Below are 57,671 nucleotides of genomic sequence, written 5' to 3' on the forward strand. Positions count from 1 at the left end.
TAAAGCTCTTTATGATTTAGGTATTCCTGTTCTTGCTGTATGCTATGGTATGCAACTTACAAACCATTTACTTGGAGGAAAAGTTGAAGCTGCTGATAAGCAAGAATTTGGAAAAGCTATATTAGTTCTTGATGATTCTACAAATCCATTATTTGAAGGAATCCCTAATAATTCTCAAGTATGGATGAGCCACCAAGACCATGTTGTTAAAATGGCTCCTGGATTTGTTCAAATAGCTCACACTGATTCTTGTATCGCTACTTGCTACAACAAAGAGAAAAATATTTATTGTGTTCAATTCCATCCAGAAGTTACTCATTCTGAATATGGAAAAGAAATTTATAGAAATTTTGTATTTAATGTAGCTAAATGTGAAAAAAATTGGAGTATGAATAACTACATTGAAGAAACTATAAAAAATATAAAAGAAAAAGTTGGAGATAAAAAAGTTTTACTTGGTCTTTCTGGAGGAGTTGATTCTTCTGTAGCTGCCACTCTTATCCATAGAGCTATTGGAGACCAATTAACTTGTATTTTTGTTGATACAGGACTTTTAAGAAAAGATGAAGCTAAAACTGTTATGCAAGTATATGGAGAAAATTTCCATATGAATATTAAATGTGTAGATGCTGAAGAAAGATTCCTTTCTAAATTAGCTGGTGTATCTGACCCTGAAACTAAGAGAAAAATAATTGGAAAAGAATTTATTGAAGTATTTAATGAAGAAGCTTCTAAACTTACTGATGTTACATTCTTAGCACAAGGAACTATATATCCAGATGTTATTGAGTCTCAATCTGTAAAAGGACCTTCAATGACTATAAAATCTCATCATAATGTTGGTGGATTACCAAAAGAAATGAAATTCACTCTATTAGAGCCATTAAGAGAATTATTTAAAGATGAAGTTAGACAAGTCGGAAGAGAATTAGGAATTCCTGACCATATGATTGATAGACATCCATTCCCAGGTCCAGGACTTGGAATAAGAATCTTAGGAGAAGTTTCTAAAGAAAAAGCTGATATCTTAAGAGAAGCTGATGCTATATTTATTGAAGAACTTAGAAAAGCTGACCTTTATAACAAAGTTAGCCAAGCTTTTGTAGTTTTATTACCTGTAAAATCTGTTGGAGTTATGGGGGACTTTAGAACTTATGAGTATACTGCAGTTTTAAGATCAGCTAATACTATAGATTTCATGACTGCTACTTGGTCTAAATTACCTTATGAATTCTTAGAAAAAGTTTCTAATAGAATTATCAATGAAGTTAAAGGAATCAATAGATTGACTTATGATATTTCTTCTAAACCACCTGCAACAATTGAGTGGGAATAGTTGTCACAATTTTTAAATTCGTTTTATTTAAAGAATTTATAAAAATCGAAATAAAGTATTGAGCACAAATTGATCATATAAATAAAAAAGCACAAATTTATTGTGCTTTTTTATTTATAATTTTATTTTTTATATGTAAAAAACTTATTTAATTATAATTCCATATAAAAATATTCTTTTACTTAAATAAATTTAAGAAGAATGTAATTATAGCAGCGTTTGTAAAGTTACTAATTAATCCTCCAATTACTGGAACAACAAAGAATGCTATTTTAGAATATCCATATTTATCACAAACAGTTTTCATTGTAGCCATAGCCACTGGTACAGCTCCTAAACCAAATCCTGTATGACCAACAGCCATTACAGCTCCATCATAGTTTTTGCCAAGTAATCTGAAAGAAATTATTCCAGCAAATAAAACTATAAACACTACTTGCCCAATTAATAAAATTATCATAGGAATAGCTAAGTCAGCTAATTGCCATAATTTCATTGTCATAATAGACATTGTAACAAACATTGCTAATGAAATTTCTCCTAAAGTATCAATAGATTCATACAGAGCCTCATCTTCACCTTTTACTTTGTCATAAACATTTCTTATTATTAATCCACCTAACATACATAATACATGAATTGGTAAACTTACACCTGGTAATAATTTTTTTAAGATTAAAAATAATAAAGAACCAAATCCACAAGCTAAAAACATTAAACTTGTTGCTTTTAAAGCTCTATCTTTATTCATTATAAATTGTTTTTGACTAGCTTTTTCCATCTCTTGTATTTCTTCAGCTGTAGAATTTCCTTTTAATCCATACCTTTGAACAATAGCATTTCCTAAAGGTCCTCCTACTATACAACCTGAAATTAAACCAAAAGTAGCAGCTGCTATAGCTACCTCAACAGCTCCTGTAGCTCCCATTTTCTCAGCTATTGGAGCAAATGAAGCAGCATTTCCATGTCCTCCTGTCATTGGAATAGAACCTGTCATCAAAGCTATCAAAGGACTAATATTCATTATTTTTCCTAACCCAACAGCAATTACATTTTGTAAAAAAGCTGTAACAGCTGCTAATATTGAGAAAATTAAAATTAATTTTCCTCCTTTTTTTAAAAGTCCAAGACCAGCAGCAGCTCCACTAGCTGCAAAGAATAAACAATAAAAAATAGTATTCACTGTACCACTATCAAATTTAAAAATTGCAATTTTTGAAATATATAAGATACAAGCCAATATTGAAAATAAAAGTCCCCCAACAACTGCTGATGGAATACAATATTTTTTTAATATTGTAAATTTATTTCTTAAAAAATCTCCTAACCAAATAAGTAAAACAGTAACAGCCATTGTTTGAAACACATCAATTTTTAATTCTAACATCTTTTTTTAGATAAATTAAATTTATCTATCCTCCTTTTTAAATTTTAAATCATTACAAAATTATACTCTTTATTCTATCATATTTTATAAATTTAGTCTAGTTTTTTATGTAATATAAACTTTTTATAAAAAATATCTATATCGATTATTTTAAAAATTTTTTAATAACTTTTCTTCAATTAAATTTAATCTAATTTTAGCCTCTTTTGTATCAGATTCTAAATAATATTTTTTAGCTAAGCCAAAATTCTTTTGTTCTTCATAAACTATTCCCAATAAATACTTTGCTTCTAAATTATTTTTATCTTCTATTGCTACTTTTAAATATTTTTCTGCTTTTTCATCTTCATTCAACTTTAAATAAATTTTTCCTAAATAAAAAGAAATTTCTCTTTTCATAATAAGGTCCTCATAAACATCTAAATCATCAACATAATCTAAAGCAAGAAGATAATATTTTTCAGCTTTCTTTAATTCATTATTTTCTTCATAAATCTTAGCTATTTCATAAGCATATTCAAAAAGATTATTTTCCTCTACTATTGATAAATATTTTTCAGCTTCTTCATAATTTTTTACTTTAAGATAAGCTTTACATAAATTATATTTTATTTTTTCCTTTTTATTATACCAAGTATAAAAATCTAACTCTTTGTCTTCTAGAATCTTGTAATATTTTATAGCTCTAATATAATCTTCTTTTTCCATACATTTTTCTGCAAATTCAAAGATATACTTAAAATCTACATTTCCAATTAATAATTTTAAATATTTTTCCGATAATTCAAAATTCTTACGTTGTTCATAGAGTTTATGAAGTTCTTTTTGACAATCAATATCATCTTTTTCGGCTCCTAATATAAAATATTTTTCTGACAACTCATAATCATGATATTCTTTATATAAATCTCCTAAAAAATAATATGCTGTTGAATTATCTCCAGCTAATTTCAAATATTCTTCACATTTTCCAAAATCATCTTTTTTATGATAAATCATAGCTAAATATAAACATACATCTGGGTCGTCTTCTATTGACATTTTTTTCCATGTTTCTATTGCTAAATCCTCTTGATTATTTTTATAATATAAGTAACCTAAATTAAAAATAGCTTTTTTATTTCCTTGTTCAATAGAAAGATTATAATATTTTATAGCCAAATCTATTTGACATTGTTTTTTATAGACTGTTCCTAAATAATTTTGAAATTCTGAATTTCCTTTATCTGCATACTCTTTTAAATATTTTTCTGCTAAATTTAACTTTTTATCATCTAAATATAATTTTCCTAACTCTAATTGTCCTTCGACACTACTATTTTTAGTAGCCATATCAAAATATTTTTCTGATAATGAAATCATATTTATTTTATAATAAATTTTTCCTAATTCAACCATAGCATTTATATTATTATTTTCAATTATCTCTTTTTTTAATTGTTCTATTTTTAATTCTTCCATCCTAAACCTCCTTTACTATTTTATTGTATTTTTATTATATCATATTTTTATATTTATATGGAATTTAAATAAAAATATTAAGTAATATTATATTTTCTTCTAAAAAATATACATTTCTTTCAAAAATAAATATACTATTTGATAATTTTCTCTCTATTATTTTTTATATTTTTATAAAAATAATTTTTTATGTTACAATATATTATTAAATAATATTATAATAAGGAGGAGCTATTTTGAATTTTTTAAAAAGTATTTATTTTGAAATGTCAAAAAGTGAAAAAGAACTTCTAATCAAATTTCTTCTTTGCTCTATTTTAGGTTTTAGCTTTGCTTGGATAATAAATGAACCATTTAGTATAGCAGCCCCTGTTACAGCAAGTCTTATAGTTTACACAGATAGAGGATATGTTGGTTCTTTAAAATATGGAGGAAAAAGAATTTTAGTTCAAATTCTTGAAGGAATACTAGTTATAGGATTAATTATGTTTTTTCATTATTTAAAATTTCAACTTCCTATTCCACTTTTAATTATAATTTCTTCTTGTATTGCTATATGTATAAGTCTTCCTATTAATTATAAATGGCAAATAGCTCCTCTTCCTATTACTTTAATTGTTTCTATTTTTATTATTGCTATTGGTTATGTTGGAAATGGAAAATATCTATATTTTAGATTATCGCATTGTATAGCTGGATTTATTATAGCGTATTTTATAAATTGGATTTTTATGCCTCATAAAGACCGTTATAAATTAGCTCTTTTTCAATTAAAAAATTGTGGTTCTTTTATTCTAGAAAAATTACCTAAAGATTTAAAAATTTCTAATTTTCCTCAAACCTCATTAAATGAAATTAATTTTGCAAATATAAAAAATATTCTTCAAAAAAATATAGTTCTTTTAAAAGAAGATAGTAAAAATACTCTTCCTTTTGGAAAAAAATATAAACATCCCGAAGAAAAAATATTTTACTTAACTAATTTAATAGTTCTTTTAAACCATATAGAAACTTTAGAAAAAGATATAAACAAATATGAAAAAAATTTATCTGAAAATTTTAAAAATATTCTGAGAAAAGAAATTAATAATATAGGTATTTTTTATTTTTCTTTTATTGAATATTTTGAAAATAACATTAATTATTCTAAAACTATCCTTGAAAATAATATTTCATTTAAAAACCCTTTTGAAATTATTGTTTTTTCAGATATTATTCGTTGTAAAGAAATAATAAATATATTAAACTCAAAAATTTTATAATAAAAAAGAAGAGAGAATATCTCTTCTTTTTTATTTTTTTATTATTTTATATTTAATTACTTTCATTTTTTTGTCATTTGATTCTGCAAATCCATTAGTTGCTTTTCCTTCATCTATTCCCTCTATTTCTAATTCAACTTCTGAATAATTACCTTCTTCTTTTTCAACTAAATCTTTCATGTAATTATTTAAAATTTCTACTTTTTCATCATCACTATACAACCAATAATTTATTTCACTATCTTTATCTTGAAAAATTCTTATTTCATGTCCAAATGTATAAATTCCCTCATACTTTTTTATTTTAGTATTAGTGCAATTTGAAAATAGTAATCCTATAATAGATAAAACAGCTAACTTTTTTATCATAAATTTATCTCCTTTTATTATAGGTTGATATATAATTTTTATAAACTTAGATAAGTTCTATCATATCTTTTACAGAATTAAATATATAATCTGGTTTATAAATTGATTCTTTTAAAGTTTCTTCAGTTGTTTCTCCACTCATCACTAAAACTGATGTTATTCCATTGTCAAGTCCTGTTCTTATATCTGTATAAAGTCTATCACCCACAATTGCTGTTTCTTCTTTTGAAATATTATATTTTTCAATAATTCCATCTATTATATATTTATTAGGTTTCCCTATAACTAAAGGTATTTTTCCTGTTACTGCTTTTATCATCTCTATCATAGAACCTGTATCAGGCATACATTTTCCTCCATCTAAAGGACATACAAAATCTGGATGTGTTGCTATATATGGAACTCCAGCAAAAATATAGTCACAAGCTATCCAAATTTTATCATAAGTTAATGTTGTATCAAAACCTAAAACTACAAAATCTACTTTTTTATCTCTTTCTTTAACTATTTCAAAACCAGATTTTATAAATGCTTCTTCTAAAAATTCATTTCCTAATAAAAATATTCTAGCTCCTTTTTTTATTTTATTTAAATAAATAATAGTTGCTTCTGTTGACCCAAAAATTTCTTCTACATCAGCATCTATCCCTAATTTTTTTAACTTTTCAACATAAGCTTCTCTATTTTTAGAAGAATTATTAGTCATAAAAATATATTTTTTATCCCTTGCTTTTATCTTTTCTAAAAATTCTTTTGCTCCTTCTATTAATTGGTTACCTAGATATAATGTTCCATCCATATCCAACAGAAAATATTTTTTGTTTTCTATCATCTTTTCTCCTTTATATTTTGACTTATTAAAAGCCTTAGATTAGTCTAAGGCTTTATTATTTGAAAATTTGGGTTTATTAATGCCTTTATATATATTTGTCCATCTTTTTCTTCTACAATAAAATTAATTTCATCTTTTTCTTCTAATATTCTTTTTATTTTTTCAATTACTTCTTTTTTCTTATTTAGAAAAATTGTAAAATCTATATTAAAATCATATCTAGAATTTACTTTAAAAGAAGAACCTAAGGCAGTTTCATTAATAATTTTTTCTTCTGTACATACTATTTCTCTTACAAAATTACCAAAGCAATCATAAAGTATTATTTTTTTCATAAATTCTACCACCTTTCTTTATTTATACCTCTATATTATATATATAGCTTATCTTTTCAAAAAAATCAATTTTATTTATTATTTAGACGCAGAAAATTGAAAAATATCTTTTGTTAATTTATTTTTTTCTAAATATAAAACGCTCTTGTTATATTACTATTTTTTTGTTATAATATTTTGCTAATAAAATTTTTTATAAAAGGAGAAAATGATGTCATCAAACATTAAAAGGGAAAAATTTGAAGATAGTGAATACTCATTATCAGAAGTACCAAAGTCGAAAAAAACTCAAGGACTTTGGGCTGCAATGGTTGTTCTTGTAGGATTTACTTTTTTTACTCCTAGTATGACAGCTGGAGGAAATCTTGGTATTGGAATGAATATAAAAAATTTCTTTACTGTAGTGGCCTTGGGAAACGCTTTTTTAGGAGTTTATTGTGGATTACTTGCCTATATTGGACAAAAAACAGGTTTAACTTTAGACCTTCTTGGTCGTTATTCTTTTGGAAAAATTGGTTCTTATTTACCATCAGCTTTAATTAGTTTTACACAAATTGGTTGGTTCGGTGTTGGAGTTGCTATGTTTGCTATTCCTGTATCTGGACTTACTAAAATTCCTGTATGGATTTTAATTTTAATTACAGGAATTATTATGACTATAACTGCATATAAAGGAATAAAAGCTTTAGCTATTCTTGGTTCTATAGCTGTTCCTTTAATTGCTATCTTGGGAATTTATTCTATTAATTGGGGAATATCAGAAGTTGGAGGATTTATAAATGTATTTAAAGAAAATCCAATTAATCCTTTAACTCTTTCTACAGGAATTGCTATTGTAGTTGGTTCTTTTATTTCTGGCGGAACTGCTACTCCTAACTTTACTCGTTTTGCTAAAGATTCTAAGACAGCTATCATAGCTACTGTTATAGCTTTCTTTATTGGAAATTCAATTATGATGATTTTTGGAGCTGTTGGAGGAGCTGTTACTGGAATTCCTGATATATTTGATATTTTAATTTTACAAGGATTAGCTATTCCAGCTACTATCACTCTTGGTTTAAATATTTGGACTACTAATAATAATGCTCTATATACAGCTGGACTTGGTGTTTCAAATATTACAAAAATTAATATGAAACCTATGGTTTTAGTTGGAGGATTTATTGGAACTCTTACAGCCATTTGGTTATATTATAATTTTGTTGGGTTCTTAAGTCTTTTAAGTGGAATGATTCCTCCTGTTGGAATTGTTATTATTCTTCATTACTTTTTACATAAAAATGAATATTCTAAAAAAGAAATTCCTAATTTTAATATGAGTGGTATTATGGGAGTTATTGTTGGTTCTTTTATAGGAATTTTTGTTTCTGTAGGAATAAAACCTATAAACTCTTTAATAAGTGCTGCTATTGTGTTTATTATTTTAGATAAAATTTTAACTAAAAAAAATTAAAAGGAGAATATGCATGTTAATAAAAAATATTTTTATTGAAAATAGTAAAGAAACTAGTGATATTAGAATAGAAAATGGTATTTTTAAAACAATAGGTAAAAATCTATCTCCTTTACCTAATGAAGAGGTTTTAGATTGTAAAGGAAAATCAGCTTTTCCTCCATTTATTGAAAGTCATGTTCATTTAGATACTTGTCTTACTGCAGGAGACCCTGTATGGAATATGTCAGGGACTCTATTTGAAGGAATTGAATGTTGGGCTAAAAGAAAAGAAAAATTAAGTAAAGAAGATGTTAAAGATAGAGCTCGTCGTGCTATAAAAATGCAAGTAGCTAATGGAGTTCAACATATTCGTACTCATGTAGATGTTACTGACCCTACTCTCATTGCTATGCAAGGAATGATTGAATTAAGAGAAGAATTAAAAGATATTGTTAATATACAAATAGTTGCTTTCCCTCAAGAAGGAATTTTAAGTTATCCTAATGGAAAGGAATTATTAGAAAATGCTGTAAAAATGGGAGCTGATTGTGTCGGAGCTATTCCACATTTTGAATTTACTCGTGAATATGCTGTTGAAAGTGTAAATTATTGTATTGAACTAGCTTTAAAATATAATAAATTAGTAGATGTTCATTGTGATGAAATTGATGATGAACAATCTAAAGGTTTAGAAGTCTTAGCTTGTAGAGCTTTAGAAACTGGATTAAAAGATAAAGTTACAGCTAGTCATACTACAGCTATGCATAGTTATAACAATGCTTATTGTAGTAAATTATTCCGTCTTTTAGGAATGAGTGATATAAACTTTGTTTGTAATCCTCTTGTTAATACTCATCTACAAGGTAGATTTGATACTTATCCAAAACGTCGTGGAGTTACTAGAGTAAAAGAGTTATTAGCTAATGGAAATAATGTTTCTTTTGGACATGATGATATTTTTGACCCTTGGTATCCATTAGGAACAGGAAATATGATGACTGTTGCTCATATGGGATTACATGTTTGTCAAATGATGGGATACGAAGAAATTATGAATAGTTATAAATTAATTACATACAACGCTGCTAAAACTTTAAACCTTGGAGATTCTTATGGAATTAAAGAAGGAAATCCAGCAAGTTTCTTAATAATTAATAGTGATAATTTCTATAATGCCTTAAATAATCAAAGTGAAATTTTATATCATTTTAATAAAGGAAAAGTTATTGCTTCTACAAAACCTGCTGTAAAAGAAATTTTCTTTTAATTAAATTTTAAATAATATTTTGGGGTTGTTACATTTTATAGAATTGCTAATAAAAATTTGTAACATCCCTTTTTTATTATAATTTTTTTATTCACAAAAGGAGGATTTATGAAATTTTTACCTATTGGTCTTCTATTTATTTCTAATATTTTTATGTCTTTTGCTTGGTATGGTCATTTAAAAAATACAAATAGTGCTCTTTGGTATGCTATTATTACAAGTTGGGGAATTGCTTTTTTAGAATATTGTTTTTCTATACCAGCAAACAGAATAGGTTCTCATTTTTTTACTGTTGCTCAATTAAAAATTATACAAGAAGTTATTACTTTAGTAGTATTCTCTGGTTTTTCTGTTCTTTATTTAAAACAAGAGTTCAAACTAAATTATATTTATGCTTTCATTTGTTTAATAGGAGCTGTTTATTTTATGTTTAAAAAATAACTATTTTTATCTTATTGTTTATTTTTATATTTTTTGATATAATTTATTCAGATTAAAATATAAATATAACTATAGGGAGTTTAAAAATGAAAATAATTATTGTTGGGGCTGGAAAAGTAGGTGAATTATTGTGTAATGACCTTTCCAATGAAGGAAATGACATTACTCTTATTGAAACCGATTCTAAAATTTTGGATAAAGTCTTATCATACTACGATATTATGGGAATTGTAGGAAATGGAACTGACTGTGATACTTTAAAAGAAGCTTATGTTGATAGTGCAGATATTTTTCTTGCTGTCACTCAATCTGATGAAATAAATATTATTTCATCTATTATGGCAAAAAAATTAGGAGCCAAATATACTATTGCTCGTGTTAGAAATCCTTTATACTTTTCACAAATGAATTTTATGAGTGAATCTTTAGGTATTGATAGACTTTTAAATCCTGAAGCTGAGGCAGCATTTTTTATCTCTAAAAATTTAGAGTTTCCTAATGCATTAAATGTTGAAACTTTTGCTAAAAACAAAGTTACTATGGTTGAGTTTTTAGTTCAAAAAGAAAGTTATATTGATGGTATAAAATTAAAAGATTTTAAACACAATCATTTTAATAATATTTTAGTTTGTATAGTTGAAAGGGGACAAGAAGTTTTTATTCCAACAGGGAATTTTATTTTAAAAGCTGGAGATAAAATTTATATAACAGGATATCCAGATGATATTCAAGAATTTTCTAAATCTTTAGGTAATAATGATGAAAAAATAAAATCTGTTATGATTATAGGTGGTGGAAAAATAACTCACTACTTAATACAACTTTTATTAGAAAAGAAAATCAATGTTAAAGTTATTGAAAATGATGCAAAAAAAGCTAGAGTATTAAGTGAAATTTTTGAGGATGCTACTATTGTTCATGGAGATGGAACTGATAATGAATTATTAGAAGAGGAAAATTTTAGAAATTATGATGCTTTAATTTCTCTTACAGGAATAGATGAAGAAAACATTATTCTTTCTCTATATGCAAATAAAGTTGGAATTAAAAAGACTATTACAAAAATAAATGGTATTTCTCTTTTCAATGTTTTAGAAATCGTTGGACTTCAATCAATTATAACACCTAAAAAAATAGTTGCTGACCATATTGTTAAAATTGTAAGGTCTCTAATTAGTTCTCAAGAAGAAAATATAGAAACTTTATATAGAATTTCTGAAAATAAGGTTGAAGCAATAGAATTTAAGGTTCCTAAAACAAGTTTAATTACTAATGTTCCTCTAAAGGAATTAAATATTAAAGAAAATCTTTTGATTCTTTATATAATTAGAGAAAATTCTGTTATTTTTCCTAAAGGTGATGATATAATTTTACCTGAAGATAGAATTATTATTATTACAACTGAAAAATATCTAAATGATGTTAATAAAATTTTAAAATAGTGGTGAAATATTATGAATATTAAAATGATAAAATATATAATTGGGACTATTTTAAAACTAGAAGCTAGTTTTATGTTAATACCTTTATTTTTAAGTTTTTTTTATAAAGAAAGTAATTTGGTTAAATTTTCTCATGGTATTACCATTTTTTTATCTTTTATAATTGGATTTTTTCTTTCTAAAAAGACTCCAGAAAATACCAAAATTTTTGCAAAAGAAGGACTTCTTATAGTTTCTTTCTCGTGGATTACTCTTTCTTTATTTGCAGCTTTACCATTTTTTATAAGTAGACAAATTCCTTCATATATTGATGCTTTTTTTGAAGTTGTAAGTGGATTCACAACTACAGGAGCTAGTATTTTAACTAATGTAGAAGCTTTGGATAAATCTTTGTTATTTTGGAGAAGTTTCACGCATCTTGTAGGTGGAATGGGAGTTTTGGTTTTAGCTTTAGCAATATTACCTAAAAATAGTAATCAATCTTTACACATAATGAAAGCTGAGGTTCCTGGTCCAACTTTTGGAAAATTAGTAGCAAAAATGTCTTATAATTCAAGAATTTTATATATGATTTATATTTTTATAACTTTATTAATAATTTTCTTTCTTTTTATAGGAGGAATGCCTTTATTTGATTCTGTAGTTCATGCTTTTGGTACTGTTGGAACTGGAGGATTTGGTATAAAAAATACAAGTGTTGCTTATTATAATAATCCTTATATAGAATATGTCTTAGGAATTGGAATGCTTTTATGTGGCATGAATTTCAATCTTTTTTATGCTTTAATTTTAAAAAATTTTAAACAAGTTATGAAAAATGAAGAATTACGTTTTTACTTAGGTATAGTTTCTATATCTATTATTTTAATTTGTATAAATATTTCATCTTCTTATAGTAGTTTTTCTAAATTATTTAGAGATGTTTTCTTCACTGTATCATCAATTATAACTACTACTGGTTTTGCAACTGCTGATTTTGATAAATGGCCAGTTTTCTCAAAAACTATCTTACTTCTATTGATGTTTATAGGAGGATGTGCTGGCTCTACAGCTGGTGGTTTAAAAGTTTCTCGGATAGTAGTTCTTTTTAAAACATGTGTTAATGAATTAAAGAAAATTAGTACTCCTAATAGAATTTTAAGTATAAAAATAGATGGTAAACCTATATCTAAAGATTTATTCAATAGTATAAGCACTTATTTAATTTTATATATTTTTATTTTCTTTTTAATTCTTCTATCTGTTTCATTTGAAACAAAAACTTTTACAGAAGCATTTAGTGCTGTTGCTGCTACTTTTAATAATATTGGACCTGGTCTTGAAGCAGTTGGGCCAACTGGAAACTTTTCCCATTTTTCAGATTTTAATAAAATTGTTTTATCTTTAAGTATGTTATTAGGTAGATTAGAGATTTTCCCTATACTTATATTATTTTCTCCATCTCTTTATAAAAAATTTAAATAATTAAATTTATTTTCTTTTTTATTCCTTTTTTTAAATAAAAAATTCTTTTTTTATAGCTATTGCTTTTTTAGTTTTTTTGTGGTTTAATGGTATTATAAAATAATAAATATACATTTTTTGAAAAGTCTCAAGTTTTTTCTTGAGGCTTTTCACTCTCTTTAATAAAATTTTATTAAAGAAGAAACTAAGGAGGGCCTATGAATAAAGACCAACGTTCTCAATTTAGAGATGCAAAACTTTTACCTTTGCTTATTAAATTTTCTGTTCCTAGTACCATTGTTGCCTTATCCTCTATCTTATTAAATACAACAGATAGATATTTTATTGGTCAAGCAATGGGAAGAGTTGGAATTGGTTCTATTGCAACAATTTATCCTTTAATTGTTTTAGGTGATGCTCTGGGAATGTTTTTTAATGCTGGTGGTTCCTCTTTAGTAAGTATTCAACTGGGACAAGATAATCTTGAAGGTGCTAGAAAAACTTTAGGAGCTTGTATTTTTACTGTTGGAGTTGTTGGAATAATTTATACTATTTTAGGTTTTTCTTTTTTAGACCCATTAGTTAGATTTTTAGGAGCAACAGATTCTAATATTCGATATGTAAAAGACTATTGTTTATTCTTTCTTCCTTCTGTTACTTTCCAAATGGCATTTTGGTCTTTTTGTGCCTTTGTTAGAAGTGAAGGAAATCCTATTATGTCAATGATGATAAATTTTGCTTCTATAATTGTTAATGTTATACTAGATTATCTATTTGTTATGGTATTTAGTTGGGAAATGAAAGGAGCTGCTTTAGCTACATCTTTTGCTAACTTTGTTCCAGCAATGTTACTTTTACATCATTTTTATAAAAGTGATATATTAACACTAAAAAATAAATATATTTCTTGGGATTTTTCTATTGTTAAAAGAATGTTTTCTACAGGTTTCTCATCATTCTCTAACGAATTTTTATATGGAGCCTATATACTTGTGTTAAATGTTCAACTACTTAAATATGGTGGAGAAATTGCTCTTATCAGTTTAGGTATAATGACTATTCTTAGAAGCTTTATTAATACAAGTTATAGTGGTTTAAATCAAGGAAGGCAACCTATTATTTCTTTTAATTGGGGAGCAAAAAATTTTAAAAGAGTTAAAGATACTTTTATATTATCTCTTATAATTTCTGGAATTTCTTCTATCTTTCTAGTTGGTATTGTGGTACTTCTATCTGATAAAATAGTTCAAATATTTATAAAAAATGATTTAGAAGTTGTTGAATATACATCACAAGCTATAAGATATCATTTAATGTATATGACTGGAACTGCTATTTATCTATGCTGTGCTGGATATTTCCAAGCAATTAGAAAAGGATTTATTACAACAAGACTTATATTTTTAAGACTTGTCATCTTATCTATTCCACTTGCTTATATCCTTCCCTTAAAATTTGGAGCAATAGGGGTATTAGTAAGTTTCCCAATAGCAGATTGTACTACAGCTATAGTTGCTGGATATTTAATGTGGAAAGAAGTTAAGTTATTAGATAGAAAGTATATGCGTCATGAAATGATTAAAAGATATTTAAAATTAAATAGACCTATAGTATAATTTATTTAAGCTGTTATAATTATTAATAAATAATTTATAACAGCTTTTTTATATATAAAATTTTTATAATAAAAACACTTGTATTTATTTTAAAAACATAGTATCATATATACAAATTAAAAATCGGAGGTTTTTATGAATTGTATAAGCACTAGAAATAAAAATATATCTATCTCTCCTTCTCTTGGGATTTTAAAAGGCATTTCTAAAGATGGAGGATTATTTATTTTTGAAAATATAGAAAATTTGAAATTATCTTTAGAAGAAATTGAGAATTTAAAAGATTTATCATATAAAGATATTGCTTTTCAAATTTTAAAAAGATTATTATATGATTTTCCTGAAACATCTTTAAAAAATTCTATAAATTTAGCTTATAATAAATTTTCTACTGAGGAGGTTACACCTTTAGTTAAAGTTAATCAAGATTATATTCTAGAGCTTTTTCATGGTCCAACAAGTGCTTTTAAAGATGTTGCTCTTTCTCTACTTCCTCATCTTACTGTGGAAGCTATGAAAATAAATAAAATTGACAAAAAACTTTTAATTCTTACTGCAACTTCTGGAGATACAGGAAAAGCTGCTCTTGAAGGATTTAAAAATATAGAAAATATAAAAATTGCTGTATTTTTCCCAAATGATGGAACTAGTACTGTACAAAAAAAACAAATGACAACTCAAGAGGGAAATAATACATATGTTTATGGAATAAATGGAAATTTTGATGATGCTCAATCTGGTATAAAAAATATATTTACAGATAAAAATATAGAAAATTATCTTAAAAATAAAAATTATTCATTCTCTTCTGCAAACTCAATTAATATAGGAAGACTTGTTCCACAAATTATTTACTATTTTTATTCTTATATTAATTTGCTTAAAAAGAATGAAATTTCTATTGGAGAAAAAGTTAATTTTATAGTTCCAAGTGGTAATTTTGGAGATATTCTTGCTGGATATTATGCTAAACTTCTTGGATTACCTATAAATAAATTAGTTTGTGCTTCTAATAGTAATAAAGTATTAACTGATTTTTATAACACAGGAGTTTATAATAAAAATAGGGAATTTTTTAAAACTCTTTCTCCATCTATGGATATTTTAATTTCAAGTAATTTAGAGCGTCTATTATTTCATTTAAGTAATAATGATGATAAATATATAGAAAAAATTATGAAAGATTTAAAAGAAAATGGTCAATATGAAATTTCAGATTCAATGTTAAAAAAATTACAAGAAAATTTCTATTTTGATTATACTGGTGAAGAAGAAACTAAAAAAACTATAAAAAAAGTTTTTAATAATTATAATTATCTTTTAGATACTCACACAGCTGTTGGATATTCTGTTATGGAAAAATTTAAAAAATTAGATAAATTTAATTGTAAAAATATTTTACTATCTACAGCTAGTCCATTTAAATTTTCAAAATCTGTATATGAAAGTATTTTTGAAGAAATCTCTTTAAATGAATTTGAAATTATGAAAAAGTTGAGCAAAAAAACAAAATTTCCTATTCCTGAAAATCTAAAAGATTTAGAAAGTAAAAAAGAATTACATAAAAATATAATAGAGAAAAATAATATAGATAAAACTATAGAGGTGATGCTATGTTCAGAGTAAGAGTTCCAGCTACTACTGCCAATTTAGGACCAGGTTTTGATTCAGTAGGTTTAGCTTTTAAATTATATTCATATTTTACTTTTAAAAATTCTGACAAACCTTTAGTAATAACAGGTTGTGATAAAAAATATCAAAATGAAGATAATTTAGTTTATTACTCTTTTAAAAAGACTTTTGAATATCTAAATCTTCCTCTTATGAATGTAGAAATAAATATTGAAAGTTCTGTTCCTGTGTGTAGAGGACTTGGAAGTAGTGCTACTTGCATTGTTGGAGGAGTTATAGGAGCAAGTATCCTATCAGGAAAAAATCTTCCTATGGAAGAAATTTTTAAAATCTGCAATAGTATTGAAGGGCATCCTGATAATATAGCTCCAGCTCTTTTTGGTGGTCTTACAGTTTCTTTAGTTGAAAATAATATCCCTTACACAGTAAAATATAATATAAGTGATAAACTTAATTTTTATGTCTTCATTCCTGATTTTGAACTTTCAACAGAAAAAGCAAGAAATGTTTTACCAAAAGAAATTTCTTTTAAAGATGGTGTCTATAATATTTCTAGAACAGGAGTTTTATTAAAATCCTTGGAATTAGGTGATGAAAATCTTATAAAAATTTCTCTTTTTGATAAACTTCATCAACAATATAGATTTCCATTAATTGATGAAAGTTCCGAAATAATAAAAATTTGTAATTCTAATAATGTTTTGGGAGTTGTTATAAGTGGAGCTGGTCCAACTCTTTTAGGAATCACTAAAAATAATAATTTAATTGATGAAATTTCTTCACAAATAAAACTTCTAAAAAATAAATGGGAGATAAAAAAATTAGATATAGATATTTCAGGAACTATCATTGAAAATCTATAATTTTTTCTTTTCTTATTTTGTTAAATATTATATAATGTGTATAGTTAAAAATTTTTTAAATTAGGAGTTTTTTATGATCAATGATGATGAAAAAATACATAGACTAATTGAGGTAGCTAAAAAATATTATCTTGATAATATGACACAAAATGAAATTGCTAAAGATTTTTCTATCTCTAGACCTCTAGTTAGTAAACTATTAAGTGATGCTATTAAAATGGGAATTGTTACAATTAATATAAATTATCCTCATTCATATAGTAATGATTTAGCTGAAGAATTGAAAAGATTATTTAATATTGATGATGTCTATATAATTTCTCAAACTCCCACTGTTAATACTGACAATTATATAGCTGAAAAAGCTATTGAATACATTACAAAAGAGTTAGAGGATGTTAAATTTTTAGGTATTGGTTGGGGAAATATTATTAGCGAAATTACTGATAATTTAGAAAAAAAAGAAAAAAATATTAAAAATTTAAAAGGAAAAGTTGTTCCTCTTATTGGAAATACTAATATTCCTTTTAAAGGATATCACCCAAATGAATTGGTTCGTATTATTGGAGAAAAAACAGGTCTTACACCAAGTTATCTTTTCTCTCCAGCTTTTTTAACTTCTTATCAAGAAAAAGAAATTTTCTTATCTGTTGAAAACTACAAAGAAATTTCTTCAGTTTGGGATAAATTAGATTTAGCTATTGTAGGCATTAACAGTCATCCGTCTGTTCCAGATTTAGCTACAGCTTTAAGATTTGGTGATGCTCTTTCTAAAAAAAGAGCTGTTGGAAAAATCCTATCTTATTATTTTGATAAAAAAGGAAAAGTTATTCAAGGAGAAAATGATTTTTCTGTAGAAATTCCTTTACATTTATTAAAAAAGACAAAAAAAGTTATAGGAATTGCTTCATCTAAAGTTAATAAAAATGCAATTATTGGGGCTTTAAATTCAAGAATTATAACTCATCTTATTATTACAAGTGATGTTGCAAAAGAAATATTAAATGAAAAATAGAGTGGAAAATTTCCACTCTATTTCTTTATTTATTTTCTTCATAAAATTTATAAGCTTCTTCTACTGTATATCCTTCATGAACTATTTTTCTTATTGCTTGAGCCATAGCTTTTGGAGATTCAGCTTGGAATATATTTCTTCCCATATCAACTCCAACTGCTCCTTTACTTATTGCATTGTAAGCCAATTCTAAAGCCTCTTTTTCAGGAACTTTCTTTCCTCCAGCTACAACTATTGGAACAGGACAAGCTGCTACTACTTCTTCAAAGTCCTCACAATAATATGTTTTTATAATATGAGCTCCTAATTCAGCTAACATTCTAGTAGCTAACTTAAAGAATTTTGGAGTTCTTTCCATATCTTTCCCAACTGCTACTACACCTAACACAGGGATTCCATATTTATTTCCCATATCAACTGTTCTCACTAGATTCTCAAGAGAAGTTTTTTCTCCTGGAGCTCCTATAAAAGTTTGTACAGCCAAACAAGTGGCATCTAATCTTATAGCATCTTCTATATCTACTCCTATTACTTCATGACTCATATCATCATCTAATACAGAGCTTCCAGCACTAGCTCTTAGAGCTATTCCTTTTTTACAAGTAGGTGGAATACAAGTTCTTATTGCTCCACGAGTTCCCATTAACACATCAACATCTTCCATTAATGGTGGAATAGCTAAATCTAATCTTTCAAGTCCTGCTGTTGAACCCATAATATATCCATGGTCAAAGGCAAGCATAACTGTTTTTCCTGTTTTTGGATTAAAAATTCTTGAGAATCTTGCTTTCATTCCCCAATCCATATTTTGCATTCCTTTTACAAAAAAACTTCCTTGATTTGCAAAAGGAGTATCCACTTCATAATCTTTTGCAATTTTATTTCCAAATTTATCTGCCATATTTCTTATGTGATAAAATCACATCCTCCTATTTTTTAATTTTTATCTTCATATAATTCTATTATTGTATCATCCCAAATTATAAAAGCTATTCTTACATTTGGAGCTATTTCAGCTGGTCCAAATATTACTTGTTGAGCTTTTGCCATATATGGTTCAGCATCATCAACTTTATAAGCTACATGAGGATTTTTATGCATTATTTCAGGGAAAGGAGTTCCTGCTTCAAATTTTAAATACTCTATTTTAAAATCATAATCATCTGGATTGCTCATCCAAATTTTCATATCTTCATTATAAGTCATTCCTTCTTTTAAATTTGTAATTGGTATTCCTATATGCATGAATTCAGCTGCCATAATTACCTCCTAAAATTTTTAATTAATATTTTTTATAAAATTATTTTTTAAAATATGGTGTATTACATGGAGCATTCCAATATTCTAACATCTCATCATCCATTCTAGCAAACATCATTTGGAATCCAGCTTGTTCTTGAACTGTTAATATTTCTCCTACAACATTAGCTACAACTTCAATTCCTTTTTCAGCTAAATAATTATGAACTTTTCTAAATACTATTAGTTGTTCCATAAGAGTTGTTGCTCCACTTCCATTTATAACAACTAATACTTTTTCTCCAGAAACTAAGCTTAAATCTTTTATTAAAGCATCAGACATTATTTGAGCTGTTTCATCAGCTGTTTTAAGAGGCATTCTTCCTCCTCCACCTTCTCCATGTTGTCCCATTCCAATTTCCATATCATCTTCACCTAAAACAGCTATAGGTTCTCCAGTTGTTGGATGAGTAGCTCCTCTTGTAGCAACAGCTATTGTTGCCATATTATCAGCGAATTTTTGGGCTATTTCAGCTACTTCTTCTAGAGATTTTCCAGAAGCAGCTGCTGCTCCAGCTATTTTATATAAAGGTACACAACCTACAAGTCCTCTTCTATCATCTCCATTTTCTCTTGGAGCATTAGAAATATCTTCTTGAGTAACAATTTTGGCTACTTTTATTCCTTCTTTTTTTAGAGCTTTCATTGTAAGATTTCCTGTAAGCATATCTCCAGCATGATTAAGAACTACAAATAAAACTCCTTTTCCTTTATCAGCCATTTTTATAGCTTTTATACAAGGTTGTGGTCCTGGAGCTGCAAATATATCTCCTGGTACTGATATATCTAACATTCCTTCTCCTACAAACCCACTAAGAGCTGGTTCATGTCCTGTTCCTCCTAATGTAACTATTGTTACACGGTCAGCATCTTTTAATTTTTTATTTACTATTAATTCACTATCAACATATTCTATTATATCCTTATTTGATAGTACTAATCCTTCTAAAAGTTCTTTTGTTAAATTGCTTGGGTCATTAATAAATTTTTTCATTTTCATAAAAATATCGCCTCCTAATTTTTTATAAATAAATTTATTTTATTCCATTTGCTAACCCTCTAAATAAACATGCCAATGATGTAGCTCCAGCATCTTTATATCCTAGAGTTTTTTCTTTATAACTTTTTGCTCTTCCAAATTTTGAAATATATTTTTTTGTATCCTCAGCCCCTTGTTCAGCTGCTTTGGCTATTTCTTCAAAAAATTCTTTAAAATTTGTAGCTTTTGAATTCTCAGCTGTTTCTACAGCTGGAATTAAAGTATCCATCATAGTTTTTTCCCCAACTTTAGCTGTTGTTATATCTTGCATTTCACTTAAAGAACTTTTTAACATCTTTTTAAAATCATCTATTGTTAATTCTTCTTCATCATCTAAATCAACAACTAAACCTGATATTAAAGTTCCCCATAAAGGTCCAGCTGAGCCACCATTTACTCCCATTATACCAGTTCCTAAATCATCTATAAAATCTTTTATAGATTCATTATCTGACCATACTTCTATTTTCTCCTCCATTAATTTTGCTATTTTACCAATAGTTATTCCATGGTCTCCATCTCCAAATTGTGAATCTATTTTAGAAAATTCTTCACAATTTTCTTTTAAAAGTGAAGCTGCTGCTAAAAACATCTTTTTTAACTCTTTTTTTGTAATAGACATACTAACACCTCTTCTTTTACATTTGTTAATAATTATTACCATATTTTTTAGCAAATGTCAATAGTTTTTTTATATTTATTATAAGATTTCCATATTTTATGTATTATATTTTTTCATTTACTATAAAAAAAATGCTGTTACAAATCTTTTATTATAAAATAAAATTTATTTTCATAAAAATATTTTTAATTATGAAAATTTTATTTATTATTAATAATTTTATAAAATGTAACAGCTCTTTTTTAATTTTTTTCAAACCAACTTTTTATATCATCAAATACTTCTTCTCTATTTATTTCGTTATGTAGCTCATGCCTAGCATCTTTATATAACTTACAACTTATATTCTTAAAATTTAATTTTTTATAAAATCTCTCTAACTGTCTGACACCTCTTCCGTATAATCCCACAGAATCCATAGAGCCTGATATAATTAAAATTGGTAAATCTTTATTTAATATTTGAAATTCATTTTTATTATATAATTTATTTAAAAAAATAAAAAATTCTTTATAAAAACTACTACTATAAGTAAAACCACAATTTTTATCTTCTGAATATTTTTTTACTTCCTCTATATCTCTTGAAAGCCACGAATTTTCATTATAATAATTATTTGATTTTATTTTTTTATTAGAGTTTAAAAAAATTAGTTTTCTTATTATAGAGGCTCTTTTATTTTTATAAATTTTATCCAAAAGATTACTAAGAATTTTTCCTAAATTCCATAATATTTTTTGTTCATAACAAGAACCACAAACAATATATCCTGCAACCTCTTCACTAAATTTTTTCATATGCTCTTGAGCTATAAAAGAACCCATACTATGACCAAATATATATATTTTTTTATCAGGATATTTTTCTCTTAATTTCTCCGTAAAATTAATTTGGTCTTCTATCATCTTATTAAAATCATTTTGAAATATTCCTATCTTTTCATCACTTTCTTTTTTATTTCCATGATGAATATGCTCTTCCATTTCTACTATCCATTCTCTCTCTTCAAAATATTTAAAAAAATGACTATATCTTCCCTTATGTTCACTCATTCCATGAATAATTTGAATTACACCTTTTTTATTATCCATTTTTTCCTCCAACTCTATTTGTTAGATTTATTTTTTTGAAACAAAATTATTATCTTTTATATAAAATCTCCAAGGTTTTAACCTATCTTCTTCCGCATAATCAATTCCTATTCTTGTTGTTTCAACTATATCTTTAACTTTATATCCATCATCTTCTAACCAAAGATTTTTATCCTCTGTTAAATCTATTCCATTATCTAATTTAGTAATTCTAAGAGCCTTTGTTAATTTTCCTGGCCCATTAGAGATATCTTTTTCTTTTTTTACTTTTCTCTCTTCAAACATTTTTTCTTTATTTATTAAAGGCTCTATTCCTCTTATGAGAACAGCCTCTGGATTTCCTTCATAAGAAGTAATTACATTAAAGCATTGATACATTCCATAAATTAAAAAAACATAGGAATATCCTCCCTCTTTATACATCACTTCTGTTCTTTTTGTTCTTCTATCATTATATGAGTGACATGCTTTATCCCTTATTCCTAAATATGCTTCTACCTCTACTATTCTTCCACTAAAAATTTCTCCATCTTCTCTTTTTTTTACAATAATTTTGCCTAATAACTCTTTAGCAACTGTTATGGTATCCCTTGTGTAAAATTCTCTTTTTAATCTCATTTTTTCTCCAAATCTATATACAAAAAAACCCACTCATAAGAGTGGGCTTTAAAAATCAATTTTAAATTATCCAAGGATTTCTACATTAGCAGCTTGAGGTCCTTTTTGTCCTTCTTTAACATCGAAAGATACTTTTTGTCCCTCTTCTAAAGTTTTGAATCCTTCTTTTTTAATTTCAGAATAATGTACGAATAAATCTTTTCCTTCTTCAGAAGTGATGAATCCGAATCCTTTTTCTGCGTTAAACCATTTTACTGTTCCTTTATTCATTGTGATACCTCCATAAAATACTTTTGCATAGACTTAAAAAGACTAGTTTTGAAACTTCAGTATTTTATATTGATACCCCTATTTCAGAATCTATACTTTACTTAAATCTGTACTGCATGGAACAATTATATATTATTTAAGTACTTTTGTCAAGTTATTTTCTATCTTTATTCTGCCACTCTATTATTAAATTTCTAGATTTTTCAACGATTTTATCTACTGGTAAATCATCTGGATACACTTCTCCTAACACTTCAACCTCTACTTTACCAGGTTTCGGGAAAGTACTTCCATATGGCATTGAAGCATAGGCTCCCTTTATCCCCAAAACAGTTATAGGAATATTTAACTCTTTTGATAATATTGCAAAGAATTTTTTAAAATCTTGAATCTTACCATTTCTTGTTCTTGCTCCTTCTGGAAAAATTACTAAATTTTTCTTAGATTTTAATACTTTAGCTGAAATCTGTAAGCTTTCTTTTAAATTTTGATTTAAATCCATTAAAATTATATTTCCATGATTTGCAAAAAATCTCAATACAGGTTTATCAAAATGTTTTTTTATTGCAAAATAATAAGTATTTTTTATTTGTTCTCCTCTAAATAATTTTTGAACAGCAAAGGCATCTATAAAACTTTCATGATTACAAATAATTATTCTTGTATCATTAGATAATTTCTCTCTACCTTTAATTCTTAATCCTAAATATAAATTTAAAATCGGAGTAAATATAAGTTTTATAAACCATATAGCCCTATGATTTGGCAATTGATAATCTACATCTTCTTTAAATATTTCTCCCCAATTCATTTTTTCTAAGTGGTAAGTATTACTATTTTTTCTAATATATTCACATATTTCTTTTATTACTTTTAAATTAACTGCTTCCTCTTCTTTTATTTTAAATCCAAAAGTTTTTTCAATAAATGAATTCATTTGAATTATATCTAAAGAGTCTAAACCTAAATCAATTTCAATATGTGAATTAGAATGAATATTTTCTCCTTTCTCCTCTTTTATATATTCTAATAAAGTTTTAAATTCTAAAGTATCTTCCTCTGGGTCTTTTTCAATAGTTTCTTCTTTTTCTGAATTACCTTTTTCTAAATTTTCTAAAATATCTTTTAACATAAATCTTCTTAATTTTCCAAGTTTAGTTTTTGGTAATTCATCTTTTACAATTTTAATCTCTAATATTTTTCTATATGCTGGTGCACTAACATTATATGAATCTATTATTTCCCATTTTAAAGTTTCTGTTATATTAACAATATTTCTTTCTTTTATTAAATTAAAATCAGGATATACCATAGCTAATAAGTGGTTATTATATTCTACTACTGCTATCTCTTTTATTAAATCTGTTCCTCTAGCAATTTCATTTTCAATATCCACAGGATTTATGTTTTTACCATTTGATAAAACAATCATCTCTTTTTTTCTACCAATTATACTTATATATCCATCTTCAATTTTTCCTAAATCTCCTGTATGAAACCAACCATCAGAATCTTTTGCTTCCCTTGTAGCTTCTGGTTTATTATAATATTCCTTAAGAACATTTCTTCCTCTGACAACTAATTCTCCATCATCAGCAATTTTTACTTCTACACCAGGAATAACTTTTCCAACTGTTCCTATTTTTACATCATCTTCTCTATTAAAAGCTATAATTGGAGAAGTTTCTGTAAGTCCATATCCTTCTAAAACTTTTATTCCTAAAACTTTAAAATCATCCATTATTCCTGACTCTAATTTTGCTCCACCTGAAACTAAAAATCTTATATGCCCTCCAAGAGTTTCATGGACTTTTTTAAATACAATTCTACTAAAAGTTCTATTATTTACTTTTTTACACAAATTAAATAACATTGTAGCTATCTTACTAGTTTTTATTTTATTCATAAGTCCTTTATGTATCATTTCCCAAAGTCTTGGTACTCCTACTACAATTGTTATTTTATATTTTTGTAAGGCTCCTAAAATAGCAGAAGCTGAAAGTTCATCTATTAAAACTATTAAGGTTCCTATATGAATTGCCATTAATAAGTTTATAGAAAGTGGTAATACATGATGATAAGGTAATAAGGCTAATAATCTATCCTTTGGAGTTCCCATTTTTATCTCTGTTATAGCATCTACATTAGACATTAAATTATCTACTGTAAGTACAACTCCTTTAGGTTTTCCTGTAGTTCCTGAAGTATATAATAAAACCCCTGTCTCATCTAACTCTGGAGAATAGATTACATATTCATCAACTTGAAAATTTTCTGGAACTTTTATTTCATCACTATTTATTATTCTTATATTCTTTCCTGAAAGCTCTACAGCCTTTTGAGCTACTTTTAAATTTTTATTAGATGTTACTATAATTTTAGGGTCTGCATCAGTTAAAATATATTCTAATTCTTCTGAGTCATATCCAGCATCTATATTTATAGGAATTCCTTTACTATTCCAAATACCAAAAAAACTACAAATAAATTCAGGTCTATTTTCCATAAAGTTTACAACTTTATCACCTTTTTCTATTCCTAATAATAATGATATATATTTTGCTTCTTTTATTAAATCTTTATATGTAAATTCCTTATCTTTATAAAATACGGCTTCCTTATTAAAGTCTGTAACAAATTTTATTGCCATATTCTTCTCCTTCCTATAAATTATCTATCATTTCTTCTAATTCTTTTTTATCTTCTGTTGTTAAATCTATTCCACTTTTTAATTTTCTTAAAATTTCAGAATCCTGTCCTGACATACTTCTTTCTAAAATTTTTATTATTAATTTTATATAAAAATTCATATTACCTCCAAATTAAATCTTATCTGCTATATAGTATATTGAAAGATAGTTAAAAAAACTACCAAAAATTACAAAAATATGCCAAATGACATGGCTATATTTTAATTTTTTCATCATATAAAAAATTGTTCCAACTGAATAAACAATCCCACCAATTAATAAACAATTAAATGATACTGCACTTAAAGCTGACTTTATATCTTTAAAAACAAAAACAACCATCCAACCCATTATTAAATATATAATAGTTGATAATAATCTCATTTTTCCTGTAAAATAAATTTTGTAAATAATTCCTAATAAAGTGCATGTCCATTGAGCTATAAAAACTATCCATTTAGTTTTACCGTCTAAAACAGTAAAAATATATGGAGTATATGAAGCTGATATTAAAAAATAAATTCCAATATGATCTAATTTTCTAAAAAATTTTTTTAAATCTTCATTTATTAATATATGATATGTACCAGACATTAAGTATAAAAAGATTAAGGCAATTCCAAATATTATACAACCTAATGTATATCCTATTTCCTTAGTTTCTATTGAATGAAAGATTATAAATATTAAACCAAATAGAGATAAAATAGCTCCAATATAATGAGTGATTGCATTTAAAATTTCTTCTATTGTTCGTTTCATAATTTCCCTCCATTTAATATTTTATCATATTTTTTTATTTTTTATAATTTTATTTATTTTTTTATGTTTTAGACTAAAATAATATATATTTAGACTAAATTTTGTATTAACACAATACAACTTTAAAATACTTAGGAGGTTATTTCAATGGAAAAAGATATTTTTCTAAAAAACAGGTCTTACAGAACTTTTACTGAGAATAAAATTAGCAGAAACGAACTTTTAATGATGATTGAAAATGCTAGATTAGCTGCTAGTGCTAAAAATTCTCAAAATATTAGATATGCTTTAGTTGAAAATGAAAATATGTGTGATAAAATATTCCCTCTTACAAGATGGGCTGGAGCTCTTCCTGATTGGAATCCTTCTTTAGAAGAATCTCCTGTAGCTTATATTGTAATGTGTCTACCTAATGATAAACCTTTAAATATGAATTTAAATTATTTTGATATGGGCCTTGCTGCTCAAAATATTTTACTTACAGCTGTTCATATGGGATATGGTGGTTGTATCCTTGCTTCTTTTGATAAAAAATCTGTTCACAATTTATTAAACATTCCCGAAAATTATAATTGTGAAATCCTCATAGCTTTAGGAAAACCTTTTGAAATTTCTACAGTTGTTGAAGCTACTGATGGAAATACTAACTATTATAGAGATATTGAAAAAAGACATAATTATGTTCCTAAAATTCCTTTAAGTAAATTAATTTTTTAACTAATTTTGTAAAATAAAAATAATATAATTTTATTAAAAAATATTTTTTGTTATAAAAATTTTTGGCTAGTAAAAAATATTTTTTCCTCAAAAAAATGGAAGTTTTAACTTCCTAAAATAATTATTAAATATATAACCTATTAATCTTTAATTAAAAATCACTCTTTTTATATCAAAGATATAATAATAATCTTTATTTTTAAGAGTGATTTTTTTATTTTGCTTTTTAATATCTTATTTTTATTGAAGTTAAAAATTTTATTTTTATCACATATTGATAATATATAATAATTTTGACCTTTTTTATAATAAAACTTCTATTTTTTAAATTTTTATTCTTATATCTTTATTCAGACATCTTTTTTAATGTATCACCTGCTAATCTATATACAGTCCATTGATTCATTGGTTCTGCTCCAAGAGAAAGATAAAAGTCTATACTTGGTTTATTCCAATCTAGACACCACCATTCCAATCTTCCACATCCTCTTTCAATAGCTATCTTTGCTAATTTTTTTAAAAGTAATTTTCCATAACCTTTTCCTCTATATTGAGGGATTATATATAAATCTTCAAGATATATCCCTGCTTTTCCTAAAAAAGTTGAGAAATTATGAAAAAAGAGAGCAAATCCTATTTCTTTATTGTCTACTATCGGAAAAATTACCTCAGCCTTTTTTTCTTCAAATATCCATTTTTTTAATAATTCTTTAGTTGCTACTACTTCATGCTCTAATTTCTCATAACTAGCTAACTCTATAATATATTTCAATATTAATTCCACATCTTTTTCCTCTGCAAAACGAAAAAATATTTTTTCTTCCATAGTTCCCTCCATAATTACTTTGTCTTTTTTTAATTATACAATATTTTTATCTTATTTTTCCAATTTTAATTAAAATAATAATTTAAAATAAATATTTAATATTTTTAACTATATTCTCAATTATAAATAAAATTAAAAATAAGTTGATTTCTTTTATTTTTTAATTTATTTTATGATATAATAAACTATACTTATTTTTACTTTGGAGGTAATATGCTTAGTAAAAGTCTTATTGAAAAAATTTTAAATGAAGCTTTATCTACTGGTGGAGACTTTGCTGAAATTTTTATAGAGAAAAAAAATAATAATAGTTTTTTTATGATTGATGGAAAATTAGAGTCTGCTATTTCTGGAAGAGATTTTGGGATAGGAATCAGAATTTTTAAAGGTTTATTTTCTGTATATGGATTTACAAATGATATGGAAGAAGAAAATCTTTTAAAAACTACTAAAAAAATTGCTCAAGCAATAAAAGGAACTAAAGAAGATATAACTTTAAATCTTATGAAACAAGATATTGAAAATATTAATAAAATTCAAATTTTTCCTGAAACAATTTCTAAAAATGAAAAAATTGATTTAATGAGAATAGCTTGTAATAGTGCTAAAAATTATGATAGTATAATTTCCCAAGTAAGAGTTTCTTATGCTGATGTAAAACAAAATATTTTAATTGCCAATAGTGAAGGACGTTTTGTAATTGACGAAAGAGTTAGAGGAAGAATCTCAATAGAAAGTATAGCTGAAGCAAATGGAGAAATGCAAACAGGGCGTATGAGTCCTGGAGCTTCATCTGGATTTGAATTTTTTAAAAACCTAGATATTGAAAATATTTCTTGTGAATCTTCTAGGATTGCTAAAACAATGTTAAATGCTAGTTATTGTCCTAGTGGAAAAATGCCTGTTATTTTAGATAATGGATTTGGAGGTGTTATTTTCCATGAAGCCTGTGGACATAGTTTAGAAGCTTCTAGTGTATCTAAAGGTAACTCTATTTTTGCCAATAAAATGGGAGAATTAATTGCTAATCCTCTAGTTAGTGCCGTAGATGATGGAACTATTCCTAATGAATGGGGAAGTATTACTATTGATGATGAAGGAACTCCATCTCAAAGAAATTTATTAATTGAAAATGGTATTTTGAAAGGATATATGATAGATAAATTAAATGGTAGAAGAATGAATAAAAATTCTACAGGCAGTGGAAGAAGAGAATCTTACAAATATGCTCCTACATCTCGTATGACAAATACATTTATTCTTCCAGGAAAATCTTCTTTTAATGATATTATTAGAAATACTGAAAAAGGAATCTATGCTAAATATATGGGTGGTGGTTCTGTAAATCCAACTACTGGAGATTTTAACTTTGCTGTTATGGAAGGATATATCATTGAAAATGGAGAAATTAAAGAACCTGTAAGAGGGGCTACTCTTATTGGAAATGGTGGCGAAGTTCTTAAAAAAATTGATATGGTTGGAAATAATTTAAGTTATGGACAAGGTATGTGTGGAGCTTCTTCTGGTAGTATCCCTACAAATGTAGGTCAACCTACTATCAGAATTAGTGAAATTACTGTTGGAGGCAGAAAATAAAAACTTCTAATAATAGATTTAAACTTTAAAAATTTCAATTTTTTGTTCTTTTGTTAATTTAGCCATAAAAAACTACACTCTCCATCTTAGATAACTAAGATGGAGAGTGCAGGCATACTTTATAATAAAACTTTTACAACAATCTTTTTTATTTTTTGTAAATTATATTTTTTTATTTATTAAAATCTAAAACCAATTTTGTAAGTAGAGCTGTTCCTCTCCATAATACTCCTTCATTTGGACTGTAATGACTATTATGTAAAGGCCATACTTTTTCTCCCTCTCCTGTTGTTCCTATCCAAGCAAAAGCTCCTGGAACCTTATTTAAATAAAAAGAAAAATCTTCAGCTGTCATTGCTGGTTCTACTTCTACTAGAGCTTCTTCTCCATAAATTTCTTTTATTTTATCTGACATATATTTTGTCATTTCTCCATCATTTAATACTGCCATATATCCTCTTTCATAATTTAATTCTCCTGTACATCCTGAAAGAAGACATATTCCATCTAATACTTCTTTTAATCTTTTTTCTGCTAAATCTCTCATCTCTGGAGCAAAAGTTCTACAAGTTCCTTCTAAAACACATTCTCCAGCTACTATATTGTATCTACTTCCTGCTTGCATTTTTCCTATTGTTATTACCATAGACTTCATTGGGTCTGCATTTCTACTTACAATAGTTTGAACAGCTGTTACATATTGAGCTCCTGTTACTAAAGCATCTATTCCTTCATTTGGTTTTGCTGCATGACTTGGTTTTCCTTTTATAGTTACTGTAAAATGGTCAGAGGCTGCCATTAATGGTCCTTCTTTTATTCCAACCTTTCCTAATGGTAAATCAGGCCATACATGCATACTAAATATAGTGTCAACACCATCTAAGGCTCCCTCTTTTATCATTCCTTTAGCTCCTCCATTAGGAGAAAGCTCTTCAGCTGGTTGAAATATAAATCTTACTCTTCCAGAAAGTTCCTCTTTTCTTTTAGATAAAAGATAAGCTGCTCCTAAAACCATAGTCATATGATTATCATGACCACAAGCATGCATAATACCTTTATTTTTAGATTCAAAAGAAAGACCTGTTTCTTCTTCTATTTGTAAAGCATCCATATCAGCTCTCAGTGCTATAGTTTTTCCTTCTTTAGTTCCTATAAGATCAGCTATTATTCCATTCCCATTTACATTTTTTCTTATATTAAAATTTCCAAATTTTTCTAATTCTCTTAAAATTATTTCGGAAGTTTTAAATTCTTTATTAGAAATTTCTGGATTTTCATGTAATTCTCTTCTTATATTTTGTAAATATTCTTGAATTTCTTTGGCAGAATTTATAATTTCCATTTTTTCCTCCTAATTCTATCTATTTCCTAATATATCTGGTTTTACCTCTAAAGGAATAGGGCAAGAATATGGTTTTTCTTCAGTAACTTTATTAAATTCATCTTTAGCCTTTTCTATTAACTGAGGATTTTCTATAAGTTTTTCTACTGATTTTGCTAAAACTTTAGAAGCATATAACATTCCTTTTATAGCTATTCCCTCTTTTCCTTGAGAAACCATTTGCCAAGAATGCCCTGGAGTTCCTGGTACAAAACAAGCTCCTGAAAATTGAGCTGTAGGAACTACATGACTACAATCTCCAACATCTGATGAACCTGGAATATTAATATCTTGATGAGTGTGTTCTACAACAAAATTTGACATTAAAATTTCTTTATATTTATTTGCTAATTCTTTTCTTTTAAGATTTGATACAAACATTAGCGACATATCACTATTTCTATCTACATCTGTTATAGTTTTCTTTATTTTTTCAGCAAACTCTAAATCTTTTTCACTATAGTTTGGTAAAGGAATTTCTTTCATTGTTTCATATAAAACATCCTCTAAAATACTATTTGAAATTACATTTGAACAAGCTTTATCAAATATGATTTCAACCTCTGTTTCTGTCATTAGAGCTGCCCCTTGAGCCACTTTACAAACTCTCTCATACAATTTTTTTACTTTTTCTGTATCAGTTGAACGAATTAAATATAACACTTTAGCATGACTTTGAACAACATTTGGAGATATACCACCTGTATCTATCACAGCATAATGTATTCTATCTGTTGATTCTATATGTTCTCTTAAATAATTTACTCCTACATTCATTAATTCCACAGCATCTAAAGCACTACGACCTAAATGAGGAGCTCCAGCAGCATGAGAAGATACTCCTTTAAATTTAAAATATACTTGACAATTAGCTTGGAAAGACCCTGTTATTATAGCATTTCCTCCAGACGGATGCCATGTTAAAGCTATGTCTAAATTATCAAAAACACCATCTCTAGCTAAATAAGCTTTTCCTGAACCACCTTCTTCTCCTGGACATCCAATAAAAATAATAGTTCCTTCTTTATTATTTTCTACTAAAAAATCTCTTACCATTAAAACAGCTCCTATTCCAGCTGTCCCTAATAAACAATGTCCACAACCATGTCCATTTGTTGTTTCCTCTCTTGGAATAGCTCTGTCTTCTCCTGATTTTTGACTCAATCCTGAAAGAGCATCAAATTCTCCTAAAATTCCTATAACTGGTTTTCCTTTTCCAAAAGTAGCTGTAAAAGCTGTATCCATTCCAGCTAAGCCTTTTTTTATTATAAAATTTTCATTTTTTAAAACCTCTATCATATCATTTGAAGATTTGTATTCATTAAATTTTAATTCAGAATGATCCCAAATTTTGCCATTTAATTCTTCCAAAATTTTATCATAATTTTTCATTTTTAATTTCCTTTAAACTCTTTTCCAAATAAAACTCTACTACTTACTACTGTAGCTATTAATATCACTACACCTAACCCTGTAGCAACCATTGTAGTTACTCCTGCTCCAGAAGACATTGGTAACATAATAAATAAATTCAACATAGCAAAGTAAATTATACTTGTTATTGTGTAAGATAATGAATAATTAGCTAGTGCTGGACTTTCTAAGTTAGGATCACACACACGAAGTAATAGTACTCCTGTTAAAAATACTCCTGTACTCATTCCAAAAGTACCAATCATTTGTTCAAACCAATATCCTTTTAAATATTTTTTACAGAATATAAATAAAATACCTGTTGTTACTATATAACCAACAATAACCATAACAAGAATTGGAATTATATAAGCAGCTACTGCTTTTATAGGTAAACTTGCTATTGCTGCTATTACAGCATATTCTGTAAAAGAACCCGAAATTTTACTTTTTACTTTATCATCTACTAAATAATTTAGATTTAGTTTTCTCATTATTCCCCAAATAATAAACATTACTATCATTGCATAAGCCCATACTGAAATACTACTTAGTACAGGAATTTTAAATTTTTTTGTAAAAGCTAAAACTATGTAAGCTAATCCACAAGCAACAAAAATTATAGCAGCATGAAAAGCCACAGTATCTATTGAAGAAGATAATGTTGTTTCACGTCCTATTGAATTTTGTTTTGCCATATCTTTTTGGTATCCAATACGAAGAGGTTCTGGAATATCAGCTGGTTTCTTTAATAAAGCTGTATGACCATGACGAGCTGCCCAGTTTATTAATCCTATTCCTATTAATATTCCACCAACAATTCCAAATGTAGCTGTTGTGGTAGCTACACCTTGAGAAGTTTGCCAATATGGTAAATTTAATCCTGAAAGGATATTCCCTAATGTTCCTGCTGTACCATGCCCTCCAACAAATCCTATTGCTAATTCTATTCCAAATACATCATATAAATCTTGACCAGAAAATAATACATGAGTTCCATATCCTACAGCAAATTGAAACATTGAAGTTCCAAGTCCAATTCCTATTAAAGGAATTACATTTTTTAAAATATCTGAGTCAGTACTTTTTCCACTTCCTATATTTAATCCTAAAGGAACAGCAGCAACCACTGGTACTATTAATACTCCTGGAAGTAAAGAATAAATTTTAAACCATTCACCTGGAACAGGTAAAATATTTATACATTGAGGTCCTAATATTAAAAGTAAAAATCCTCCAATTACACCTGCTGGTATAAATGTTTTTTGAAAAATTTTTATATTAGCTCTTATAAATACACCTAAAAGTAAAAAAGCTCCAAGAAGTCCTAAACTCTTTAAAAAATCTGTTAACATTGCACTAGTCATATCGTTACCTCCCCTAAAGTATAATTTCTTGTGATATTACATTTTAGTTCATCTATCCTCAAAAGTCAAGCATTCATATATTTAATTTTTAAATGTTTTATCATTTATTATTTTTATATTTATTCTAAAACAAATTTTTTTATATTTTTTATGACCCCACCTTCATTGTTTTTACCACCATTATATTTTGCTATTTTCTTTAATTCAGGATGACCATTTTCCATAGCAAAACTATAATCCCCCTGTTGAATTAATTCATAATCATTTAAAAAATCTCCAAATACCATTGTTTCTGATTTTTTTATTTTTAATAACTCTTGAATTTTTTGTAAAGCTACACCTTTATTAACTTCTTTTTCTGTCATATCTAGCCACCATTTTCCACCAATAGCAACTTTCACATTAGGAGAAATATCTTTAAAAAAAGGATATGAATTTTTTTCTACCCCTGTTAAATCACAGATAGATATTTTTAAGGCTGGTTCTTGTACTTTTGTTAAATCTTCTACTATTTCATAAGCATCATAAGACCTTTTAAATTCTTCTAAAAATTTCTCGTCTTTTTCCTCTACATATGCTTTAGTTTTTCCACAATATATTATATTAGAACTTTTATTTTTTCTACCTATCTCAATTATTTTTAAAGTATCTTCCCTATTAAATCCTTTTGAATATATTTCTTCTCCACCTTTTATGACTAAAGCACCATTTTCTACTATCATTATTACATTATTTTTAGCTCTTTCAAATCTCTTTTTTATATTATAATATTGTCTTCCACTTGCTACTACAAAATAAATTCCTTTATCTGTTATTTTTTTATGTATCTCCCAAAATTCCTCATTTATTTTTTTATTATCATCTAATAATGTTCCATCCATATCTGTTGCTATTAATTTTATTTTTTCCATTTTTCACTCCTTATAAAATAAGGATAAACATCTCTGTTTATCCTCTAAATTTTTTATTTTTCCAATATATATTTCTTTATGGAATTTACTACCCCTGCTTTATTATTATCTCCACCACTATATTTAGCTATCTTTTTTAACTCTGGATGTCCATTATCCATAACAAAGCTATAGTCTCCTTGTTGTATCAGTTCATAATCATTTAAAAAATCTCCAAATACCATTGTTTCTGATTTTTTTATACCTAATTTTTCTTGTAAATTTTTTAAAGCAATCCCTTTATTTACATTTTTTTCTGTAATATCTAACCAAATTTCTCCAGAAATTGCTACTTTATAAATTTCCTCATATTTTTTATAATATGGATATGAATTTTTTTCACTTCCTGTTAAATCACAGATAGTTACTTTTAAAGGAATGTCATCTACTTTTGTTAAATCTTCTACTATTTCATATTTTTCATAATATTTTTCAACTTCTTTTATAAAATCCTCATCATTATTTTCTAAATATGCTTTTTTCTTCCCACAAAATACTAGATGAGCTGTAGGAATTTTTCTTCCAACTTCTATAAGCTCTATTGCATCTTTCATCGGAAGACCTTGAGAATATATTTCTTTTTCCCCTTCCATAACAATAGCTCCATTTTCTGCCATTACAATTATATTTTTATTATTTAATCTTTCAAAATTTTTAATTATATTATAATATTGCCTTCCACTTGCTACTACAAATTGTATTCCTAATTCTGTTATTTTTTTATGAACTTCCCAAAAACTTTCATCTATTTTTTTATTATCATCTAATAAGGTCCCATCCATATCTGTTACTATTAATTTTATCATACTACCATCCTATTTACTATTTTTTATATCATTAATTAAGGAATAAATAATCTCTCCTGTTATTCCCCAAATAATATCATCTTTATATTTATAAAAATAAATCTCTCTTTCTCTTCCCCATGGCTTCCAATAAATTTGTGGAAGCCCTAATTTTTCTGATGGAAATATTATTTTTTTATTTCCATTTTCATAATGAGGATTATTTTGAACCATAACCTTTTCTATATGAGGTTCTGTTTCTAATAAAAATTCCAAAGGAACTAAAAAAACTCTTTCAACTTCATTTTTATTCAGTTTTATTTCATCTAAATTAAAATTTTCTATATATCCTAATTTAACTTCTATCAATTGTCCTGTAGGCATTAATAATTTTCCATAATTTACAACTTTTTTTATTCTATCTCTTGATATTCCTATTTCTTCTTCTGTTTCTCTAAGAGCTGTCTCTATAAAATCTTCATCTTTTTCTTTTTTTCCACCTGGAAAAGAAATTTCTCCACCTTGTGCTATATTCTTAGCTCTTTTTTCAAAAAGTAAGTTTAGCTTTCCTTTAACTTCACAAAATAATACCATAACAGAAAATGATAACTTCTTTTCTTGTCCAATTATTTTATTTTCTGTTTTATTTTTTAAAAAATTTTCTAATAATTGTTTCTCCACTTTTTTCCTCTTTTATACTATAATATCCCCTACTGTCATTTTTAAATAATCTATTAAATCTTTTGGAGCCATTTCTATTTGAAGACCTCTCATTCCACCACTAAAAATTATTGTTTCATACTTTAAAGCTGATTCATGAATAAAACTTGTATGTTTCTTTTTTATTCCTATTGGAGAACATCCTCCTCTTACATATCCAGTATAAGCAGTTAAATCTTTTAAAGGTAACATTTCAACTTTTTTACAATTAGCCATCTTAGCCAATTTTTTCAAGTCAATATTATCTCCTCCAGGAACACAAGCCACTATTAATTCATTTTTTTCATTTAATAAAGTTAAAGTTTTAAAGATTCTTTCTAAATCTAATCCTGTTTCTAAAGCCACATGAATAGCACTTAAATCATTTTCATCTACTTTGTATTCTCTAAGAGAATATTTTATTTTATGTTGCTCTAACTCTCTTACTGCATTTGTTTTTTTCACTTTTTATCCTCTCTTTTTCTTTTGTACTTCGTATATAATTTAAAAAAATCTGTTACTACTAAAAACCCAAATATTATTGCTATTGAAATTATAAATGTTTCTGCTCCTTTTTCCATAGCTTTTTCATATTGACCATTTATAAGATACAACATTGTATAATATGCTCCGCTTCCTGGTACTAATGGTGTAAAAGTTGGAATAAGTGATGAGGTTACAGGAGTTTTTAATTTTCTGGCTATAATTTCTGAACCTAAAGTAGCTGTAGCACCAGCTAAAAAAAAGGAAATAGCCAAAGAATACCCCATTTCATTAAAAATGTAGTAAACTAACCAACCTAACCCTCCTACTATTGAAGCATAAAATCCAATTATTCCTCTCACATTAAAAATAAGACAAAAACCATAAGTCGCCAATGCTGAATATCCAAATTGACCTATCATTTTAATAAATTACACCTCCCATAGTAGTATAAATTTTTAAAATTACCCCAGCTCCTACAGCTAAAGAGGTAGCTATCATAATAGCTTCCATAAGTCTTGAATTCCCTGCTATTAAATCTCCTGAAATAAAATCTCTTATTGCATTTACAAATACCAACCCTGGAACAAGATTCATCAAACATGATATTATTATTATAGATGTATTATTTGTATATCCATAATAGTTACCTATACATGGGATTACAGTACAAATCATGCCACCTATACTATTTATTAAAACTCCATTAGCTCCCATTTTACCTAAATAGTAACTTCCAACACCTACTGTTATTCCAGTAAGACCACCTATTAAAGAATCTCTGAAATTTCCTCCAAACAATAATGTAAAAAAAATTGATACAAAAACAAAACCTATCATATATCTATATAATTCAATATAAAAATTATTATCTATTTTTCTCATTTTTTCATAAAATTCATCAAAAGTATAATTATCTATCTCTCTTATAAGTTTATTCGTTTTATGAATTTTATTTAAGTTCCAACTTCTTTCTGAAATTCTTGTAACCAAAGAGTGATATTGTTTATCTTTTCCTTTTATAGATACAACTATACAAGTTAAAGTAACGAAAGTTTCTATTTCATATCCATAATGTTTTCCTACTCTACAAATAACATCTTCAGCTCTATAAACTTCCCCACCATTTTGAAGAATTACTTTTCCAGTATATGAAGTTAATTCTAAAATTTCACTTTCTAATTTATTAAGAGTTCTATCCATAAAGTAAAATCTCCTTTTCAATAATTTTCCCATCAAAAAAATTATAACAAAATTTTTTATTTTTATCTAGACAAATTAATTTTTTTATTAATTAAATTCTATATATTATTGACTAATTTCTTTTTTTTAAGTATAATAAACTAATCAAAAGCAGGTGGGCAGCTATTAATAACCCACTGCTTTTTTATTTTCATTATTTTTAACAGGAGATTTTTTATGAATAGAATTTTATCACTTTTTAAATATGACAAATTATTTATTAAAAATTTATTAATTTTATCTTTACCTCTAATAGGACAAAATTTAGTTACTTCTTCTTTAAATCTTCTTGATAATATTATGATAGGTCATTTAGGAGTCAATGAAATTGCAGCTGTTGGACTAGCTAATCAATATTATTTAGTATTTTTCCTAACTATGACAGCTGTTTGTGTTGGTGGAAGTGTTCTTATGTCTCAGTTTTGGGGAAAAAAAGAATTACATAATATAAAAAAATTTTCTGGTATAGCTTATATTATTTCTATATTAGTCACATTAATTTTTACAACAATAGCTTTATTTTTTCCACAAATTATCATCAAATCCTTTATAAATAATGATAATGTTGTCGAAATTGGTTCTAGTTATTTAAGGACAGTAGCTCCTAGTTATATTTTCACTTGTTTATCTTTTAACTTTTGTGCAACTATGAGAAGTGTAGGGGAAACAGCAACCCCTATGAAAGGAAGTATAATCGGTTTCCTTTTCAATGGTATTTTAAATTATATCTTTATTTTTGGAAAACTTGGACTTGAACCTATGGGAGTTGTAGGAGCTGCTTTAGGTACTACTTTCTCAAGATTTATTGAATTATTATACCTTACTTATATGGTATATATAAAAAATCATATAATAAAGGCTCGTTTTGAAGAATTATTTTCATTTGATTCTTATGATGTAAAACTTTTTATAAAAACTGCCACTCCTGTAGTTATTAATGATTTTATATGGGTTTCTGGAGTTACAGCTTATTCAAAATCTTACTCTTTATTAGGGGCTGATGCTATAGCTACTATGCAAATAGCTGGAATAACGAACAATTTATTTCATATTTTTGGAATAGGACTTGGAGTAGCTAGTTCAATTATTATTGGACATAGTATTGGTGCTGGTGAATCTATTCATCAAGTATTTGAAAAAGGAAAAAAAATGGCTTCTTTTTCTTTTTTAGTTGGAATTGTTGTGGGAATTTTATTTTTTATTACTTCCCCTTTAATACCTTTATTTTTCAATGTATCAACTGAAATAAAAGAAAATATATTAATAATTTTAAAAATAATGGCCTTTATTTTACCTTTTAGATTTTTAGGAATGAGTTTTATTATAGGTTCTTTTAGAGGTGGTGGAGATGTTTTATATGCTACTATTGCTGAGGGAGTTTCTATGTGGTTTTTAGCTATTCCTATTGGATTTTTGTCTGTACATTTTTTCAATATAGATATAAAAGTTTTATATTTATTAATTTGTTTAGAAGAAATTGGTAGACTTTTATTTGGTTTCCCTAGATTTATTTCTAGAAGATGGATTAAAGCTTTAGTATAAAAAAATAAAGGAGCTACATTGTAGCTCCTTTTATTATTTTTTAATCTCTTCCTTTTCTTGAAAATATTCTTAATAGATATAAAAATAGATTTATAAAATCTAAGTAAAGAGTTAAAGCTCCTATTACTCCTAATTTTTCTATAGTACTTTCATCACCATATGAAATTTCATAAGCCATATTTTTTATCTTATTAACATCATATGCTGTTAGAGCTGAGAATATTACAACTCCCATTATAGTTACTATCCAATATAATGATGGAGCTTTTAAGAATATATTTATTATACTAATTATTATTAAAGATATTAAACCTGTTTTTAAATATCCACCATAATTACTTAAATTTTCATTAGTAAAATATCCATAAGCTGCTGTTACCCCAAACATTACCATTGTTGTAAATAAAGTATACCCTATAATATAAATATCTCCTACCACTACCCCTATTATTGAAAAAACCAATCCATTTAAAAAAGAATAGAAGAAAAATAATAATCTTGCTGTCATAGTAGATATTTTATGCAACATTGCTGATAATCCTATCACTACTATGAATTCTAAAATTATTATTGGCATATATAATTTCATTATACTATAAATTAAATTTTGATTATACAAAATTATATATGCTGGAACTAAAAAAGTTATTAAAAGACCTATTACCATATAAGCAAAAGATGACCTTAGTAATCTATTATTGGCACTAGAGCTTATATACTCTCTTTCATCATTATAATACATATTTGTACCTCCTTATTATATTTACTTTCTTTAGACAATTTTTTTTGTATAAAAGTCTTTAATAAAAGTAATAGGTGTTGATTTTAAATCAGCACCTATAAATTTATTAATCTTCTTTTTTTATTTTTCCATTTTTTATTAATGTAATAACAAATTGATGAGCATCTACTATTGCGTTTGTATGAGCAAATTTTGTTTCCCCTTCATAAAGACCATTCATTAATATTTTTTGTTGTTCCTCTTCATTTCTTTCTAAAGTTTCTAAATCTATTTCTCCATTTTTATATTCAGCCACTAAAGAATCGTACATTTTATCAAAAGTTTCTTGATATACAACTTCTGATATATCATGGATATCAAACATATCTTCCATTTATATATTCCTCCTAACTATTTTAATTGCTCTAAAATTGCTTTATATTGTGTCTTCATCATTTTTACAGTTGCTTTTTTAACTAATTGATACCATTTTAATTTCATTGTTTCAATTCCTCTTAAAGAATCCATTAACATTCTTTTTAAGAAATCGAACTCTTCATAACTAACATTTAATTCTTTTAAATCTTTATTTTCACAAGAAGTTTTTACATAATCTAAGAATGTTAAAACTCCTTTCATTTGAGGTATATTAGAGTATGTTTTTTCAAACTCTTTCTTTATATCCACCATAAATCTTGATAAAAATTTTTTATGATTTTTATCAAGTTTTATAGAATATTTTCTTTTTCCTTTTCCAATTTTTTGTAAAATACCCATCATTCCCATCATAGATGACATTGCATTTATTTCCATAGGATTGATTTTGTCTGGATTGATTCTTTGTCCTTTCATTAATAACCTCCACTCTTATATTTTCCCTATTACATTTTCTATTTCTAATTTAGAGATACTTCCCTCTCTTAAAATTTTAACATTTTCACTAGTCATATCTATTATAGTAGAAGCAGTTCCTATTGGACATTTTCCCCCGTCAACTATAATATCAACTTTTTTTTTAAATTCCTCTGAAAGTTCTTCAAAAGATGAAGGAGTACTTTCCCCTGAAATATTTGCACTTGTAGTAGCCAATATCCCACCAGCACTTTCTATAATTTCTAAAGCTTTTTTATGATTAGGCATTCTTACACCAACAGTTTCTCCATTAGATACCATTATTGAAGGTACTATATCTTTTTTCTTTAAAATAATAGTAAGTCCTCCAGGCCAAAAAGCTTTTATTAATTTTTCTACTTTTTCATGATTTTTCTCTTCTATAAAAGCTATCTCTTTAACTTTTTCTAAACTATTTACTAGAGCTATTAAAGGCGAAGAAAAACTCCTACTTTTAGCTTTGTAAATTTTTACTAATGTTTCCTCTTCAATAATTCCTCCAACACCATAAACTGTATCAGTTGGATAAATTATTATACTTCCTTTTTTTAATTTTTCTCCTATTTCTTTTGTTGAAATTTCCATAATTGTATACCTCATTTTCTAAAATAAAAATCTCTAGTTTACAATTCAAACTTTCGCACTATATTTTATCACAAAAACAAAAAAAAAGCTAGTGAAAACACTAGCTTTTTTTTAATTTTTACTAAGATTATAAAGATTTTTATTCTTCAAAAGTATCTATACTATCAAATAGTTCAGAAACAGATTCATGTTTAACAATTCTCTCTATTGCTTTCGCAAATAATACATCAACAGATAAAACTTTTATTTTATCTATTTTTTTCTCTTCTGGAAGTCTTATTGTATCAGTTATAACAACTTCTTTTACAGGACATTTTGCTAATCTATCAACTGCTGGATCTGAAAGAATTGCATGACTACAACATATATAACTTTCTTTAGCTCCTCTATTCATTATAGCTTCTACACCATTTGTAATAGTTCCAGCTGTATCTATCATATCATCTATAAAAATAGCAATTTTTCCTTCTACATCTCCTATTAGATTCATTACTTCTGATAAGTTTGGTTTTGGTCTTCTTTTATCTATTATAGCAATTTTACAATCTAACCATTCTGCTAATTTTCTAGCTCTCTTTACTCCTCCAATATCTGGTGATACTACTACTACATCATCACCTTTAAATCCTTTACTTAAAAAATATTTTGCTAAAAGTGGTAATGCTTGTAAGTGGTCTACTGGAATATCATAGAATCCTTGAATTTGGTCAGCATGTAAATCCATCCCAACTAATCTATTTGCTCCTGCTGTAGTAAGTAAGTTAGCAACTAATTTTGCTGTAATTGGTTCTCTTGGACTTGATTTTCTCTCTTGTCTAGCATATCCATAATAAGGCATTAAAACATTAATTGTTTTAGCTGATGCTCTTTTTAAAGCATCAATGAAAATTAAAAGTTCCATTAAATTTTCATTTACTGGACCTGAAGTAGGTTGAATAATAAATACATCTCTTCCTCTAACAGTTTCATCTACTCTTACATAGATTTCTCCGTCTTTAAATCTAACAATTTGAGCATCTCCTAACTTTTGTCCTAATCTCTTAGCTATCTTCTCAGCTAATTCTACATTTGATGTTCCTGAAAAAATTTTAACTTCTTTCATATCAATTTGCATGTCTTTTATTTCCTCCATTTAAGTTTTATTAATTGCTTACTTCTTTCTACTGCTAAAGCATCCTCTGGGACATCTTTAGTTATAACTGACCCTGCTCCTGTAACAGAATTACTTCCTATATTTACTGGAGCAACCAACATTGTACTACTTCCTATAAATACTTTTTCACCTATGTTTGTATCAAATTTATTGACTCCATCATAATTACATGTAATTGTTCCTGCACCTATATTTGTATCTTTTCCTACTGTAGCATTTCCTAAATATGTTAAATGTCCAGCTTTTACTCCTGGTTCTAAAGTAGATTTTTTTACTTCAACAAAGTTTCCAATATGTACTTTTTCTTTTAAATGTGCTTTTGGTCTTAAATGAGCAAAAGGTCCCATTGTTACTTTGTCTTCTAATATACTTTCCTCTATAACAGAAGATTCTACCCTTATATGATTTTTTAATATGCTATCTATTATTCTACTATTTCCTACAATTTCACAATTTTCTCCAATAATTGTATTTCCTTGTAATACAACTCCTGGATAAATAATTGTATCCATCCCAATCTTTACTGTTTCTTCGATATATGTATTGTCTGGGTCTATGAAGATTACTCCCTCTTCCATAAGTTCTTTATTTTTTCTTTCTCTTAATACTTTAGAAGCTAAAGCTAACTCAACTTTTGAATTTACTCCTAAAATTTCTTGACTATCTTCTAAAATAAAACTGTCTACTTTTTTATTTTCATTAACTTGAATTTTTATAATATCTGTTAAATAATATTCACCTTTTTCATTGTTATTATCAATTTTATCTAAAGCTTTAAAAAGTTCTTTAGAATTACAACAATATACTCCAGCATTAACTTCTTTTATTTTTCTTATTTCTTCTGTTGCTTCTTTTTCTTCAACAATTCCTATAAATTTTCCATTTTCTTTTAATATTCTTCCATATCCAAATGGATTTTCATAAATAGCTGTAAGAACTGTTGTAACACAATTATTACTTTTATGATATTCATACATTTTCTTTAAAGTTTCTCCTTTTAAAAGAGGAGTATCTCCACAAAGAATCATTACATCCCCATCATAATCTTTTAATAATTCCTTTGCTTGTATTATAGCATGTCCTGTTCCTAATTGTTGCTCTTGAACTACATAAGAAATGTCTCCTAAAGTTTCTAAAACTTCTTCTTTCTTATGCCCTAAAATTAATATACTTTCTTTTATATTAATTTTCTTTAATTCATTTAAAATCTTTTGAACCATTGGTATTCCATTTACTTTATGGATTACTTTTGGCTTTTCAGATTTCATTCTAGTACCTTTTCCAGCTGCTAGAATTAAAGCCTTTAATTCCATTTCTTTCTCCTTCAAAGTAAAATTAATCTATTACATTATACCATATAATAATAGTTATTCCAAACAAAATGAAGAATTTTTATTGTGAACTTAATTTTTCATATGCCTCATTTATCTCTTTAAATTTTCTTTCATGATAATCTCTTTCATTTTGAGAAGCATTTGCATATTTATCAGGATGATGGAGTTTTGCTTGAGTTCTAAAAGCCTTTTTTATCTCCTCTTGACTTGCTCCTTCTTGAATTCCTAAAATCTTATAATATTTTGATTTATCTTCAAAATAACTCCTATATCCACCATAATTATTACTTCCATTATTTGTGTTTCCGTAATTTCCACCATAATAGTATCCATTATTATTTTGTTGTTCACTAGCTCTTCTAAAAAATTCCTCAAAATCCTCTGCATTAGTGCTAGTTCTATAATAATATGTTCTAGTTCTTCCATTATTGGCACTACTTTTTCCTGTCAATATATTCCAAATTAAAAATATTAATATAAACGGAAAAAATACAACGATTATATATCCAAAAAATACAAATAATAAAGCCATTATCATCAATACAGGAATAAATCCTAATGCTCTTTGAGGTCCTAAAATACCAGCTATTATAAAAAATAAAATTAATGCTATTATTAAAGCTATTTCCATTATTTGTTTTCACTCCTTAAAATTAAGAAATTGTAAATTTCTATTGATTAGTCTAATTTTTTTAATTAATATTTAGACTGTGATTTTTATATTATTTTCTCTTTTAACTTTATAATTTTATTTTAAATATTCTCTATAATTATCATTTTTATTAATCATTGACCAATAAAAATTATATCATTTACTACATTAATATTCAATATTAAATTTTGAAAATTCTTTTATATCTACAATTTCTTTTTTTATATTACTAACTTTTCCATATGGTGACCCTAACTTTATATATCTTTCACAATCTTTTATTTTTTTCTCTTCACCTTGAAGATAAATTTCCACATCACCAGAATCTAAATTTCTAATAATTCCTCTCATTTCTAATTTTTTTAATTTATATCCAACACAAAATCTGTATCCAACTCCTTGAACCTTTCCACTAACTATATAATGATATGTTTTCATTTTTCCTCCTTATTTAAGAGTTATCATAGCTCCTTCTAATCCGTCACATTCAGATACTATTATTTCATCTTTTTCTAATATATTCATTATTTCCAAAACTATAATTGTTCCAGCTATTATATTTTCACCTCTTTCAGGTTGTAATCCAATCATTTTCATTCTATCTCCTAAATTTAATCCTAAATATTTTTTTAGATTTTCTTCTAACATAAATTTAGTTAATTTATATAAATGAACTTTTTCAGAATCATATATTTTCATTTTTTCATAAACACTTACATTAGTTGTTACAGTTCCTGCTACTCCTACAAGAATAAAATTTTCATTTTTAAAAACTTCCACTTCTTTTATTCTCTCTTTTATAGAGTTTTGACAAATCTTTATTTTTTCATAATTGTCATTATAAAAATAATCCTTTGTTTCTCTTACTGCTCCTAACTTAAAACTTTTTAAATATTTTATTTCTTCAAAATCTCCAAATATAAACTCTGTGCTTCCTCCACCTATATCTATTAGCATTATTTTTTCTGAAAATTCTGTACTTGAACCTAAAAAAGTCATTTTTCCCTCTTGATTTCCTGAAATAACTTCTACTTTTATTCCTGTTTTATTAAAAATTTCATTTATAATTTTATCTTTATTTTTAGATTCTCTTATGGCTGAAGTTCCAAAAGCTATGATTTTCTCACAAAAATATTTTGTACAAATATCTTTATAATATTTTATAACTTCTATCAATTTGTTAATACCCTCTATAGATATAACTAAATTTTTATCCATATAGTTACCTAATTTTGTAATCTTTGTCTCTTTATATAATTTTTTTAAAATTTTAATTTTTTTATTTTCATCTTCAACTTCTGAAATAAATAATCTACAAGAATTTGTTCCAATGTCTATTATTGCTTTTTTATATATTTTTTTCATCTTTTCTCCTTATATATTTTATTTATTTTAAACTAATTTAGAGATTTTAACATCTAAATAACACTAAAAAAAATTATAATTAATTATACTGAAATTTTTTATAATATTCAATTATTTTTAGATATTTAGGAGGAGTCAATGAAAAATTTTAAAACTTTTATACTTATGGGAGTAATGACTTTTATAATGCTTTTCATAGGTAATCTTATTGGAGGAAGACAGGGAGTATATTTTTCCCTTATTTTAGCTGGATTTACAAATTTTATTTCTTATTGGTACAGTGATAAAATTGTTCTTAAAATGTATAATGCTAAACCAGTTTCTGTAAATTCTGATCTTTATAAACTCGTACAAGGATTGGTAAAAAAAGCTGATTTACCTATGCCTAAAGTTTATATGATTCATTCAAATCAACCTAATGCTTTTGCTACTGGAAGAAATCCACAAAATGCTGCTGTGGCTGTTACTTCTGGACTTATGGAAATATTAGATGATAATGAACTTTCTGGAGTAATAGGACATGAATTAGGCCATGTAAATAATAGAGATATTTTAATTGGAACTGTGGCTGCCACTTTTGCTGGAGCTATATCTTTCTTAGCTAATATGGCTAGATGGGGAGCTATTTTTGGTGGAAGTAGAGATGATGAAGATAGAGGAAATCCAATAGCTCTTTTACTTGTAGCTGTTCTTGCTCCTATTGCTGCTATGCTTGTTCAAATGGCTATATCTCGTACTAGAGAATATAAAGCTGATGAATATGGAGCTAAACTTAGTGGAAATCCTTTATATTTAGCTAATGCTTTAGAAAAACTTGAAATTGGAGTGGCTAGAAATCCTATGAATGCCAGTCCATCTACAGAAAATATGTTTATTGTAAGTCCTCTTTCATCAAGAGATAAGATGGCTACACTTTTTAGTACTCATCCATCAACTAAAGATAGAATAGCTAGACTTTATGAAATGGCTAACCTTTAATAATAAAAAAGGAAAATAATTTGTATTTTCCTTTTTTATTTTACACTTCCTAAAATTACTTTAACTTTATATTTTTCATCTTCTAATTTTTTCTTTATAAATATTCCTATTTTTTCTTTTTTATCTTTATCTATTCCATCTATTCCATTAATAAATAAAAATTTTTCACCATTTTTGTTTTCAGCAAAATACTTAGCTTTTTTTATATATTCAACTAAAAAACTTTCCTCAATATTTTTTTCTATATAATTTGGTAAAACTTTTTCTAAAATTTCATATCTATGAACATTTTCTTTATTTAATTTCATATTAAAAATATTTAAATTCAATACTCCTACTATTTTAGTAGAATATTCAGGTATACATGGTTCTGTGTTATTCCAAAATTTAATTAATTTTTCTTTTGCTCCATCTCCTTCTATTAAGATATAATCAAATTGACTTCTATATTTATCTATTGTTTTATAATCTAAGCCCACTATTTTATTATTTTCTATTTTTTTTCCTATGATAAATATATTTTTATTTTTTCCATCTATTAATTTATTTTCTACAATTAATTTTTTAAATTTACTTTTCTCAGGAACTTTTATTTTAGTTGTAGTTGTTATCAAAACTTTTCCAAAATTTGATAATTCATTAGCTAATAAAAACATCAATGATGTCTTTCCGCCAGCTCCTGTTATAGTTATTATATCTTTTTTTTCTATATTAAATTTTTCATACATTATTTTTCACCACCTTATAATAATTTTATAATAAATCTATTTTTTTTTAAACCTTTTATTATAATAAATCATCAAATAAATAAATTTTAAAGTTTATTTGGAGGATTTGATATGAAAAAACAAATATTTTTATTCTTAGCAGGAGTATTAATTTTAGGAGGCTGTGAAATGCCTAAGCAACCTAAAAATATCACTATCACTCTTACTCAAGAAGAAATAGACAATGTAAAAGGTGACCAAAACCAAGCTGCTGCTATTTTAGTTAATAAAGCTATATTAAAAGAAATGAGTGAAGTAAAATATACTGAAGAAGAATTAAAACAACTAGATGCATTAAAAGAAAATCTTGAAAAAGAATTTTTCTTAACAAAAATGGGTAGAGAAAGAGCTGTTGTTAGTGATGCGGAACTTTTATCAGTTTATCAAGAAAATGCTGATAAATTAGAAAAATTAGACCCTGAAGTTGTTTTGCCTCAAATTAAAGAACAACTTTTAATACAAAAAGTTAATCAAGAAAAAATAAATTATGTTAACTCTTTAGTTGAAAAATATGATTTAAATTCAAAATTAAAAGATGCTTTCCCTGAAATGCAAAAAACAGAAAATAAAATTGAAGAGAAAAAAGAAGTAACTTCTAAAGAGATAACTTCTCCTGAAAAAAACGAAATTACAACCCAAGAAAATAAAAAAGTTGAAACTAAAAAAAGTAATTAAATCATGAAAAAAGTTTATGTTTTATTGGGAGAGGGATTTGAATTAATAGAAGCTACTGTTCCCATTGATATTTTAAAAAGAGCTAAAATAAAGGTAACTACTCTTTCATTGAGTAGAAATATTTTTGTCAATTCTGCCCAAAATATTATTATCAAAGCTGACGATATGTTTGCTGATTATAAAGATGGAGATTGTATTATTTTACCTGGTGGTTATTCTGGATATGAAAATCTTTTTAGAAGTGAGGAATGTCTTAAACTTATTAAATATTATTTAAAAAATAAAAAAATTGTGGTAGCTATATCTGGAGCTCCTTTATTTCTTATAAAAAATAGTTTGATTAATGGAAAAAATATTACTATTCATTATTCAAATTCTAATTTAGTAAATGGTATTTGTAATATTTTGGATAATCCTATTGTGATAGATGATAATCTTATTACTGTTTGTGGTACAGGTTATATGCAAGATTTAGGATTTAAACTTATAGAAATTTTAACTCCTGAAAAGCTTCCAAAAGTAAAAAAAGGTATGAATATAAAATAAAAAGAGAGAATATTCTCTCTTTTTATTTATATAAATTATTTTCTTTTATAAATTTTATAAGTTTCTTATCTAAAAACTCACTACAGTCTTCATTATCTTTTAATTTTTCTCTTATTTCAGTAGAAGAAACATCAAAATAATTATTTTCAAATTCTATTATTTTTTTTGATTTTATCTCACTTACATAACCTTTTCTTCTCAATACAACTACTGTGGAGTTTTCTAAAATTTCATTATAATTCTTCCATTTAGTAAAATAAGCTGCTGAGTCACTTCCTATAATTTCAAAATACTCATTATTTTTTCCATAAATATTTATAAGATTTTCTAAAGTTCTATAAGTATAAGATAACTCATTTTTTTCCAATTCTATTTTTGAAACTTCAACTTTTTCTATATTAGAAAAATTTAAAACACACATTTCATATCTTAAAATGCTATCTGAAAGATTATTTTTTCCATGAGAAGCTATTCCAACTGGTATAATTAAAAGTTTATCTAAATTAAGATTTTTTACTACAAACTCTGCTACTTTTTTATGTCCTAAATGTGGTGGGTCAAAACTCCCTCCATAAATCCCTATTCTCACTTTTAATTCTCCATTACTTTATAAGTTTATCAAAAATTTCTTCTGTTATATTATCTAAATCTTTCAAAGAATTTCTTTCTTCTAATTTATCCATTCTATTTTTTAAAATATTTATATATTTTTCCTCATTTTCAAAATCATATTCTAATAAAAGTTTTAAATAACTTAAAAGTTTTAGACCTTCTAGATTTCTATATTTTGCTACATTATTAAAAAATCTATTTTTTAATTGTTCCTTTGTTATATTTTTTGAAATTTGTATATTTTCATATTCATATAAATCAAATCTTACTTTAATAATATAAGAAATTACATAATAAAATACTTCTAAAGAATAACCATATTTTTCAAAATATTTTTTTAGAGAATAAACATATAAACTTTTGTTAAAATCTAAATTATCCATTAGAGCTATTTTACTTAAAAATTTAAAAAATCTCTCTTCATCTCTTTTGTATAATTCATAAAGATATTTTATTCCAAATTCTAATTTTCCATTTATTACTAATTTTATAGAATTTTTTTCTAAAATATCTACTTTTTCATTTGACATTCTTTTTATGGAATTTTCATTATATTTATCTTGGTCTGACAAATCTATATTATTTGCAAGGTATTCTAAAAACTTTTCATCTTCATCTATAAATAATGTACTTGCTAATATAAAATTTCCATTTTTTCTTTTTATATTACAATTTTCATCTATTGTAAAAAAAGCTCTTTTATTTGTTGTATGAATCATATTCTTTAAAAGTATATTTCTTGAATTTTCATTTTCTTTATAGAAGTTAGTTAATTTTGAAACTATTTCTTTTTTATTAAGCCCATTTAGACTTAAAGTATCAGTCATTATTTTTTTCTCCTCTCAAACATTGTAAAGTATTATTTTCTAATATTTCAAACTCTATTTTCAAAACAAACAAATTTTTTAAATCTATATCTTTAGGTAACTTAACAGCATCTTTTTCTGTAGTTATTATATACGAAGCTCCCATTTCATTGGCTTTTTTCTCGATTAAATCTATATCTTTTTGGGTAAAACTATGATGGTCTAAAAAATCTATTCTCTCTATATATGAGGGGTCCAAAGAGATTACAGTTTTTTCAAAGTTAAGTGGATTAGCAAGTCCAGAAAATAATAAAACTCTTTTTCCTTTTACCCAAAAAAGTGGTTTCATATTTCCTGACATATCATATAAAGATTTTATTCCATGCATAGCTACTGATACTGGTTTTCCAAACCTCATTCTCAAAAATCTTTTTATAGTTTCTAAATCTTTTTCTGGTACTAAATCTGCTTTTGTTATAATAAATTCTGAAGCTCTTTTTGCTCCATCTTCAAATCTTTCTCTAAGAGTCCCTTTAGGAAGTAATGCTCCCCAACCAAAAGGATTTGTGGCGTCTACCAAAACTATATCCCAATCTCTATAAAATTTTCTATGTTGGAATCCATCATCTAATAAAATAGTGTCAGCATTAAAAGTTTTTTTAGCTAACTTTGCTGCTTCATACCGATTTCTTCCAACTATTACAGGAACTTTTAAATTTGTTGCATGACTATATGGTTCATCTCCACTTTCTTTTGAAGTAACAAATATTTTTTTCCCATTAGAAACAATTAAAGGGTCTTGTTTTCTTTTTCCTCTATAGCCTCTTGAAACAACAACAACATTTCTTCCCTCTTCTTGAAGTTTTTTAGCAAAATATTGTACTGCTGGTGTCTTTCCAGTTCCACCAACAGTTATATTTCCAATACAAATAACAAAAATATCATCTACTTTATTTATTTTTAAAATTTTCTTATCATAAAGCCAATTTCTAAAGGTTGTGATAAGATAATATATATATGCCAACAGTTTCATTTTTCCCTCTCTGTTTTAGTTATAATAACTCCTTATATTTTACCTTTTATTTTGATAAAAATCAAAGAAAATTTTAATATTTGTTATTTTTTTTATAAATTTACAGGGACTATCTTAGAAATTCCTATTTTTTTATTCATTGTAACTCCAAAAATACTATCTGATGACCTCATAGTTTCCTTGTTATGTGTTATCAAAATAAATTGTGACTTATCTGTAAATTCTTTTAATTTATTTATAAGTTTTTTGGTATTTTTTTCATCAAGAGCAGCTTCTATCTCATCAAGGAAAGTAAAAGGACTTGGTTTATACATAAATATTGCCATTATAAAAGCTATTGCAACCATTGATTTTTCTCCTCCTGATAATAGAGTAAGAGATTGTCTTTTTTTATTTTTAAATTTTACAAATATTTCTACTCCACAATTTTCAAAGTCTTCCTCATTGGAAATAGTTAAACTTCCCTCAGAGTTATCAATAGTTTCCATACACATTTGATTGAAATTAGCATTAATATTATTATAAGCATCAAAAAATCTTTCTCTTATAGCTCTACTTATATCTTCTATAATTTCTAGAAGAGAGCTTCTACTTGTTTCTAAATCATCTTTTTGTGCTTTTATAAAATTATATTTCTTATCTAACTCTTTGAATTCTTCTACAGCTAGTAAATTTACTGTTTCAAAATCTTTTATTTTGTTATTAAGATACTTAACTCTATCTACTGAAGATTTATAAATACTTTCTTCTACTAATTTTTCTTTAATTTCTTCCATAGAATTTATATTTTCTTCTAAAGATGAGATTTTTCTTTGATATTCCTCTATTTTTTCCAATTCATTTTTTAATTTTTCTTCCTCTTTATACTGCTTACTTTCAATATCTTTTATAACACCTATTAATTCTTTTTCTTTTAATTGGAAAAATTGTTCTCTTTCATTAGCAACTAACAATTCTCTATTTTCTTTTTCAAATTGTAAGTCCTTTTCTACTTTATCTTTTTCTATTTTTTCTAATGTAATTTTTATGCTTTCCAATTCTTTGATTAATTTTTCTAATCTTTCTTCTGCTATTTTTTTTTCTTCAATAAGCTCTTTTTTCTCATTATTATTTTTTTCTATATCATTTTCTATTTGATTACTTCTATCCTTTGTATTCAAAAATTTTATTTTTATATCAGAAAATTCATCTTTTAATTTTCTGATATTTTCTGTTAAGAGCTCATACTCTTTAGATTTTATATCTATATATATTTTTACTTCTTTTGTATTTTTTTCTATAGTTTCTTTACTATCTAATGATTCTTTTATTCTCTTATTATACTCTAAAAGATATCTTTCTTCCTCTTCTTTCTCAGAAATAGATACTCTTTTTTCTTTAATAAATCTTTCATTTTTACTTTTTAAATTTTCAAATTCTTCTGATAGATTTTTTATCTCTTTTCTTAAACTTAAATTTTGTGTATCTAAGGTTTGAGTTTTATTTTCTAATTCTGTTAATGTTTCATTTAATTTTTCATATAACTCTTTATTTTTTTTGATACTAATATTTAGATTTTTTAAAACTTCTTCTAACCTTTTAGCTTCCTTTCTTCTCTCAAACATTTGAGAAATTGCAGTAACTTTATTTTCTCCTCCAGTTATTCTTCCTGTTCCACTAATAAACTCTCCTGAAATACTAACTATATTCCCTGAGAAAAGATTTTTCTTTGAAATATTAATTGCTGTGTCTACATCTTCAACAATTAAAAGATTTCCTAATACCATATCTATAATTTTTTGATATTTTGGATTAAAAGAAATTAACTCAGAACCTCTCCCAATCACTCCATTTAATTTAGGAATCTCTTTTTTAGGAAAAGCTTTTATAGTATCCATTGCTAAGAAAGAAGCTTTCCCTACTTTTCTTTCCTTCAAAATTTCTATACATTTTTTTGCAATTCCACTATTTTCTACAACAATATCTTGTAAATTTCCTGAAATTGAAGCTTCTATTGCCTTTTCAAATTTTTCTGGGATATTTATTATTGAAATAAGAGCTCCTTCAACACCTTTTATATTTAAGTTTAGTATCTCCTTTACACCTTTATAAAATCCCTCATTATTTTCTTCAAATCTATGAATTGAATCATATCTTTCTTTATTTTTAGAAAAATCAAATTCATTCTTTCTAATTTCATCATTTATTCTATTTATTTTTACACTATATTCTGAAATATTTTTCTCACATTGAAGTTGGTTTTCATCATTTTCTACAAGTTGTTTTTCTAAATTTTCTTTTTTTAATTTACACTTTTCAAATAATTGATTATTATCAAATATTTTCTTCTCTATCTCTTCTATCTCTTTTATAAGATTATTTATTTTAGAAGTACTTCCTTTTATTCTTTTTTCAGAGTTTTCAAGAGCATTTTCATATTGTAATTTTTCAACTTCAAAATCCATTAATTGTCTTTTCTTTAATTCAATTTCTCTTTCTAAAACTATTTTTTTATTTTCTAATTCATTAATTTGAATTTCTAAAGAAGAAACTTTATCTTCTCCCTCTTCTAAAATAGATTTTAAATTTTCTTTTTCATTTAAAAGAGATTGATGATTTTCTTGATTTTTATTTAATTTTTCTTTAAAAGATTCTATTCTCTCTTTTCTATCTTTTTCCTCCCTTTTAAATCCCTCTTCTCTTTCAAGAAGTTTTGCTTTTTCTTTTTCAAAATCATTTATTAATTTTTTTAAATTTTCATTTTTATCCATCAATAATTGAATTTCATTTTTTATATTTTGTATATTTTCTGTGACTTCTTTTATTTCCTTTTCTTTTTCTTCCTTTTCATTTTTTATTTTATTAAGAGATTCTAATAATTCTTTATTTTTTTGTTGAGTTTTTTCTAAATTTTCTTGATTTTTTCCTAATTCAAAAATATTTATCCCTTTATCAAGAGAATCTCTTTCATCTTTTATTTGTAAAAACTCTAAAGCTTTTTCAGCTTGTTTTTTTATTTTTGTTCTTTGTTCTCCTGTTTCTGATAAAATTAGCTCTATTTTTTCAACTTCATTTATTACATTTTCTAATTTTTTTTCAGCTTCTAATTTTCTTATTTGATATTTCTTTACTCCAGCTGCTTCTTCTATTATCTCTTTAACTTCTTTTTTAGAAGAAGATATTATTCTTTCTACCTTTCCTTGCCCAATTACAGAATAAGCAGATTTTCCTATTCCTGTATCTAAAAACATATCACTAATATCTTTAAGTCTAGCTTTTTTATCATTGATTAAATATTCATTTTCTCCACTAGAAAAAAGTTTTCTAGTTATTTTTAAAGTTTCTTCATCAGTTGAAAAATATCCATCTTTATTATCTATAAAAAGGGAAACTTCAGCATTATTTGCACTTTTTTTAGATTCTCCACCAGAAAATATTATATCTTTACTTTCTTTAGCTCTTATATTTTTATATGATTGTTCTCCTAGCACCCAAAGAATAGAGTCTAGTATATTTGATTTTCCTGACCCATTAGGTCCTACTATTGATGTTATCCCCTTATTAAAATCTATTTTTATTCTTTCACCAAAAGATTTAAATCCGTATATCTCTATTCCTTTTAAATGCATAAATTTTCTCCTATAATATATATTTATCTAAATTTTCCTCTTCTTTTTCATTTTTTATAATTTTATCAACCATTTTCTTATCTATATTAATTTTTTTAAATTCTTTATAAGGAGCCTCAAACATTATATCTCTTAAAATTAACTCTATTACAGCAGCCAATCTTCTAGCCCCAATATTTTCAACAGTACAATTTTGTTCATAAGCATATTCTGCTATTTTTTCTATTGCATTTTTACTAAAAGTAATCTCTACATTATCAACTAAAAGTAAACTTTTATATTGCTCAATTAAATTATAATCTACTGTTGTTAGTATTTTTACAAAATCCTCTTTTGTTAAATCTTCCATAGATACAACTAAAGGAAATCTTCCTTGTAATTCTGGCATTAAATCTGAAAAACTTGCCTCACTAAAAGCTCCTGCAGCTATAAATAAAATATGTTCTGTTCTTACAGGACCATATTTTGTCATAACAGTAGTTCCCTCTATTATTGGAAGTATATCTCTTTGAACTCCTTGACGAGAAACTTCTCCTCTCCCTACACTATTAGTACCAGCTATCTTATCTATTTCATCAATAAAAATAATCCCATCATTTTCTACTTTTTTTACTGCTTCTCTTCCTATTTCATCATAATCTAGATTTTCTTCAATTTCTTTATTTATTATTAAATTAATAGCATCTTTTATCTTTACTTTTGATTTTTTTCCCTTTCTTCCTTCTCCCATACTCATTACATTTTGAATTATATCTCCAATATCCCCTTTTTCTGAATAACCCATTATTTCTATTATAGGAGATTTATTTCCTTGTTCATATTGACTTTTATCCAATTCAATAGTTTTTTCATCATAATTTCCTTTTTTTATTTCTTCTATTAAATTAGATTTAAAATTTTCATCTAATGTATCTAAATTATTTATTTTTTTAGCCACTTCTTCTACAGCCCTATCATAATATTTTTCTTTTAATTCCTCTGTTTTTTCAGAAGTAAATCTTTTTACTGTAAGAGAAACTATGTCTTTTATTATACTTTCAACATCTTTTCCAACATAACCTACTTCTGTATATTTAGTAGCCTCCACTTTTAAAAATGGTGATTTTGTAATCTTTGCCAATCTTCTAGCAAGTTCTGTTTTTCCAACTCCTGTTGAACCCATAAGAATAATATTTTTAGGAGTTATTTCTTCTCTCATATTTTTATCTTTTATATTTTTTCTTCTATATCTATTTCTTAATGATATTGCTAAATTTCTCTTTGCCTCATCTTGTGAAACAATATATTTATCCAATTCTTTTACTATTTCACTTGGAATCATCTTTCCTCCTTAAATATCTATAAAAAATCTCTATACTTTTATATTATACTATAATTTGCTATTAAATTTTAATTTATTTCTTTAAAATTCTTCTATAATTTTTATAAATTTTATATAAATATAAAAAAGCTAGCTTATTCAACTAGCTTATTTTAATATATCATCTAGATTTTCTTTAAGTTTTGCCAATGCTTTAGCTCTATGACTGATTTTATTTTTGAAATCTTCCATTTCAGCTGTTGTTTTCCCATATTCTTTTACATAAAAATATGGATCATAACCAAAACCATATTTTCCACGAGGTTCATCTATTATTTCCCCATGAATTTCTCCTGTATAACTATAAGTTTCACCAGTTGGTTTTGCTAAAGTTATTACACATACAAATTTTGCATTTCTATTTTCAATACCTTTTAAATTTTCAATAAGTTTTTTATTATTTGATTCATCAGTAGCATTTTCTCCTGAATATCTTGCTGAATAAACTCCTGGAGCTCCTCCTAAAGCTTCAACACATATTCCTGAATCATCAGCTATTGTTATCATATTTGTAAATTTTGAGATTTCTAAAGCTTTCTTTTTTGAATTTTCTTCAAAAGTTTTTCCATCTTCTATTACTTCAGGAATTTCTATTCCATCATTTATAGATAAAATTTCGATATCTTCCTTTGAAAATATTTTTTTTATCTCTTCGATTTTATGTTTATTTCCTGTTGCTAAAAAGATTTTCATTTTTCCACCTTATCTTTCTACTATACCAAATTCTTCAGATAAATTTTTATCTTGTATTTCAAATAACTCTTTAAGTCCTTTTTCTGCTAAATCAAGTAATTGATTTAATTCTACTCTACTATAAGTAGCTTCTTCTCCAGTTCCTTGAATTTCTACAAATTCTCCTTTATCATTCATAATTACATTCATATCAACTTCAGCTGCTGAATCTTCACTATATTTTAAATCTAACATTGGAATTCTATTTACAATTCCAACACTTATGGCTGCTATTTTAGATTTTAAAGGATTTTCTAATAAAGCTCCAGCTCTTACCATTCTTTCTATAGCCATAGCTAAAGCAATGTATCCTCCAGTTATTGAA

At 25.8% G+C, this 57,671-nt stretch carries 59 protein-coding genes (2 of these 59 cut by a window edge); 17 read left to right on the forward strand and 42 right to left on the reverse strand.

Going from position 1 to position 57,671, the window contains the following annotated elements:
* Positions 1-1,336: the 3' portion of a glutamine-hydrolyzing GMP synthase gene (gene guaA / locus HF862_RS02110; RefSeq protein WP_170186281.1), read on the forward strand. The gene continues 203 nt to the left of window position 1, outside the view; 1,336 of the gene's 1,539 nt are visible here — the last part of the coding sequence; its start codon lies off the left edge, out of view; it ends in the stop codon at positions 1,334-1,336.
* Positions 1,337-1,514: 178 nt separating this feature from the next.
* On the opposite strand, the gene HF862_RS02115 is transcribed toward guaA, so the two are convergent.
* Together HF862_RS02115 and HF862_RS02120 are read right to left on the reverse strand one after the other, a co-directional pair.
* The gene (locus HF862_RS02115) at positions 1,515-2,723 is read right to left on the reverse strand and encodes a sodium/glutamate symporter (RefSeq protein ID WP_170186282.1); all 1,209 of its coding nucleotides are present in this window, start codon (positions 2,721-2,723) and stop codon (positions 1,515-1,517) included.
* 150 nt (positions 2,724-2,873) lie between these two features.
* Complete coding sequence (locus HF862_RS02120; RefSeq protein ID WP_170186283.1) at positions 2,874-4,184, reverse strand: tetratricopeptide repeat protein; 1,311 nt, start codon at positions 4,182-4,184, stop codon at positions 2,874-2,876.
* Positions 4,185-4,420: 236 nt separating this feature from the next.
* Here HF862_RS02120 and HF862_RS02125 point away from each other — a divergent pair, with 236 nt between their 5' ends.
* Positions 4,421-5,446 (forward strand): hypothetical protein, encoded by a 1,026-nt coding sequence (locus HF862_RS02125; RefSeq protein ID WP_170186284.1) that lies wholly within the window; start codon positions 4,421-4,423, stop codon positions 5,444-5,446.
* Between the two features lie 30 nt (positions 5,447-5,476).
* Here the strand turns inward: HF862_RS02125 and HF862_RS02130 are convergent, their stop codons facing one another.
* The 3 genes from HF862_RS02130 to HF862_RS02140 are packed head-to-tail and all read right to left on the reverse strand — an operon-like array spanning position 5,477 to position 6,982.
* Entirely contained in the window at positions 5,477-5,815 is a 339-nt protein-coding gene (locus HF862_RS02130) for a hypothetical protein (RefSeq protein WP_170186285.1), read from the reverse strand.
* A gap of 46 nt (positions 5,816-5,861) precedes the next feature.
* A complete protein-coding gene (locus tag HF862_RS02135) occupies positions 5,862-6,647 on the reverse strand; it encodes an HAD-IIA family hydrolase (protein WP_170186286.1) in 786 nt (261 codons plus the stop codon).
* Positions 6,648-6,691: 44 nt separating this feature from the next.
* The gene (locus HF862_RS02140; protein WP_170186287.1) at positions 6,692-6,982 is read right to left on the reverse strand and encodes a hypothetical protein; all 291 of its coding nucleotides are present in this window, start codon (positions 6,980-6,982) and stop codon (positions 6,692-6,694) included.
* 211 nt (positions 6,983-7,193) lie between these two features.
* Here HF862_RS02140 and codB point away from each other — a divergent pair, with 211 nt between their 5' ends.
* The 9 genes from codB to HF862_RS02185 all read left to right on the forward strand — a co-directional run bounded on the left by codB (position 7,194) and on the right by HF862_RS02185 (position 18,136).
* Positions 7,194-8,435 (forward strand): cytosine permease, encoded by a 1,242-nt coding sequence (codB, locus tag HF862_RS02145; protein WP_240934759.1) that lies wholly within the window; start codon positions 7,194-7,196, stop codon positions 8,433-8,435.
* Between the two features lie 13 nt (positions 8,436-8,448).
* Entirely contained in the window at positions 8,449-9,684 is a 1,236-nt protein-coding gene (gene codA, locus HF862_RS02150; protein WP_170186289.1) for a cytosine deaminase, read from the forward strand.
* A 108-nt stretch (positions 9,685-9,792) separates the two neighbouring features.
* On the forward strand, positions 9,793-10,125 hold the full coding sequence (locus tag HF862_RS02155; RefSeq protein WP_170186290.1) for a DMT family protein: 333 nt from the start codon (positions 9,793-9,795) through the stop codon (positions 10,123-10,125).
* An 86-nt stretch (positions 10,126-10,211) separates the two neighbouring features.
* Positions 10,212-11,567, forward strand: coding sequence for a Trk system potassium transporter TrkA (gene trkA, locus HF862_RS02160; RefSeq protein WP_170186291.1), 1,356 nt, complete (start codon positions 10,212-10,214; stop codon positions 11,565-11,567).
* Positions 11,568-11,579: 12 nt separating this feature from the next.
* Positions 11,580-13,031, forward strand: coding sequence for a TrkH family potassium uptake protein (locus HF862_RS02165; RefSeq protein WP_170186292.1), 1,452 nt, complete (start codon positions 11,580-11,582; stop codon positions 13,029-13,031).
* Positions 13,032-13,228: 197 nt separating this feature from the next.
* Positions 13,229-14,626: an MATE family efflux transporter gene (locus HF862_RS02170; protein WP_170186293.1), complete on the forward strand. Its 1,398-nt coding sequence runs from the start codon at positions 13,229-13,231 to the stop codon at positions 14,624-14,626.
* Between the two features lie 135 nt (positions 14,627-14,761).
* Complete coding sequence (gene thrC / locus HF862_RS02175) at positions 14,762-16,252, forward strand: threonine synthase (RefSeq protein ID WP_170186294.1); 1,491 nt, start codon at positions 14,762-14,764, stop codon at positions 16,250-16,252.
* Positions 16,240-17,121 (forward strand): homoserine kinase, encoded by an 882-nt coding sequence (thrB, locus tag HF862_RS02180; RefSeq protein ID WP_170186295.1) that lies wholly within the window; start codon positions 16,240-16,242, stop codon positions 17,119-17,121. Before thrC ends, thrB begins: the two co-directional genes overlap by 13 nt.
* 73 nt (positions 17,122-17,194) lie before the next feature.
* Positions 17,195-18,136 (forward strand): sugar-binding transcriptional regulator, encoded by a 942-nt coding sequence (locus HF862_RS02185; protein ID WP_170186296.1) that lies wholly within the window; start codon positions 17,195-17,197, stop codon positions 18,134-18,136.
* 25 nt (positions 18,137-18,161) lie between these two features.
* Here HF862_RS02185 and lsrF read toward each other — a convergent pair whose 3' ends face one another.
* The 10 genes from lsrF to HF862_RS02235 form a co-directional block, all read right to left on the reverse strand.
* Positions 18,162-19,037, reverse strand: coding sequence for a 3-hydroxy-5-phosphonooxypentane-2,4-dione thiolase (lsrF, locus tag HF862_RS02190; protein WP_170186297.1), 876 nt, complete (start codon positions 19,035-19,037; stop codon positions 18,162-18,164).
* 35 nt (positions 19,038-19,072) lie between these two features.
* Positions 19,073-19,396, reverse strand: a complete 324-nt coding sequence (locus HF862_RS02195) for a hypothetical protein (RefSeq protein ID WP_170186298.1) — start codon at positions 19,394-19,396, stop codon at positions 19,073-19,075.
* A gap of 40 nt (positions 19,397-19,436) precedes the next feature.
* Complete coding sequence (locus HF862_RS02200) at positions 19,437-20,435, reverse strand: dihydroxyacetone kinase subunit DhaK (RefSeq protein WP_170186299.1); 999 nt, start codon at positions 20,433-20,435, stop codon at positions 19,437-19,439.
* 34 nt (positions 20,436-20,469) lie between these two features.
* Positions 20,470-21,096 (reverse strand): dihydroxyacetone kinase subunit L, encoded by a 627-nt coding sequence (locus tag HF862_RS02205; RefSeq protein ID WP_170186300.1) that lies wholly within the window; start codon positions 21,094-21,096, stop codon positions 20,470-20,472.
* 242 nt (positions 21,097-21,338) lie between these two features.
* Complete coding sequence (locus tag HF862_RS02210; RefSeq protein WP_170186301.1) at positions 21,339-22,187, reverse strand: alpha/beta fold hydrolase; 849 nt, start codon at positions 22,185-22,187, stop codon at positions 21,339-21,341.
* 27 nt (positions 22,188-22,214) lie between these two features.
* The gene (locus HF862_RS02215; protein WP_170186302.1) at positions 22,215-22,805 is read right to left on the reverse strand and encodes a DNA-3-methyladenine glycosylase; all 591 of its coding nucleotides are present in this window, start codon (positions 22,803-22,805) and stop codon (positions 22,215-22,217) included.
* A 66-nt stretch (positions 22,806-22,871) separates the two neighbouring features.
* Positions 22,872-23,075 (reverse strand): cold-shock protein, encoded by a 204-nt coding sequence (locus HF862_RS02220; RefSeq protein ID WP_027127888.1) that lies wholly within the window; start codon positions 23,073-23,075, stop codon positions 22,872-22,874.
* A 154-nt stretch (positions 23,076-23,229) separates the two neighbouring features.
* Positions 23,230-25,725: an AMP-binding protein gene (locus HF862_RS02225; RefSeq protein ID WP_206038981.1), complete on the reverse strand. Its 2,496-nt coding sequence runs from the start codon at positions 25,723-25,725 to the stop codon at positions 23,230-23,232.
* A 13-nt stretch (positions 25,726-25,738) separates the two neighbouring features.
* Positions 25,739-25,885, reverse strand: a complete 147-nt coding sequence (locus HF862_RS02230) for a hypothetical protein (protein WP_169733514.1) — start codon at positions 25,883-25,885, stop codon at positions 25,739-25,741.
* A gap of 12 nt (positions 25,886-25,897) precedes the next feature.
* Positions 25,898-26,527 (reverse strand): hemolysin III family protein, encoded by a 630-nt coding sequence (locus HF862_RS02235; RefSeq protein WP_170186303.1) that lies wholly within the window; start codon positions 26,525-26,527, stop codon positions 25,898-25,900.
* A gap of 147 nt (positions 26,528-26,674) precedes the next feature.
* On the opposite strand from HF862_RS02235, the gene HF862_RS02240 reads away from it, so the two are divergent.
* Complete coding sequence (locus tag HF862_RS02240; protein ID WP_170186304.1) at positions 26,675-27,244, forward strand: nitroreductase family protein; 570 nt, start codon at positions 26,675-26,677, stop codon at positions 27,242-27,244.
* 346 nt (positions 27,245-27,590) lie between these two features.
* On the opposite strand, the gene HF862_RS02245 is transcribed toward HF862_RS02240, so the two are convergent.
* Positions 27,591-28,070, reverse strand: coding sequence for a GNAT family N-acetyltransferase (locus HF862_RS02245; RefSeq protein ID WP_170186305.1), 480 nt, complete (start codon positions 28,068-28,070; stop codon positions 27,591-27,593).
* A 213-nt stretch (positions 28,071-28,283) separates the two neighbouring features.
* On the opposite strand from HF862_RS02245, the gene HF862_RS02250 reads away from it, so the two are divergent.
* Complete coding sequence (locus tag HF862_RS02250; protein ID WP_170186306.1) at positions 28,284-29,666, forward strand: TldD/PmbA family protein; 1,383 nt, start codon at positions 28,284-28,286, stop codon at positions 29,664-29,666.
* A 172-nt stretch (positions 29,667-29,838) separates the two neighbouring features.
* Here HF862_RS02250 and HF862_RS02255 read toward each other — a convergent pair whose 3' ends face one another.
* From HF862_RS02255 to HF862_RS02295, 9 genes are all read right to left on the reverse strand, one after another.
* Positions 29,839-31,008 (reverse strand): M20 family metallopeptidase, encoded by a 1,170-nt coding sequence (locus tag HF862_RS02255; protein ID WP_170186307.1) that lies wholly within the window; start codon positions 31,006-31,008, stop codon positions 29,839-29,841.
* Between the two features lie 15 nt (positions 31,009-31,023).
* Complete coding sequence (locus HF862_RS02260; RefSeq protein WP_170186308.1) at positions 31,024-32,439, reverse strand: amidohydrolase; 1,416 nt, start codon at positions 32,437-32,439, stop codon at positions 31,024-31,026.
* A gap of 2 nt (positions 32,440-32,441) precedes the next feature.
* Positions 32,442-33,827 carry a sodium/glutamate symporter gene (locus HF862_RS02265; RefSeq protein WP_170186309.1) on the reverse strand — a complete coding sequence of 462 codons (1,386 nt, stop codon included), beginning with the start codon at positions 33,825-33,827 and terminating at the stop codon, positions 32,442-32,444.
* Between the two features lie 119 nt (positions 33,828-33,946).
* Positions 33,947-34,738, reverse strand: coding sequence for an HAD family hydrolase (locus tag HF862_RS02270; RefSeq protein WP_170186310.1), 792 nt, complete (start codon positions 34,736-34,738; stop codon positions 33,947-33,949).
* A gap of 53 nt (positions 34,739-34,791) precedes the next feature.
* Positions 34,792-35,583, reverse strand: a complete 792-nt coding sequence (locus HF862_RS02275) for an HAD family hydrolase (protein ID WP_170186311.1) — start codon at positions 35,581-35,583, stop codon at positions 34,792-34,794.
* Positions 35,584-35,592: 9 nt separating this feature from the next.
* Entirely contained in the window at positions 35,593-36,243 is a 651-nt protein-coding gene (locus HF862_RS02280) for a CoA pyrophosphatase (RefSeq protein ID WP_170186312.1), read from the reverse strand.
* 12 nt (positions 36,244-36,255) lie between these two features.
* Positions 36,256-36,726, reverse strand: a complete 471-nt coding sequence (gene ybaK, locus HF862_RS02285; protein ID WP_170186313.1) for a Cys-tRNA(Pro) deacylase — start codon at positions 36,724-36,726, stop codon at positions 36,256-36,258.
* The gene (locus HF862_RS02290) at positions 36,723-37,166 is read right to left on the reverse strand and encodes a threonine/serine exporter family protein (protein ID WP_170186314.1); all 444 of its coding nucleotides are present in this window, start codon (positions 37,164-37,166) and stop codon (positions 36,723-36,725) included. Before HF862_RS02290 ends, ybaK begins: the two co-directional genes overlap by 4 nt.
* Position 37,167: 1 nt before the next feature.
* Positions 37,168-37,947, reverse strand: a complete 780-nt coding sequence (locus HF862_RS02295; RefSeq protein WP_170186315.1) for a threonine/serine exporter ThrE family protein — start codon at positions 37,945-37,947, stop codon at positions 37,168-37,170.
* 216 nt (positions 37,948-38,163) lie between these two features.
* Between HF862_RS02295 and HF862_RS02300 the strand changes: the two genes are divergently transcribed.
* The gene (locus HF862_RS02300) at positions 38,164-39,528 is read left to right on the forward strand and encodes an MATE family efflux transporter (protein WP_170186316.1); all 1,365 of its coding nucleotides are present in this window, start codon (positions 38,164-38,166) and stop codon (positions 39,526-39,528) included.
* Positions 39,529-39,568: 40 nt separating this feature from the next.
* Here HF862_RS02300 and HF862_RS02305 read toward each other — a convergent pair whose 3' ends face one another.
* The 9 genes from HF862_RS02305 to HF862_RS02345 form a co-directional block, all read right to left on the reverse strand.
* Entirely contained in the window at positions 39,569-40,270 is a 702-nt protein-coding gene (locus HF862_RS02305) for a Bax inhibitor-1/YccA family protein (protein WP_170186317.1), read from the reverse strand.
* Between the two features lie 106 nt (positions 40,271-40,376).
* Positions 40,377-40,643, reverse strand: a complete 267-nt coding sequence (locus tag HF862_RS02310) for a hypothetical protein (protein ID WP_370456839.1) — start codon at positions 40,641-40,643, stop codon at positions 40,377-40,379.
* Positions 40,644-40,660: 17 nt separating this feature from the next.
* On the reverse strand, positions 40,661-41,101 hold the full coding sequence (locus HF862_RS02315) for a hypothetical protein (protein ID WP_170186318.1): 441 nt from the start codon (positions 41,099-41,101) through the stop codon (positions 40,661-40,663).
* A 15-nt stretch (positions 41,102-41,116) separates the two neighbouring features.
* Positions 41,117-41,725, reverse strand: a complete 609-nt coding sequence (locus tag HF862_RS02320) for an L-threonylcarbamoyladenylate synthase (protein ID WP_170186319.1) — start codon at positions 41,723-41,725, stop codon at positions 41,117-41,119.
* 139 nt (positions 41,726-41,864) lie between these two features.
* Positions 41,865-42,839, reverse strand: a complete 975-nt coding sequence (locus tag HF862_RS02325) for a ribose-phosphate pyrophosphokinase (protein ID WP_170186320.1) — start codon at positions 42,837-42,839, stop codon at positions 41,865-41,867.
* Positions 42,840-42,844: 5 nt separating this feature from the next.
* Complete coding sequence (glmU, locus tag HF862_RS02330) at positions 42,845-44,191, reverse strand: bifunctional UDP-N-acetylglucosamine diphosphorylase/glucosamine-1-phosphate N-acetyltransferase GlmU (protein ID WP_170186321.1); 1,347 nt, start codon at positions 44,189-44,191, stop codon at positions 42,845-42,847.
* A 79-nt stretch (positions 44,192-44,270) separates the two neighbouring features.
* Positions 44,271-44,843 (reverse strand): J domain-containing protein, encoded by a 573-nt coding sequence (locus HF862_RS10125; RefSeq protein WP_304205902.1) that lies wholly within the window; start codon positions 44,841-44,843, stop codon positions 44,271-44,273.
* Between the two features lie 189 nt (positions 44,844-45,032).
* Entirely contained in the window at positions 45,033-45,302 is a 270-nt protein-coding gene (locus HF862_RS02340) for an acylphosphatase (RefSeq protein ID WP_170186322.1), read from the reverse strand.
* Between the two features lie 9 nt (positions 45,303-45,311).
* Positions 45,312-46,229 (reverse strand): Ppx/GppA family phosphatase, encoded by a 918-nt coding sequence (locus HF862_RS02345; RefSeq protein ID WP_170186323.1) that lies wholly within the window; start codon positions 46,227-46,229, stop codon positions 45,312-45,314.
* Positions 46,230-46,367: 138 nt separating this feature from the next.
* Here HF862_RS02345 and htpX point away from each other — a divergent pair, with 138 nt between their 5' ends.
* Complete coding sequence (htpX, locus tag HF862_RS02350) at positions 46,368-47,207, forward strand: zinc metalloprotease HtpX (RefSeq protein ID WP_170186324.1); 840 nt, start codon at positions 46,368-46,370, stop codon at positions 47,205-47,207.
* Positions 47,208-47,242: 35 nt separating this feature from the next.
* Here htpX and yqeC read toward each other — a convergent pair whose 3' ends face one another.
* Positions 47,243-47,935: a selenium cofactor biosynthesis protein YqeC gene (yqeC, locus tag HF862_RS02355; protein WP_170186325.1), complete on the reverse strand. Its 693-nt coding sequence runs from the start codon at positions 47,933-47,935 to the stop codon at positions 47,243-47,245.
* 111 nt (positions 47,936-48,046) lie between these two features.
* On the opposite strand from yqeC, the gene HF862_RS02360 reads away from it, so the two are divergent.
* Positions 48,047-48,649 (forward strand): hypothetical protein, encoded by a 603-nt coding sequence (locus HF862_RS02360; protein ID WP_170186326.1) that lies wholly within the window; start codon positions 48,047-48,049, stop codon positions 48,647-48,649.
* 3 nt (positions 48,650-48,652) lie between these two features.
* Positions 48,653-49,195, forward strand: coding sequence for a DJ-1/PfpI family protein (locus tag HF862_RS02365; protein WP_170186327.1), 543 nt, complete (start codon positions 48,653-48,655; stop codon positions 49,193-49,195).
* 22 nt (positions 49,196-49,217) lie between these two features.
* Here the strand turns inward: HF862_RS02365 and nadD are convergent, their stop codons facing one another.
* The 7 genes from nadD to rph form a co-directional block, all read right to left on the reverse strand.
* Positions 49,218-49,784, reverse strand: a complete 567-nt coding sequence (gene nadD / locus HF862_RS02370; RefSeq protein ID WP_170186328.1) for a nicotinate (nicotinamide) nucleotide adenylyltransferase — start codon at positions 49,782-49,784, stop codon at positions 49,218-49,220.
* Between the two features lie 13 nt (positions 49,785-49,797).
* Entirely contained in the window at positions 49,798-50,634 is an 837-nt protein-coding gene (locus HF862_RS02375) for a hypothetical protein (RefSeq protein WP_170186329.1), read from the reverse strand.
* Positions 50,627-51,646 carry a tetraacyldisaccharide 4'-kinase gene (lpxK, locus tag HF862_RS02380; RefSeq protein WP_170186330.1) on the reverse strand — a complete coding sequence of 340 codons (1,020 nt, stop codon included), beginning with the start codon at positions 51,644-51,646 and terminating at the stop codon, positions 50,627-50,629. Before lpxK ends, HF862_RS02375 begins: the two co-directional genes overlap by 8 nt.
* A 92-nt stretch (positions 51,647-51,738) precedes the next feature.
* Complete coding sequence (gene smc / locus HF862_RS02385; protein ID WP_170186331.1) at positions 51,739-55,254, reverse strand: chromosome segregation protein SMC; 3,516 nt, start codon at positions 55,252-55,254, stop codon at positions 51,739-51,741.
* Between the two features lie 10 nt (positions 55,255-55,264).
* The gene (gene hslU, locus HF862_RS02390; protein WP_170186332.1) at positions 55,265-56,575 is read right to left on the reverse strand and encodes an ATP-dependent protease ATPase subunit HslU; all 1,311 of its coding nucleotides are present in this window, start codon (positions 56,573-56,575) and stop codon (positions 55,265-55,267) included.
* 147 nt (positions 56,576-56,722) lie between these two features.
* Positions 56,723-57,307, reverse strand: a complete 585-nt coding sequence (locus HF862_RS02395) for an XTP/dITP diphosphatase (protein ID WP_170186333.1) — start codon at positions 57,305-57,307, stop codon at positions 56,723-56,725.
* Positions 57,308-57,316: 9 nt separating this feature from the next.
* Positions 57,317-57,671, reverse strand: the final stretch of a protein-coding gene (gene rph / locus HF862_RS02400; RefSeq protein ID WP_170186334.1) for a ribonuclease PH. Its footprint extends 395 nt past the window's final position; 355 of the gene's 750 nt are visible here — the last part of the coding sequence; its start codon lies off the right edge, out of view — the gene reads right to left on this strand; its stop codon occupies positions 57,317-57,319.

Origin of the sequence: Fusobacterium sp. FSA-380-WT-3A (assembly GCF_012843705.1) — a bacterium.
In the GTDB taxonomy this organism is placed as follows: domain Bacteria; phylum Fusobacteriota; class Fusobacteriia; order Fusobacteriales; family Fusobacteriaceae; genus Fusobacterium_B.

Bases quoted from the DNA above. Each gene is read 5' to 3' on its own strand.
- HF862_RS02115 (WP_170186282.1), bottom strand. From the start codon at position 2,723: ATGTTAGAATTAAAAATTGATGTGTTTCAAACAATGGCTGTTACTGTT.
- HF862_RS02120 (WP_170186283.1), bottom strand. From the start codon at position 4,184: ATGGAAGAATTAAAAATAGAACAATTAAAAAAAGAGATAATTGAAAAT.
- HF862_RS02130 (WP_170186285.1), bottom strand. From the start codon at position 5,815: ATGATAAAAAAGTTAGCTGTTTTATCTATTATAGGATTACTATTTTCA.
- HF862_RS02135 (WP_170186286.1), bottom strand. From the start codon at position 6,647: ATGATAGAAAACAAAAAATATTTTCTGTTGGATATGGATGGAACATTA.
- HF862_RS02140 (WP_170186287.1), bottom strand. From the start codon at position 6,982: ATGAAAAAAATAATACTTTATGATTGCTTTGGTAATTTTGTAAGAGAA.
- codB (WP_240934759.1), top strand. From the start codon at position 7,194: ATGTCATCAAACATTAAAAGGGAAAAATTTGAAGATAGTGAATACTCA.
- codA (WP_170186289.1), top strand. From the start codon at position 8,449: ATGTTAATAAAAAATATTTTTATTGAAAATAGTAAAGAAACTAGTGAT.
- HF862_RS02155 (WP_170186290.1), top strand. From the start codon at position 9,793: ATGAAATTTTTACCTATTGGTCTTCTATTTATTTCTAATATTTTTATG.
- trkA (WP_170186291.1), top strand. From the start codon at position 10,212: ATGAAAATAATTATTGTTGGGGCTGGAAAAGTAGGTGAATTATTGTGT.
- HF862_RS02165 (WP_170186292.1), top strand. From the start codon at position 11,580: ATGAATATTAAAATGATAAAATATATAATTGGGACTATTTTAAAACTA.
- HF862_RS02170 (WP_170186293.1), top strand. From the start codon at position 13,229: ATGAATAAAGACCAACGTTCTCAATTTAGAGATGCAAAACTTTTACCT.
- thrC (WP_170186294.1), top strand. From the start codon at position 14,762: ATGAATTGTATAAGCACTAGAAATAAAAATATATCTATCTCTCCTTCT.
- thrB (WP_170186295.1), top strand. From the start codon at position 16,240: ATGTTCAGAGTAAGAGTTCCAGCTACTACTGCCAATTTAGGACCAGGT.
- HF862_RS02185 (WP_170186296.1), top strand. From the start codon at position 17,195: ATGATCAATGATGATGAAAAAATACATAGACTAATTGAGGTAGCTAAA.
- lsrF (WP_170186297.1), bottom strand. From the start codon at position 19,037: ATGGCAGATAAATTTGGAAATAAAATTGCAAAAGATTATGAAGTGGAT.
- HF862_RS02195 (WP_170186298.1), bottom strand. From the start codon at position 19,396: ATGGCAGCTGAATTCATGCATATAGGAATACCAATTACAAATTTAAAA.
- HF862_RS02200 (WP_170186299.1), bottom strand. From the start codon at position 20,435: ATGAAAATGAAAAAATTTATTAATGACCCAAGCAATTTAACAAAAGAA.
- HF862_RS02205 (WP_170186300.1), bottom strand. From the start codon at position 21,096: ATGTCTATTACAAAAAAAGAGTTAAAAAAGATGTTTTTAGCAGCAGCT.
- HF862_RS02210 (WP_170186301.1), bottom strand. From the start codon at position 22,187: ATGGATAATAAAAAAGGTGTAATTCAAATTATTCATGGAATGAGTGAA.
- HF862_RS02215 (WP_170186302.1), bottom strand. From the start codon at position 22,805: ATGAGATTAAAAAGAGAATTTTACACAAGGGATACCATAACAGTTGCT.
- HF862_RS02220 (WP_027127888.1), bottom strand. From the start codon at position 23,075: ATGAATAAAGGAACAGTAAAATGGTTTAACGCAGAAAAAGGATTCGGA.
- HF862_RS02225 (WP_206038981.1), bottom strand. From the start codon at position 25,725: ATGGCAATAAAATTTGTTACAGACTTTAATAAGGAAGCCGTATTTTAT.
- HF862_RS02230 (WP_169733514.1), bottom strand. From the start codon at position 25,885: ATGAATTTTTATATAAAATTAATAATAAAAATTTTAGAAAGAAGTATG.
- HF862_RS02235 (WP_170186303.1), bottom strand. From the start codon at position 26,527: ATGAAACGAACAATAGAAGAAATTTTAAATGCAATCACTCATTATATT.
- HF862_RS02240 (WP_170186304.1), top strand. From the start codon at position 26,675: ATGGAAAAAGATATTTTTCTAAAAAACAGGTCTTACAGAACTTTTACT.
- HF862_RS02245 (WP_170186305.1), bottom strand. From the start codon at position 28,070: ATGGAAGAAAAAATATTTTTTCGTTTTGCAGAGGAAAAAGATGTGGAA.
- HF862_RS02250 (WP_170186306.1), top strand. From the start codon at position 28,284: ATGCTTAGTAAAAGTCTTATTGAAAAAATTTTAAATGAAGCTTTATCT.
- HF862_RS02255 (WP_170186307.1), bottom strand. From the start codon at position 31,008: ATGGAAATTATAAATTCTGCCAAAGAAATTCAAGAATATTTACAAAAT.
- HF862_RS02260 (WP_170186308.1), bottom strand. From the start codon at position 32,439: ATGAAAAATTATGATAAAATTTTGGAAGAATTAAATGGCAAAATTTGG.
- HF862_RS02265 (WP_170186309.1), bottom strand. From the start codon at position 33,827: ATGACTAGTGCAATGTTAACAGATTTTTTAAAGAGTTTAGGACTTCTT.
- HF862_RS02270 (WP_170186310.1), bottom strand. From the start codon at position 34,738: ATGGAAAAAATAAAATTAATAGCAACAGATATGGATGGAACATTATTA.
- HF862_RS02275 (WP_170186311.1), bottom strand. From the start codon at position 35,583: ATGATAAAATTAATAGTAACAGATATGGATGGGACCTTATTAGATGAT.
- HF862_RS02290 (WP_170186314.1), bottom strand. From the start codon at position 37,166: ATGATAGGTCAATTTGGATATTCAGCATTGGCGACTTATGGTTTTTGT.
- HF862_RS02295 (WP_170186315.1), bottom strand. From the start codon at position 37,947: ATGGATAGAACTCTTAATAAATTAGAAAGTGAAATTTTAGAATTAACT.
- HF862_RS02300 (WP_170186316.1), top strand. From the start codon at position 38,164: ATGAATAGAATTTTATCACTTTTTAAATATGACAAATTATTTATTAAA.
- HF862_RS02305 (WP_170186317.1), bottom strand. From the start codon at position 40,270: ATGTATTATAATGATGAAAGAGAGTATATAAGCTCTAGTGCCAATAAT.
- HF862_RS02310 (WP_370456839.1), bottom strand. From the start codon at position 40,643: ATGGAAGATATGTTTGATATCCATGATATATCAGAAGTTGTATATCAA.
- HF862_RS02315 (WP_170186318.1), bottom strand. From the start codon at position 41,101: ATGAAAGGACAAAGAATCAATCCAGACAAAATCAATCCTATGGAAATA.
- HF862_RS02320 (WP_170186319.1), bottom strand. From the start codon at position 41,725: ATGGAAATTTCAACAAAAGAAATAGGAGAAAAATTAAAAAAAGGAAGT.
- HF862_RS02325 (WP_170186320.1), bottom strand. From the start codon at position 42,839: ATGCAAATTGATATGAAAGAAGTTAAAATTTTTTCAGGAACATCAAAT.
- glmU (WP_170186321.1), bottom strand. From the start codon at position 44,191: ATGGAATTAAAGGCTTTAATTCTAGCAGCTGGAAAAGGTACTAGAATG.
- HF862_RS10125 (WP_304205902.1), bottom strand. From the start codon at position 44,843: ATGGAAATAGCTTTAATAATAGCATTAATTTTATTTTTTATAATAGCT.
- HF862_RS02340 (WP_170186322.1), bottom strand. From the start codon at position 45,302: ATGAAAACATATCATTATATAGTTAGTGGAAAGGTTCAAGGAGTTGGA.
- HF862_RS02345 (WP_170186323.1), bottom strand. From the start codon at position 46,229: ATGAAAAAAATATATAAAAAAGCAATAATAGACATTGGAACAAATTCT.
- htpX (WP_170186324.1), top strand. From the start codon at position 46,368: ATGAAAAATTTTAAAACTTTTATACTTATGGGAGTAATGACTTTTATA.
- yqeC (WP_170186325.1), bottom strand. From the start codon at position 47,935: ATGTATGAAAAATTTAATATAGAAAAAAAAGATATAATAACTATAACA.
- HF862_RS02360 (WP_170186326.1), top strand. From the start codon at position 48,047: ATGAAAAAACAAATATTTTTATTCTTAGCAGGAGTATTAATTTTAGGA.
- HF862_RS02365 (WP_170186327.1), top strand. From the start codon at position 48,653: ATGAAAAAAGTTTATGTTTTATTGGGAGAGGGATTTGAATTAATAGAA.
- HF862_RS02375 (WP_170186329.1), bottom strand. From the start codon at position 50,634: ATGACTGATACTTTAAGTCTAAATGGGCTTAATAAAAAAGAAATAGTT.
- lpxK (WP_170186330.1), bottom strand. From the start codon at position 51,646: ATGAAACTGTTGGCATATATATATTATCTTATCACAACCTTTAGAAAT.
- smc (WP_170186331.1), bottom strand. From the start codon at position 55,254: ATGCATTTAAAAGGAATAGAGATATACGGATTTAAATCTTTTGGTGAA.
- hslU (WP_170186332.1), bottom strand. From the start codon at position 56,575: ATGATTCCAAGTGAAATAGTAAAAGAATTGGATAAATATATTGTTTCA.
- HF862_RS02395 (WP_170186333.1), bottom strand. From the start codon at position 57,307: ATGAAAATCTTTTTAGCAACAGGAAATAAACATAAAATCGAAGAGATA.